Consider the following 56179-nt stretch of genomic DNA (forward strand, 5'->3'; position numbering starts at 1 on the left):
ATTTATGACGCGTTCATGCAGCGTCTCGTCGAAGGCGCGCGTCGCTTGCGTGTCGGCGATCCGTCGCGCGCCGACACGCAGATGGGTCCGCTCATCACGCAGGCGCATCGCGAAACCGTCGAACGTTATGTGGCGCTCGGTCTTGAAGAAGGCGGACGGCTGCTGTGCGGCGGCGAGCGCCCCGTCGGCGACGGCCGCGAGGAAGGCACCTATTTTCAGCCGACGATTCTCGACGGCCTCACGAACGACGCACGCATCTGCCAGGAAGAAATCTTCGGGCCGGTGCTGGTGGCCATGCCCTTCGACGACGAAGCCTCGCTGCTGCAACAGGCGAACAACAGTGTGTTCGGCCTCGCCGCCGGCATCTGGACGCGCGACTACAAGCGCGCTTATCGGACTGCCCGCGCGCTCGAAGCCGGCACCATCTGGATCAACACCTACAAGCTCTTTTCGATTTCGACGCCGTTCAGCGGCTGGAAGGAAAGCGGCATGGGACGCGAGAAGGGCCGCCTCGGCATCCGCGAATACATGCAGCAAAAGAGTCTGTACTGGGGCTTGAACGAGGCGCCGCTCGCATGGGCTAGTGCGCCTCGAACGAACTGATACGCAAGAGGCACGTTATGACGATTCTCGGCATTGAACAGATTATCTACGGCGTGACGGATCTCGCCGCCTGCCGCCGCTTTTTCGCGGACTGGGGCCTGAAAGAGACCGCGCACGACGAGACGCACGCGCGCTTCGAAACGCTGAACGGCTGCACGATTCTCGCCGTCGATGCAAACGACCCGTCGTTGCCGCCCGCGTTCGAAGAAGGCCCGACGCTGCGCGAAGTGACCTGGGGCGTGGCGACGAAGGCCGAGCTGGACGAACTGCGCGGCCGCTTCGCCGGTCAGCCGGGTCATTTCGAAACCGCCGACGCAGTGGGCTGCATCGACCCGAACGGCATGGCGATTCGCGTGGAAGTGACGCGCAAGCGTGCGCTCGACATTCACGGTTCGCCGTCGAACGTGTGGGGCCAGACGCTGCGCGTGGATCAGCCGTCGCCGATCTATGAACGCGCCGAGCCGGTTGAAGTGGGCCACGTCGTGTTCTTCACGAACCAGCTCGCCGAGCAGGAAAAGTTCTACCAGGAACTGCTCGGCTTCGAAATGTCGGACCGCTATCCGGGCCGCGGCGCTTTCATGCGTTGCGCGCCGCACGGCGGCCATCACGACATTTTTCTGCTCGCGCTGCCCAACGGCAAGCGCGGTTTGAATCACGTCGCGTTCACCGTGCGCGACATCCACGAAGTGTTCGGCGGCGGCATGCATATCAGCCGCTGTGGTTGGGATACGCAGCTTGGGCCGGGACGCCATCCGGTGTCGTCGGCGTACTTCTGGTACTTCCAGAATCCGGCGGGCGGCCTGATCGAGTACTACGCCGACGAAGACCAACTCACGCCCGACTGGCAACCGCGCGATTTCGAACCCGGCCCGACCGTGTTCGCCGAATGGGCGATCGACGGCGGCATCGACGGCAACACCCGTCGCCAGAAAAACGCGAAGGCGCCCGAAGGCAAGTTCATGACGGAGCGTAAAAATGACTGACGCTGCTACTGCAAAGGCGCAAGCCGCGCATGCCCAACTCGAAGCGCCGCGCACCATCGTCGTGATCGGCGGCGGTCAGGCGGCGGGCTGGGTCGTGAAGACGCTGCGCAAGGAAGGCTTCGACGGCCGCCTCGTGATGATCGCCGACGAAGTGCATCTGCCCTACGAGCGGCCGCCGCTCTCGAAGGCGGTGCTGTCCGGCGAAGCGGACATCGACACCGTGCGTCTCGTGACGCCGGACGATTTCGACGCGCTGAACATCGAAGCGTGGCAGCCGGATCGCGCGACGTCGATCGATCGCGAAGCGCGCGTCGTGCGCACGCAAGCGGGCCGCGAAGTGCAATACGACCGGCTCGTGATCGCGACCGGCGGCGCGGCGCGACGCTTGCCCGACGCGCTTGTGAAGACCTCGAACATAGCGTATCTGCGCACGCTCGACGAAGCCGTCGCGCTCGGCGAACGGCTGCGCGCGAGCAAGCGCGTGCTGGTGGTGGGCGGCGGATGGATCGGTCTCGAAGTCGCGGCGACGGCGCGCAAGATCGGCGTGAATGCCACCGTGGTGGAAGGCGCGCCGCGGCTGTGCGCGCGCTCGTTGCCGCCGCTGGTGTCGAACTTCCTGCTGGAGTTGCATCGCGCGAATGGGGTGGATGTGCGTCTTCGCGCGTCGCTCACGAAGCTCGAAGATCATCCGAACGATGCGAACCGTATTCGCGCGACATTCGCGGACGGCTCGACGCTCGACGCCGATTTCGCCGTGGCCGGCATCGGTCTCGCGCCGCACACGGCGTTGGCCGAAGCGGCGGGCGTGAAGGTGGAAGACGGCATCGTGGTCGATCATTTCGGCGCGACCGACGATCCGCGCATTTTCGCGTGCGGCGACGTGGCGAATCATCCGAGTGCGTGGCTCAAGCGTCGCGTGCGCCTCGAATCGTGGGCCAACGCGCAGAACCAGGCCATTGGCGCCGCGAAGGCGCTGCTCGGCAACTTCGAGCCGTACGCGGACATTCCGTGGTTCTGGTCCGATCAGTACGACGTCAATCTGCAGATTCTCGGCGACATTCCCGCCGATGCACAGCTTGCGGTGCGCGGCAATCTGGCGGCCAGGCGCGCGACGCTTTTCCATCTGGAAGACGGCGCGATTCGCGGCGTGATCGCCATCAACACTCCGCGCGAACTGAAGCTCTCGCGAAAGTGGATGAATCAAGGCCGGATTATCGACCTTGCCACACTGACCGACGCCTCGACGGCGCTTGCCTAACCACATATACGGACGGCACCACGGCATGAGAACCATCGACACTACAATTGGAGACCGCAGCGGCGCCGGTGTTTCGGGCCCTGTGACACGAGGCTCGATCATCGCGCGACTCGAACGGCTGCCGAAGAACGCGATGCAGGTGCGCGCGCGCATTCTGATCGGCCTCGCCACTTTCTTCGACGGCTTCGACGTGATCGCGATCGCGGCCACGTTGCCTGTTCTGATCGCGAAGTGGCATTTGACGCCATGGGAGATCGGCTTTCTGATCGGCTCGGGGTCGGTCGGGCAACTGATCGGCGCGTTCGTGTTTCCGTGGTACGCCGAGCGCCAGGGACGCGTGCGCGCGATTGCGTTGAGTTCGGGCATCATCGGCATTACGAGTATTGCGTGCGGATTTGCGCCGACGTTCACGGCGTTCGTGGTGTTGCGCGTGATTCAGGGGCTCGGGCTCGGCGGCGAATTGCCGGTTGCGGCGACGTACATCAACGAGATTAGCCGTGCGCATGGACGCGGCCGTTTCGTGCTGCTGTATGAAATCGTTTTTCCGGTTGGATTGCTTGCGTCGAATGCGTTGGGAGCCTGGATCGTGCCGCGTTTTGGCTGGCAGACGATGTATTTCATCGGCGGCATGCCGTTGATTCTGTTTTTCGTGTTGCGCAAGCTCGTGCCGGAGTCGCCGCGCTGGCTCGCCGAGCGCGAACGCATGGCCGACGCCGATGCCGCGGTGCATGTGTTCGAGCGCGCCGCGAAGGGTCCGCTGCCGCCGGTCACGCAGTCGGCGGAATTCGAAGCGATGGCGAATCGCCACCCGAAGCGCCGCATGAGCGATCTGTTCGGTGCGGCTTATCTGAAGCGCACGCTGGCCGTCGCGATGTTGTGGATTACGTGCGGGTTCATTCAATACGGTCTCTCGACATGGCTGCCGACGATCTACCGCACGATCTATCATGCGCCGCTGCAACTCGCGCTGAATCTGGCGGTGGCTGCCTCGGTGCTGGGCGTGGTGGGCTCGCTGACGTGCGCGTTGCTCGTGGACAAGGTGGGACGCAAGCCGATCATCAATCTGTCGTTCGTGGCGTGCGCGCTGTCGCTGCTGCTGGCAGGCGTGTTCCATGACTCGTCGGTGTATGTCGTGGCGACGTGCTGCGCGTTTTCGTTGGGTTTCCTCGCTTGCGGCTTCATTACCGCTTATGTGTACACGCCGGAGCTGTACCCGACCAGCATCCGCGCGATGGGCTGCGGCGTCGGCGGCGCGTGGCTCAAGGTCGCGGCGATTTTCGCGCCCGCCATCGTCTCGAAGACGATGATCGGCGGCAACTTGCAGTATGCGTTCTATATTCTCGCGGCCGTGCCGTTTCTCGCGGCGGTGGCGGTGCACTTCCTCGGCATCGAGACCAAGGGCAAGGTGCTGGAGCAACTGGAGGCGTGAAAGCGAGTTTCGGTGGGCGGTGATGGCATGCCGCGATGGCAGGGGACAAAGGGCGCACTGGGTGGTGCGCTTTTTGTTTTTTGGAGTTCTGGGCGAGGAATTCGGAGTTTGAGCATTCTTGAGGTTGGAACTACGCGGTGTAGCAAATGCCTGTGTAAAACAAAGATCGGTCTGATAGAAACGCGCGCCGTGGATCGGTATCGTATAAGCCGCTAATAAGGCTATATATTCAAATAAAAACGATACCAATGATTGATCTATTTGACCGCTGGCGTGTTCGTTACGGATCGCCGCGCGGGCGGGACAGGGGATGGGTGGGACACGCTATTTGCGCGGGTATCGCGGCCTGCGTTTCGATATTAGCGACACCGGCCCACGCTGACGACATTACGTATGGCTATGACGCATTGGGCCGGCTCACGTCAGTCTCTGTTGGCGGATCCGCCGCGTATTACGACTACGACCCGGCGGGTAATATCACGGCGATTCGCAGGCAGGTGTCGGTGTCTTCCGCGTCTTCCATAGGTCAGACTGCACTTACATCATCGCCTCGGGGCGAGGTGTCTGCTGCGTCCATTGCATCAACACTAGTCTCGCGCTAGTCGAGCGCCTTCTTTGAGAAATCCATGCAAGTCATTGATGCCTTTGCAAGGCGTCGGGCGCTGTTGCGCCCGTTCGTCCTGTCTTTCCTGGTGTTGCTCTCGTGGTTGATTTCGCCGCATGCGCAGGCGGCTGTCGATTGCGAGACGAAGTATATGAATGTCGGTGCTTTTCCCGGCGATCCGAAATGCGCTATCAACGCGCAGTCTGCCGATTATGGTCTGGGGTACTTCGTGTGCGGTGAACCGATTGTATGGACGGCCTACTGCAACGGACCTACCACCGGCACGACGTCAGAGCCGTCTTCGCCTGATGAAGCCTTTACCGCCGACGGCGACGGCACCGACGATGCCGACGATCAATCGGGCGGTGCAGACGGCGCCGGTAACTCGGACGGCGCCGGCAATCCGGGCGATCGTGGCGGCTGCGGCGACGGAGGCGCAACAGCCGGCTGCGGCAGCAGCACGTCAGGCGCGGATCCGATCAAGCTAAACACAGGTCAGTTCCATCTGGTCGCTCACGATCTGCGCTTCGCGGACACGATCGCGCTGGATCTTGCCCGCGTCTACCGCAGCAGTGCGTACGACACGTCAGGCAGGCCGATATCGGGCGCGTTTGGAATCGGGGCGACGTTCAACTACGACACTTACTTAACGGTGAGCGCGGCAGACAGCAACAATCTGCGGCAACTGGTTCAGCTTTATCTGCCAAGTGGAATCCGCGTTTCGTTCGCGCTTCGTGCCGGCAGCACCGCGACTTGGGATGACCTGACGAGTCCCGGCAAGTACTTCCGCGCGACCATCACCGGCAGCGGTACGAAACTGCTTACGCTGCGCGACGGCCGCACCATGCAGTTCACGATGATCGGCGGGCTCTACCGGCTGACGCGGCTTCAAGACCGTAATGGCAATACGGTGACGATCACCCGCGACAGCAAAACGGGCGTTCTGACCACGTTGACGAGCCCCAACGGCCGCGCGCTGACGTTCAGTTCGATAATGGGCACACGCGGTACGCCTCTCATTTCTCGCGTGACGGACGCGCTGAACCGCCAGGTGAGCTACCAGTACGACAACCAGGACCGCTTGAGTCAAGTGACAGATGCAGCAGGTGGTGTCTGGCAATACGGCTGGGACGACAAGAGTCGTCTCGTGAGCGTGATCGATCCGGAGGGCAACCAGCAGGTCAAAAACACATACGACGACAGCGACCGGGTCGTGAGTCAGAACCTCGCGGACGGCAGCGCGTTTGCCCTCGCGTATACCGTTAGCGGCGACAAGATCTCGCAGACCGAAGTGACGGACCGGCGCGGCAGCATTCGCCGTCTCGAGTTTGATGCTAATGGGCGAGTGGCGCGTAACACCTATCCTGCGGGACAAGACATCGCGCAGGTACAGACCTACGCGTATGACACTACGGGACGAGTGACGAATGCCACTGTTGGCGACCGTCAGTACGCGTTCGCCTACGATGCGAACGGCAACCGCATCAGCGATGCGGATCAGTACGGCACGCTGGCGACACGCAGCTTCGACGGCTACAGCCGGTTACTCACCGATGCGCGGGCCGGCGATCCGCAGCGCGGCGTGAGCACTGCCTATACGTATGACGCCAACGGTAATCTGCTGACGGCAACCGATCGAGTGGGCAATCGCACGACATTCGCGAACGACAGCCAGGGGCGTCGCCTGACGGTGACCGATGCTCTGAAGGGCGTGACGAAGTATGTGTGGACGGGCGGCGACCTGGCCAGTGTCACAGATCCATTGAGTCGGACGACCCAATACACAACGGATGCCGCGGGTCGGGTGACGGCTGTGCAGGACCCGATGGGGAATAAGACCCAACGCACACTCGATGCACTGGATCGCACTGTCGAGATCACGGACGCGCTCAATGGCGTTACCCGCTTCACATGGGACCGAATGGCCACCTGCTTAGCCAGGCCGATCCTAAGGGCGTGACAACGCGCTACACCTATAACGCGATTGGTCGTCCGCAGACCAGGACCGATCCTCTGGGTAATGTCGAGAGCTATACGTGGAACAGCGCCGGTCAGGTTGCGACGGTGACCGACCGCAAAGGCCAGGTGACGACGTACCTCTACGATGCAGCGGGGCGTCCAGTTCGGACCGATTTCCGACGATCGGCCGGCGCGCAGCCGGTTCGAAGCTGGGTGTACAGCTGGAACAATGCGCTCGGAAAGTTGATCGCTACCCAAGACTATGTTCCCACTGTAGATGGCCGCAACCAGCAGGAAGTCGATACGACTTTCTACTACGACAGTCTTACCGGCAAGCTAATCCGCACTTTCGATTTTCCGACGATCCAGGGCCTGTGGACCTACCGCTATGCGCCTGATACGCGTGACATCGCCGGAATCGATATGGACCGCGCAACGGTGAACTACAGCCGCGATGCCGAGCATCGGGTGACGCAGATCGCCTACCAGGTGAATGACGAAGACCCACGTTCATTTGGCTACTCCTACGACGCGCTGGGTCGACGCAGTCAGGCGACTTTCGCCAACGGCGTCACCGCGGCTTATGTATGGGATGCCGCGAGCCAACTGACGGGCATCACTTACAAGCGGGCCGACGGCAGCGTTCTTGGCGATCTGACGTATGGCTACGACCTCGCGGGGCGGCGTACCAAAGCGGGCGGCAGCCTTGCGAAAGTTAATTTGCCGCAGGCCGTGAACGACGCGCAGTACAACGTCGCGAACCAGTTGATCCGCTGGGCGGGCAAGACTCTGTCATACGACCTGAACGGCAATCTCGCTAGCGACGGCGTGAATCAGTACAGCTGGAATGAACAGGGCCTGCTGAGTCAAATTAGCGGTGGCGCGACGGCGACGTTTATCTATGACATGTTCGGACGCCGCAAGGACCGCACGGTCAACAGTCACCGGATGCAGACGACCTGGATCGGCGACGAAATGAACTTCATGGTGCCGGACGGCGATTGGTCGCAGCGCATCCGTGTATTCTCGCCGTACCCGACAAGTAACGTGGACGAACTGACGTTCCGGCGCATTGGAGATGATGCAAGCCGGGACGGGTATGTGTTGCGCGATGCGAATAACAATGTGATCGCGCTGACGGATGCGAATCAGCAGAGCCAGACGCAGTACAGCTATGAGCCGTACGGCGCGACGACGCAGACGGGTGTGGCTGATCCGAACACCCAGCAATACACCGGGCGCGAGAATGATGGGACGGGGTTGTACTACTATCGGAACCGGTATTACAGTCCGGCGACCGGGAGGTTCATCAGTGAGGACCCGATTGGCTGGGCGAGTGGGCAGACGAATGCGTATGCTTATGTGGGTGGAAGTCCAGTGCAGTTCAACGATTCGCGCGGCACGCAACGAGGGCGACCAAAGTATGGAGATCCGGGTACTCGGTATGTACATCCTATAACGGAGGATATGAGAGTTTATGGCCCAGATGGGAAGCCAAGTCTAGATATCGACGTGAGTCATTCTCATAGTGAGATGTGCCCGCATATCCACGTTTGGCGAGACGGAGTGCGAGGCAGTGGTGAGGCGCCCTTCTGACGCAGGATGTCTGATCACCATGCCGAAGGCAATGTAAGTTCAATGCGGGCGCGAATTGTTACCGAGGAAGCCATGGACATTTTTTTTGCACGGACCAGGGGTGGAGTGGAGAGATTCCTTGAGATCAAATCTAAAATCTTCGACGCAGAGCTATGGGTGAACGGAGGGGTGGATTTGGAAGGTATCGATACACATCAATATGCGATTACGAAATTCAACACCAGTTTCGATATGTCCAAGGATAGCGATCGTGATGCAGCTCTTGGGACGATAGAAGATCATTACGGGGACTGCAGAATCTGGATTGAAGGCAACTGATGTGTTGAGTGTCTAACCATCAGTCCGCACGTTGGGAATGCAGAGGGGCGGCGTTCGCGGCCCTTCTGTATTTAAAGCGGCGTAATGATAAGCCGCTGGTACGACGCAGACGGGTGTGGCTGATCCGAACACCCAGCAATACACCGGGCGCGAGAATGATGGGACGGGGTTGTACTACTATCGGAACCGGTATTACAGTCCGAGCACAGCAAGATTCATTAGCGAAGACCTCCTGGGCTACGCGAGTGGACAGACGAACGCGTATGCTTACGTCAACGGCAATCCTGTTCAGTTCACGGATCCGTCCGGGTTGCAGATGGCGTTCCCCATTCCAGTGGGTCCGATGCCAGGTGGACGGGCTGGGCAGTCAGGTGGTGTTCCCCCGTGGTTTACCGATTGGGTGAACTCGATATCTGGTCCGCTTTCCAACAGGGAGAAGGACGTACCGAATAAGGGACCAGCAAATGAGTGGATCGATGGCGAAAACCGCTCTCGAAAATATGGTCCCGATGGACAGCCTGTCCTCGACATTGATAAACCGCATCAAGGTTATCCGAGGCCGCATGTTCACGAGTGGCCGAACGGGAAGCGCGAGCACCCGGGGCGCGATATTTGTCCGTTACCGAACGGTTGATTTGCGGAGTGGAAAGTTTTTTGCTTGGGGGTCAGACATGAAATGGGACGAATTCATGGAGTGCGAGTTTTATTCTGTTTCGGTGGAACCTGTTGCAGGCGAACAGAACGTCTTAATAAGAATTCTGGATCATGAGAAGACGCGATGGCTGCTGACGGCATCCGGTGTGAAATATTTTTCGCTGGATGAAATGATGTTGCAGAACGTAATCGAGAGTATTCGTGTGTACGATTCGTCTGCTGCAGGCACGCAAGGTGTAGAGATCAAGGAGAAAATACTCTCCTTGCTCCAGGGCCGATCGCCGCGAGCAGGAGATAATGCATCGTTGTGTGAGGTAGTAGAAAGGCTAGTCGGTGAAATACAGGATTCGCTACGCGTGTTACTGGAAATTCGGCCAATTTACGGAGGAAGTGTGCTTTTGATTGCGAAAAACGTCGATTTGCGATGTGAATCTGCATAGCGTTGGCTCGCACATACAAGGCACAACTTGAACACGTAAAAGACTACTGGCGCGACCACTTTGCTGGTGTGCCGAACAAGTAGGTCGAATCCTTGAAATTGCCGATGCATGACAGAAGGGCCGCGCGAGCGGCCCTTCTGTATTTAAAGCGGTGTAGTGATGAGTTTCTGGTGCTCGACGGTGATACGTACACGGGATCCGGGCTCGAAACCGGCGGTCTCGATCCACCGTCCGGAGAGCTTCATCCACGGAAAGGTGGGCGGCGTCTTGCGCATATGGAAGGGCAGGCGTGCCGGTTTCTGATAGCGCCGGGATTTCTGGATGGTGAAGACCGTTCGGTGACGGGTGGACGTGCTTTATGATTGGCATCAGCCATGATCAACTCCTGGTGTGAGTTAGTGGTGGTCAGCGGGCGGTGCCCTTCGGCGCGCGTTGCGCGACCTTGACGGGGTTGGCGTCAGGGTGGTTCGCGAAGGTCGGCGCGGTTCTGGAACAGTGGGATACGACGGCCCTGTTCCGCCGGGTTCGCCGTCGCGCTGCGCGCGCCATCAAACCCGGCGGGCCGAATGTGAAAGAGTGTGATCGTGCTGATCGCAGTTGTTTCGAAATGCGAATCAATCGAGAATCGCGTCTGGAAAAAATTCTCTGAACGGCGAAGTCGACATGCTGGAAAGCCTTTCCTGATAAGGAAAAGCGGCCGGTATAAGGACGGATTCGTGTCGGCGCGTTTGTTTACTATCGGAACCGGTATTACAGTCCGCAAACCGGCAGGTTCATCAGTGAGGATCCGATTGGCTGGGCGAGTGGGCAGACGAATGCGTATGCTTATGTGGGTGGGAATCCGGTGTCAAAGACTGATCCGTTTGGGCTTGGACCATGGGATAACCTGTACGGGCTTCCTCGGGACTTTTGGCGCGGGTATCACGCCAGCGGCAATATGACAGGCGAAAAAGGGGCCAACGGACAGGTGCCCAAAGATGAGGCGCTAGGCGCATATGGAGAATGGAAGCGTCTAGGTCAGCCGGGCCCTGGGTGCAATTAATGCGATGCTGCCTCGCGGACCACCTTCAGGATGGAATTATGAAACTCACCATTTGGGTTGATGCTCAATTTTATAAGTTGAAAGACTCGACGATTGACAACATGAAAAAAACGTTTGTCGTTCAGCAACGGGAGAATCCAGATGGGCAACGGAAGATTCATGTCTGGCTTTCTTCTAGTGAGAAGACCGTTGATGATGTGGATTTGGAGATTCAGGATTTCTTAAGAAGTATTCAGACGTGTGGGTTTGATGAGACGGCGGAAAGCGTTTTGCGCGTTGCCATATTCTATAAATTGAGTGAAACGATTATATTTCCGTTTTCTATCTCATCGTCAACCATAAGGTTGTTGGCAGACTGCGGCATGTCATTGGAAACCGTCGGATATCCCTGTTCCGACGACAGGCCCCCGTCAAGCGACGTTTTATAGTACGCGAGGGACCACGGGTCAGGAATGAACTAGTAGCGTTAGCGTTTTCCTTGCGTGTGCGTCTGCCGGGATTACTCGAAAAGAGCCTTATTGAGCGTCAATTTCTTCGACTACGACTTGACCTTCAAGATGTAATCTGAATGGTGGTGCCACGGTACCGTTTGGTTTGTTTACTATCGGAACCGGTATTACAGTCCGGCGACCGGCAGGTTCATCAGTGAGGATCCGGTTGGTTGGGCGAGTGGGCAGACGAATGTGTATGCTTACGTGGGCGGGAATCCGGTTCAGTTCAGCGATCCGCTTGGTGAGGCAGGGATAATCACGGGATTTACGCGACATGGCTTGAATCAGGCTATTAACCGAGGTGTTTCACCGGGCGCTATGTGCGACGCGGTGAACAATCCGATCAGCGTTACCGAGCGATCGAATGGGACTACCAGGTACACAGGGGCCGGTGCCGTTGTAGTGCTGAACCCAGCAGGTCGGGTTGTAACAGTTTGGGGCCAATAAAGGGGCAATCCAATGAGCGGAAAACAGCGGCATAGCCAAGCCTTGCAGGATGCAGTCAAAGAGGTTCTGCTTCGTGAGTGGGATCCAATAGGTATCGGAGCGGAAGATGCCGCGAAGGATGAATACGACGCCTATGTCACCAAGGTTTGCGCACTCATTGCGCAAAGGCAGTCGGTTGAGGACGTGACCAAATATCTGTTATGGGCAGAGACAGAACAGATGGGATTGCAGGCAGATGTTGAGCGAGCGCGAAGAGTGGCCGGAAGGCTGGTTCAACTCGTTTAATTGCCGCGCTCCGATGATCTGACGTCGTTACGTGAATGAAGGGCCGCGCGAGCGGCCTTTCTGTATTTAAAGCGGTGTAGTGATGAGTTTCTGGTGCTCGACGGTGATACGTACACGGGATCCGGGCTCGAAACCGGCGGTCTCGATCCACCGTCCGGAGAGCTTCATCCACGGGAAGGTGGGCGGCGTCTTGCGCATATGGAAGGGCAGGCGTGCCGGTTTCTGATAGCGCCAGGATTTCTGAATGGTGAAGACCGTTCGGTGACGGGTGGACGTGCTTTATGATTGGCATCAGCCATGATCAACTCCTGGTGTGAGTTAGTGGTGGTCAGCGGGCGGTGCCCTTCGGCGCGCGTTGCGCGACCTTGACGGGGTTGGCGTCAGGGTGGTTCGCGAAGGTCGGCGCGGTTCTGGAACAGTGGGATATGACGGCCCTGTTCCGCCGAATTCACCGTCGCGCTGCGCGCCGTCAAACCGGGCGGGCCGAATGTGAAAGAGTGTGATCGTGCTGATCGCAGTTGTTTCGAGATGCGAATCAATCGAAAATCGCGTCTGGAAAAAATTCTCTGAACGGCGAAGTCGACATGCTGGAAAGCCTTTCCTGATAAGGAAAAGCGGCCGGTATAAGGACGGATTCGTGTCGGGGCGTTTGTTTACTATCGGAACCGGTACTACAGTCCGGCGACCGGCAGGTTCATCACTGAGGACCCGATTGGCTGGGCGAGTGGGCAGACGAATGCATATGCTTATGTGAGCGGGAATCCGGTTTAGTTCTACGATCCGCTTGGTCTACATAAGCGCGACCAATGGTACGGCTACAACGATAAGAATTTCCGCGATTGGGTGCATGACATAAAGCAGGGCGAAGGTATCCCGGGTCCAGTTAATTTCACTAAGCCCATGCTTGACGACTTCTGGAACCAGTGGAATGGCGAAGGTCCGGTGGGGAAGGGGGGCAAGAGCGGGAGGAGCGGTCAGTCGCGGTATTAACTTATTGGATGAAACATGTCAGCTTGTGCGCGGACCTACGTAACGCTTTGTATTTATGGATCTGATGCCGATGCGATGAATCGCATGGCGGACGAGATAAGAATTTCCCCGACCAGAATCAGCAATAAGAACGGCCTTCTTGGCTGGTTCTTCGACACCAAGGAACTCGACTCCGTCGACGTCGCGGATCATTTGGATCTTTTACTGCGAGAGTTGGACGCGTATAGCGTTGACATGAAAAGGATTAAGGAGATGGGCTGCTGGTACCGAACTTACTGCTTCTGGTCTTCCGTTTCGGGAAATGGTGGCCCTGCGCTTGGGCCGAGGCAGATGGCGGCGCTGGCATCGTTGGATATGGAATTGCACTTTGATTTGTGGTTTGACCCGCCGGAAGAAGAGTAGCTGTGGCGGGATGTGAATTGCAGAAGGGCCGCGCGAGCGGCCCTTCCGCTTTTCAAGCAGCGCACGCGCCAGGCGACGGCGCAGAGAATCGTGTCTGCATCGCCCTTTCCATCACCCCCCGCCCCTCACACCTGCTTCCGATAAACCACAAACCCCGACTTATCCGCCACCGAGTCATACAGCTTCATCGCGGTGTGATTCGTTTCATGCGTCTGCCAGTAAACACGCTGCGAGCCATCCGCTTTCGCGCGCGCATACACCGCTTCGATTAACGCGCGGCCCACGCCTTTGCCGCGCTCCGTTTCCAGTGTGTAGAGGTCTTGCAGATAACAGATCGGTCCCGCGAGCGTCGTGTGCCGGTGATACAGAAAGTGCACGATGCCGACCAGTTGACCGTCGCGCTCGGCGACCATCGCGTGCATCGGCTCGTAGGCGTCAAAAAAGCGGCCCCATGTGAGATGCGTGATTTCACGCGGCAACGCGGTCTCTCCCGAGCGGCCATAGAACGCGTTATATCCGTCCCATAGCGGCAACCATGCGTCGAAATCTTCTTGTTTGACAGCGCGTATTTGAATCGTGTCGGACACGTGCGGCTCCTTTTTCTCGTTGGGCAAGCACGTCGCAAGAGGCGCGTGCTCGCAAACCGTCAGCATAAGAAAATCAGGCCGCGATTGTTAGCTCCACCGCGTGACCCGAATCTGGAACCACGCACCCGCACCGCGCGCATCACCCGACGCTAATACGAGCGTTGCTTGATGCCCCAGCGCTCGTCCTGCCAGGTCACGACCCACAGGTTGCGATGCTGCGTGATGATCGATCCGTCCGCGCGATTGCGCGAATACACCACACGCAGATGCACTTTGCGCGGGCTCACCAGCACGACCTGCTTCTCCTGGTACGCCGTGTGATGCCAACCCGTGTCGCACGAAAGATCGTCGAAGAATTGCGCGGGTAATTGGGCCGGCCGCTCCCAGATCACCAGTTGCTCGCCCGACAGAATCACGTGCGGAAAGTGCAAATGCGCGTCCATGCCATCCAGATCGCGTGCATTGAAACAGGCCGTAAAGCCGTCGATGCAGGCGAGCGCGGCGCGCGTCATCGCCGGTTCGTCGAGGTGGTCGATGTCGTCGTGCTGCGGAATGAACAGCGCATTGGCGTCGGACATGATGCTCTTCACACCGTCTCGGCGCGGAGCCACTGCGTGAGCGCGGCGTCGTCGTCCGACTCCAGCGTATGCGCAACTCGCCGTCCCACGGCCGCGCCGAATTTGTAGCCGTGCCCCGAGCACGCGGACACCACCAGCGTCTTGCCGATGCGCTTCGCAAAGAAGCGCTGATCCGCCGTGAACGTGTACGCACAGGTTTTGACATCAGTCAGTTCGTATTCGTCGATGCGGCTAAACGGCGGCGCAAAGAGCCGCCGCAATCGGTCGCCTTCGCCGGGTGCCGCGACGCGGTCCGATTCGGCATCCGGCACGCGCTTTTTCAGCGCGCCGGCGCCGAACTTCAGACCGACGCCGTCGATGGGCGGCAACACGTAGCCTTCGCTCGATCCGCCGATGTGGACGATTGCCGGCGCATTCGACCACGCGCTTTCCAGATCCGCAGGCGGCGTCAGATAAGCCACGACATTGCGATAGATCTCGAGATTGCCGGCGAGCGCCGGAAAGAGCGGAAGTGTCCAGGCGCCGGCTGTCACCACGAGCTGGTCGGCGTGGACGATGGCGCCGTCGGCGATATGCACGCTCGCCGCGTGCGGGTCGATCGCGACGGCCTTCGCGTGCATGCGGAGATCGACGCCGCGCATTCGTAGCCACGTTTTCAGATCGTGCGCGATGCGCTCGCTGAAAAGCGCGCCTCCGTCATGATCGAGGTAGGCGTAGCGAAACGTGGTGGCGTCGAGAAACGGATAGCGCGCGACGGCGTCTTGAGGGTTCAGCCGTTCATAGTCGAAGCCCATACGATCGAGGCCGATACGAAACCGCTCGGCCCCGTCGCCCGCTAATTGGGAAATGCCGAGCACGCCGCAATTCGCGTAGTGCGACACGCCGAGATCGTCCCACAGCATGTCCCAACTATCGAACGCTTCGGGGATGGTTTGCGCATAGCCGTCGGCGTCGCCATAAGCGCGGCGGATCATGCGATGCCCGTCGCTCGACGCGGCAAGCGAATTGGGGATCGAGCCTTGCTCGATCAGCGTGACCTCGTGCCCCATCTTGGTAAGGGACCACGCCGTACTCAAGCCGGCGATGCCCGCGCCTACGATTGCCACCCGCATACCCATGCCCCCGGTCGGTTGAACGGGGTCAATACTAGCAGCGTGATTCACAATTGGCGCGTTCAGTGTCGCTGTCGGCACTCAATGGGCATGCACAGCTCATCAATGAGCGGCGGCCTTTCAGTGTTTGTGTTGCGAGCCGCCGCGAAGCTGGTTGCGCACCTTCTTGGCCGCGAAGAGCGGCACATAGTCGAACACCCGCGCTTCGCTGCGATAGTCGGCGAGCGTGGCCGCATACATCCTGGATACGGTTTCCTCTGGCGTATCGGTTTCCTCCGCGATGCTTCTGACCACTTCGTCGATATTGGGCTCGGGTTGCGACATGGATTTCTCCAGTTAAGCAGTGTTAAACGGGGCGGATGCAGCCAGAGACAGGAGTTTCATTACAGGATGCGATGCCCGTCGATGCCAATTGAATCGGTCTATCGCACGTTGTGTGCCACAAGCTATTTTTTTCTTGCGATGCGAATTTCGCCGGCTTAGCGCGGCCGTGTCCGGCATGCCGTTGAAATAAAATGAAACACATGCTTAAGCGCGCCGTGGAATAAATCGGCACACTTGGGGGTTTCTCCTTGCAACGACTTCACGCGGACCGCACGCCTCATGAACACGCACGCCGACTCCATCATTAACAAGCGTTCCGCCGCGGCGCCGTCGCGCTACACGCGCACCGCGATCCTGCTGCACTGGCTGATCGCGCTCCTGATGATCGGCAACGTGGTGCTCGGTCTCAGCGCGGATTCGTTACCCGACGACTGGGTGCGTCCTGTCATCGACACACATAAATCGATCGGCATCACGGTGCTCGGCCTCGCGCTCATGCGCATCTTGTGGCGCGTGTCGCACAAGCCGCCGCCGTTGCCGCACGAGTTTCCGGCGTGGGAGAAAATCGGGGCGCACGTCGCGCACTTCCTGCTGTATCTGCTGATGATCGCGCTGCCGCTGTCCGGCTGGCTGCACGACTCCGCATGGAAAGACGCGGTCACGCATCCCATGCATCTGTTCGGTCTGTTTCAATGGCCGCGCATCGGTTTCGTCATGAATCTCGACCCCGCGCTCAAGGAGACGCTGCACGGCCGCTTCGGCGCGTTGCACACGTGGCTCGGTTACGCGTTGTACGCGCTGCTCGCCCTGCATATCGGCGGCGCGCTGAAGCATCAGTGGACCGATCGCAAGTCGGTTCTGAAGCGCATGGTGCCCTGAGCGCCGCTTCGCGCATTCATTGAAATCGTCGTAACGAAATACCTGCGAGTGATGTTGAAAAAGAACCTGGAACAGGCGTTCGCGCTTGCATCGCCGCGCGTTTTGCCGCGCGGCGCGACATGGTCGAGCACGCTGATTCATGCAAGTGTGATCGCCGTGTGGCTGCTGCTGTTCGCGCGCGCATTTTTTCTGCAAGGTGTGGTTGCGTGGTCAACGGGCATCGCCTACGTGATCTACGACACGTTGCTGCTCGTGTTCGTCACCTGGAAAAGCTTGCCGTTGATGCGGCGTGCGCCGCCGCTCGAACCCGACTACGACCCGCGCATCTTGCCTAGCCTGGGCGTGATCGTCGCGTCGCATAACGAGGCGGCGGTGCTGCCCGCCACGATGGCCGCGCTGCTGCGGCAGGTGCGCGGCCCGGCGCAGATCGTCATTGCCGACGACGGCTCCACCGACTCGACCCATGTATTGCTCACCGAACGCTTCGGCCTCGTCGCGCCGGCCGAGGGCACGCTGAGCAAGCCGAGTTCGCTTTACCCGAATCTGTTCTGGCTGCGACTGACGCACGGCGGCAAGGCGCGCGCGTTGAACGCCGCGATTACCGTGATGAACACCGACACGGTCATGACCGTCGACGCCGACACGCTGCTCGACGACGACGCCACCTACGCCATGTGCGCCGCGTTCGCGAGCGAGCCGAAGCTCGTGGCCGCAGCCGGCATTCTGGTGCCCGTGTGCGGCAAATCGGCGTCGGGCCGCGTGCTGCAATGGTTCCAGACCTACGAATACATGCGCAATTTCATCGCGCGCTTTGCGTGGATGCGCGCGGAGAGTTTGCTGCTGGTGTCGGGCGCATTCGCGTCGTTCAGGCGCGACGCGCTGGTGGATGTCGGCGGCTTCGATCCTCAGTGTCTCGTCGAAGACTACGAGCTGATTCACCGGCTGCGCCGCTATTCCGTCGATCACGGCCTCGGCTGGGACGTGCGCGTGGTCGGCGACGCGCACGCGCACACCGACGCGCCCGACACGCTCGCCAGTTTCCTGCGCCAACGCCGCCGCTGGTTCGCGGGCTTTCTGCAAACGCAGTACTGGAATCGCGACATGACCGGCAACCGTCATTACGGAAAGCTTGGCATGATGATGCTGCCCGTCAAGGCGCTCGACACCATGCAGCCCATTTATGGCCTGACGGCCTTTGGGCTGCTGCTCGCCTTCCTGTTCGGCGGACACGGCGCGATTGTGCTGTCGATCTTCAGCGTGATCGGCCTGAAAACTGCGATCGATCTCGCGTTCTACCTCTGGAGTATCTATCTCTATCGACGCTGGACCGGCGAGCGCAGCGGCTCCAGCATGCCCATGGCGATGCTGGCCGCCGTCGCCGAGCCGTTCACGTTTCAGCTTTTGCGGCACACGGGCGCGGCGCTCGGCTGGCTGCACTTCCTGCGCGGCGGGCGCGCGTGGGGCGTGCAACGCCGCACGGGCCTCGTATCACACGACGAGGCCTGACGGCAAGGCTCCGTCACAGCTCGGCGGCGGCTGTGCCGAACCCATGCCTTGCCTGCTTCGAGTAGACTGACGGCGATGCTGGCCGTGTGTCATGCGGTCGCCGACTCTATTCGCACGCGCACGGAGGCTCGACACTATGCATGCTGTTCCCCCGCTCGAACAAAGCACCGTCGACGCGTCGCCAACGCATGCGGCATCGCCGAAAGCCGGACCCACGCCGGGCCATGGCGCCCACGACGCGCCGGTGCGCGACCTGCGCCGCGTCGGCATTCATCCCGACTACTGGTATCCGCTCGCGTGGTCGCATGAAGTGAAACGCGGCAAGACGCATGGCGTGACATTCGCGGGCGATCCGATCGTGCTCGCGCGCACCGCGTCCGGCAACGTGTTCGCGCTCGAAGATCGTTGCGCGCATCGGCAGGTGCCGTTGCATCAGGGCGTGGTGGACGGCGAGTCGATCCGTTGCGGCTACCACGGCTGGACCTACGATTGCTCGGGCAAATGCATCGACGTGCCGTATCTCGGCCGCGAGCGCTTGCCGAACGGCGTGCGCTCGTATCCGTGCCGCGAAGTGGAGGGTCTGATCTTCGTGTTTCCCGGCGATCCGGCCATGGCCGAAGTTCGTCCAGTGCCCGAACTCGGCTCCGTGTCGGACAAGAAGTACAAGACGCGGCGCTTCGGCCGTCCGGTGAATTGTCACTACTCGTTCATGCACGAAAATCTGATGGACATGAACCATCAGTTCCTGCACCGCAAGCAAATGGGGCAGATGCGCGCGCGTTCGCTCGGGCGGCGGCACGGCGAAGGCTGGGTCGAAGTGGACTACACGTTCGCACGCATGGCGGGACAGCAGCCGATCGGCGAAGCCATCGTGTTCGGGCAGAGCCGCAAGACGGGCGGCGACAACGACAAGGACGTGATGACGATCCGCACCGAATATCCGTATCAGACGCTGCAGATTCGCACGTCCGAACAGACGCTCGTGATGGATTTGTGGATCGTTTATGTGCCGCTCGATCGCGAGCAGCGCATCAACCGCACTTTCGGCCTGCTGTCGATTCGCAAGCCGGGCATTCCCGGCGCGCTCAATCTCGCGTGGCCGCTGCTGGTGTGGTTCACCGAGCGCATCTTCAAGGAAGACCGGGAGATCGTCGAGGCCGAGCAGCGCGCGCACGATTCACAAGGCGCGGACTGGAACCATGAAGTATTCCCGGTCATCAACGAGTTGCGCGCGCTGCTGCGCGAACGCGGCGCACCGGATCAGGTGGTCGGCGCGGGCACCGCCAACACCGACGTGATCCGCTTCTGGGATTCGCGCCACGGCAGCCCGTTGGCGAAAACCTGAGCACGGCGCGCGGGCGCTTTTCCGGCCAATCGGGAATGAATTCATCTCTTGTGCGTAGCGAATCGGGCGCGGTCGAACAGCGATAATGGGCAGCCGGTTTGCCCGCTTGTTTCGCCACCGAGGCACGCGGGTTTGCGCAAATCGGCATAGGCCGCACGGCGACCCGTGTACCATTTCGCTTTTTCCGATTTCGAAGACTGCTCCGTGACCACGCAACAACTCCCCACCTCATCGCGCAAATCCCTCACTCTGCTTCAATTTCTCGGCCTGATCGGCGGCGCCGGCCTGGTGGCCGCCATCGTCCTGAATATGCTGGTGTAACGCGCCCATGTACAAGAAGGGCGTGGCGGTAGAACTCCAGTTTTCGCCGGAGCGGCTCAACGACGGCGCCGGCGATCCCTACTGGATCGACCTGACCCGCGACGAAGCTCAGCGCCTGCTCGACAGCCTGCAGGCGCGGCTTGCCGCGAATGGCGCGGGCACCGACGCGCCGCTCGTCGTGAGCCTGGACGAGACGCCGGCTGCGCACGAGGCGCGCGCGCAAGGTTCGTCCGCTGAAAATACCGTTTCAGCGGACGACCTCAAGCAATGGGTCTGCGTGATCTGCGGCTGGATTTACGACGAAACCGCCGGTTTGCCCGAAGAAGGCATCGCGGCGGGCACGCGCTGGGCGGACATTCCCGCCGGCTGGCGCTGCCCGCTCTGCGACGTGGGCAAGGAGGACTTCGCGCTGGTGGAGTTCTAGCCTGCCGGATAGTCCGCGCCGACGGTGGTGGCTTCCCATGCATCGAAGTCGCCGCGCATGAAGTCCAGCTTCTTGCGCGCCAGTTCGAGCGCGGTCTGGCCGAGCAGCAAACGCAGCGGCGGCTGGTCGGCTAGCGCGGCGTCGATAATCGCCTGCGCCGCGCGCACCGGATCGCCCGCCTGCTTGCCGCTGCGCGCTTCCGTCTGCTTGCGGCGCTCGCCGGCCGTGGCCGCGTAGTCGTCGATCACGGTGGCGGATTGCTTGATCGACGGCCCGGCCCAGTTGGTGCGGAACGGACCGGGCTCCACGATCAGCACGTTGATGCCGAGCGGCTTCACTTCGATCGCGAGCGATTCGGAGAGCCCTTCCACCGCGTACTTGGTGGCATGGTAGTAGCCGGTCGCCGCGAAACTCGTGATTCCGCCAATCGACGAGACATTCACGATCAGACCGCCGCGTTGTTCGCGCATGACCGGCAGCACCGCTTTCGTGATATCGACGAGACCGAACACGTTGGTCTCGAACATGGATCGCACTTCGTGATCTTCGCCTTCTTCGATCGCCGCGAGATAGCCGTAACCCGCGTTGTTGACGAGCGCGTCGATGCGCCCGAAATGTTGCGTGGCTTTCGCGACCACGTCTTCGATTTGCGCGAGGTTCGTGACGTCGAGCGGCAGCGCGAGCGCGCGCTCGCCGTGCGGTTCGGCGATGTCTTTCACCTTGGACGCGTCGCGCGCCGTCACCACGGCGCGCCAGCCGCGCGCGAGCACGAGTTTGGCGAGTTCGCGACCAAAGCCAGTGGAACAGCCGGTGATCAGCCAGACGGGATTGTCTCGATTCATCATGTGGGAAAAACTCCTGTTGATGTTCTACGACATGGCCGCGCGCCTTTCTTTTGAGTAACGCTTTGACTGTTGTTTGCGCCGGGCAGGAGGCTTCAATTGTAGTCGCAGCGCGGCGGGTCCGCTGTGCGCCTCGGCGTCGAGCCGAACTCATTCTCCGTCAAAAATTCCGACCGCTGCGCTGAGAATATGCCAATGCGTATTCAGTCTTGAAATTTGGATATGCATTGTACGAATCTATTTAATCGCTTTTTCAAATCTTTACGTTGATCCTATTTGCATCAGTGGGAATTTCTCGAATAATTGGGCGCTACAGGTTAGAGCAACTAAATATCGCCAGTGTTCGCTTTAGGCTATCTGCGATGCCCTAGTCCACGTAACCCGATTGCATGAACAATTCGAAGGCAGCTTTACGCGCGCGGCGCAACCTTAAATCCCAGTCGAGGCAGGCGATAACATCAAGAGAGCAGCTAGAAGACTCTCAGTCTATTCGTGAGTCTTACAAGCGACTTCCGTTTCAAGGCTTCTGGACATGGCTGACCGGCAAGGAACTTCCAGACAGGAAGGTTGCGAGAATGGTCAGCCCGGTTGAATGCACTGCTTGAGCTGTCACCCAGCTCGTGGGTGGGGTCGTTGCATCTATCGCCATCATGACGGGGCATGTGAATCTCTTCTGGCTCTTACTATCAGTGACGCTAACAGTGTCGGGCGCACGTTACATCGTCGCGACGATTATCCACCATGGCGTGCATAACGCCGTGTTTCGATCGGAGCTGGCGAATCGCATACTGTGCGAGATTTTGTCCACAGTCACGATCGTGCAGCCGTTCGATTCATATCGCCGTTTCCATGTCTACGAACACCACGGACGCGAGTTTTCAACCATGGAAGACCAGGACCTGGCGGCCATCTATACATTGGGATTAAGGCCGGGCGTCTCTGTCGAACGGATGAAATGGCTTCTTTTATGGCAATGCGTGAACCCTCTATTCCACCTGCGATATTTCTATGGACGACTGAAAAGCAACTTCTACCGCGTTCCCTTCTATCGTCTGGCGATGAGTTCGGCGTGGCTTCTTTCACTCATCGCAATGGCTTGTGCATTGCCCCTCTCCGCGTTTCTGATCTCGATTGTCATTCCACTGGTCGTGAGCTACCAAATATGTTCGCTGCTGCATTTGGTCACCGAGCACGCCTGGATACTGAGAACGGACTTCCAGAGTGTTCGCGATTCGCATCTAAAGAACAGCCATGGCCGATTTTGCGCTCGAAATCTCCCAGCGACCGGGCTCTCTGGTGTGGCATGGCTCCGTGCATGGGTGGGCTGGTGGTTTGAGCATGCACTGATACATCTCCCCACACGACTGTTGATCGTACAGGGCTCGCTTATTGTTCACGACTGGCATCACAGAACGGGTGCAGACCGCAATTGGCCCAACGCGATACAGCGAAGAGAGATCGATGTACAAAAGGGGCCTTGTTTCTGCACATCTTCCAGTGCGATACCAAATACATCAACGAATACTGCGATCTGGTCGGGAAGAGTAGTGCAAATATTAGTGTTCATTTCATTCGTTACAGGGCGGATCAAGGGGGAGCTACCTTCAGTTCGCCTGTATGGCTTCATCTCGACGACGAGCCGCTCGTGCTTATTCACCTGGTTCAGCTTACCGGCAATGCAATCGGGGCAGACAGCGTGATATCCGAAATGGATAGCAAGCCGACCCACGTTCTTAGGTTGACCCGTTTGTTCGACACGCTCATCGTTGATCGCACCAAAAAACACGCCGTGACGCCGTTGGGATCGATTGATGGCAGGGCATATAGAGATGTCATGCTTGTGAACCTCGAGGCCGAGGTACAGCAGAAATGAACTCCGAGTTAAGCGGGTGCCAGCAACAGAGGCCGGTTTCTGATGGCCGCATTGGGCAACTGTGCATGCTTCTGGCGATGTCAATATCAGGAACGATAGGGTACTTTGTTATCTTGTCCGGACAGCGACCATTCAATGTCGTGTTCTTCCGATGCGCGATCGGGTCTGTCGGACTATCCGCGTATTGTTACTTTCGCGGATACCTCAGATCGTTCCGGTTGAGCCGGAAAGGTTTGGCCATCCTGGTCCTCGGCGCCTTAGCCTTGATGGCGAACTGGTGTTTCCTCTTCACTGCGTACCGGCTAACCTCCGTCGGCATTACTACCGTCGTCTATAGCGTTCAGCCGTTCTTGTTGCTGATCGCAGAGTTTTTCATTCTTCGAAAGCGTGCATCAGGTTCAGCATTAACCTGGTTAGTCCTGGCATTCGTTGGACTTATCGTTCTGGCGCAGCCCGGTGCGTTAAACAAGGCCCCTTCATATCTGACCGGTATTTCATGTGCCTTGATGGCTGCAATGCCTTATGCGACCACGACGCTTCTTACTTCGATTTTGCGACTGACACCGCTGAATGACGCGGCCCAGACGACCACTGTGGCCACCGGGGCTTCGCCCAGACGCACCCCAACCGCACGTGCCCGGTCGAAGCCTCCATGCAATCCGCGAATTAATCCGCCACCGCCACCGGCACCGGCACCGGCGCCACCGCGGCCGGATCGCTGATACTCGGCCGCCCATTCTCCACGTGACCCGCAACACGGCGCGAGAGGCTGTCGAAAGGATTCGAAATGCAATAAGTAGGACAATGGTCACGTCAGCACCATCTGCTGGCAGCTCAAACAAGCCAGGTTCAAGCGCATCGAAACATCATCGCGGCCTCGCCATGTTGCTCACGCCATGACACGCATAGAACGACCTTTCGACATCACGCGTTTCGAAGACGAATGGCTGGAAGCGGACGGCTTCGGCGGCTTTGCATCGGGAACCGTGGGCACGCTGCGCACGCGCCGCTATCACGCGTTATTGTTGACGGCCACGCATGCGCCGGGCGGCCGCGTGGTGCTCGTGAACGGTGTCGAAGCATGGCTCGAAGCCGACGGCGCGCGTTATGCGTTGACCATGCAGCGCTACGTGCCGGATGTGCTGTATCCCGACCTCACGGCGAACATGCTCGCATTCGACACGCAACCGTGGCCCACGTGGCGCTTGCAGTTCGATTCGCAAACGCTGATCACGGCGGAAGTGTTCGTCAGCAAGGCGACGCGCGAAACTGTTTTGCGCTGGCGGTGCAAATGCACGTCAGCCGCTTCGCCGACACGCGCGCTCACACTGAAGGTGCGGCCTTTGCTGTCGGGTCGCGACTATCACGCGTTGCATCATGAGAACGCTGCGTTCAACTTCAGCGCGCAAACGAGCGACGACGCGAGCCGCACGAGCTGGCAACCGTATGGCGACCTGCCGCGCATTCACGTCGCGACGAACGGCGTCTACACGCACGCGCCGGACTGGTATCGCAACTTCTGCTACGTTCGGGAACGCGAACGCGGGCTCGACTTCAGCGAAGAGCTCGCGACGCCCGGCGTCTTCAGCTTCAATCTCGCCGAAGGTGAAGCCGTAATGATTCTGAGCGCGTCGGACGCAATTGGCGCGAAAGCCTCGGCAACGCGTCACGCGGCGGAACTTGCCGATATCGAGCGCCAACGCCGCAGCGCTTTGGGCACGCGCCTGCAACGTTCGGCCGATGCCTACGTCGTCGCGCGCAACGAAGGCCGCACGATACTCGCGGGCTTTCCGTGGTTCACCGACTGGGGCCGCGATACGTTCATCGCGATGCGCGGTTTGCTCATCGCGTCCGGCCGTCTCGACGAGGCCGAGGCGATCCTGCTCGAATGGTCCGGCACCTTGTCCGAAGGCATGTTGCCGAATCGCTTTCCCGATTCCGGCGACACGCCCGAATACAACGCCGTCGATGCATCGCTGTGGTTCATCGTCGCGGTGCACGACTATCTGGCGACGCAGCACGCGAGCGCGGAAACGCGCGCGCATCTCCAGCAGGCCGCCGAGGCGATTCTCGCGGGCTACACGCGAGGCACGCGCTTTAACATCAAGGCATCTTCGGATGACGATTTGTTGAGCGCGGGCGTTCCCGGCATGCAACTCACGTGGATGGACGCGAAGGTCGGCGATCGGGTCGTCACGCCGCGCATCGGCAAGCCGGTCGAAGTGCAGGCGCTCTGGATCAACGCATTGCGCATTGCAGCAAGGTGGAATCCGCAATGGCAACCCGCGGCCGGGCGCGCGTTGCAGGCCTTTCATGAACGCTTTGTCGAGCCTTCCACGCAAACGCTTTTCGACAACATCGACGTCGATCACGTGAAAGGCGCGATGGACCGCTCCATTCGTCCGAATCAGATTTTCGCGGTGGGCGGCTTGCCGTTTCCCTTGCTCGAAGGCGCGGCGGCGCGCGCGGTCGTCGATCGGGTCGAAGCGCAACTGCTCACGCCGCTCGGCTTGCGCACGCTCGCGCCGTCGGACCCCGCTTATCGCGGGCGCTACGGCGGCGCGCCGTCCGAACGCGATGGCGCCTATCATCAAGGCACCGTGTGGCCGTGGCTGCTCGGCCCGTTTGTCGAGGCGTGGTTGCGCGTTCACGGCGACACGGCGGATGCGCGGCAACAAGCCAGAACGCGCTTTCTCGATCCGCTGTACGCGCATCTCGATTGCGCCGGGCTCGATCACATGTCCGAACTCGCCGACGGCGACGCGCCGCACGCGCCCGCCGGCACGCCGTTTCAGGCGTGGTCGCTCGGCGAGCTGCTGCGCATCGAAACGCTGCTTGCCGGTTTGAATCGCACCGTGGCGTAAACCGCGCTACGATGTGTGTCCCATCGCCAAGCCCGACGCAAGGACGCTGTCATGCCACCGCTGCGCGCTGCCAACCTGTTCGCCACCCTTGAAGGCTCACGTCTGCACTCGGCGGATTGCGCCCAATGGCAGCGCTGGGGACCATATCTGAGCGAGCGTCAATGGGGCACCGTGCGCGAGGATTACAGCGCGAACGGCACCGCGTGGGACTCCTTTCCGCACGACCATGCGCGCAGCCGCGCGTATCGCTGGGGCGAGGACGGCATTGCCGGTTTCGGCGACGACACACTCAGCTGGTGCGTGTCGCTCGCGCTGTGGAATCGCAAGGATGCGATCCTGAAGGAGCGCCTGTTCGGCCTCACGAACGCGCAGGGCAATCATGGCGAGGACGTGAAGGAGCTGTACTTCTATCTCGACGGCACGCCCACGCATTCGTACATGCGGATGCTCTACAAGTATCCGCACGCGGCCTATCCGTATCAGGATCTGATCGACGAAAACGCTCGGCGTGGCGGTGAGATGCCGGAGTACGAGATTCTCGATACCGGTGTGTTCGACGATTCGTGCTACTTCGACGTGCAGGTGGAATACGCGAAGCACGCGCCCGACGACATCGTAATGCGCGTGACAATCGAGAACCGCGCGGACGAAGCCGCTTCGCTCGACGTGCTTCCGCAAATCTGGGCGCGCAATTCGTGGTCGTGGAAAGGGAATCCGGACAAGCCCTCGCTTCTGGCTGGCGCCGATCACAACGGCCACGCGCAGTTGATCGGGCATCAGCAAGGACATGAGCCGATTGTCGTCACGGCGTGGTCGAACGACGCGCCGCAGATCACATGGCTCCTGTGCGAAAACGACACCAATGTGAAGCGCCTGTACGGCATGCAAGCCGAAGGTCCGTTCAAGGACGGCTTTAACGATTATCTCGTGCACGGCGATCAGCAAGCGGTGCGTCGCGACCGCGGCACCAAGGCGGGCGCGCATGCGCCGATCGAACTCGGTCCGCATGGGCGCGCGGTGGTGTACATGCGCTGGCGCCCGGAAGCGCGGCCTGACGAAGTGCCGTTCGATGCGGACGCGTTGTTTGCCAGGCGGATCGCCGAGGCCGACGAATTCTACGGCGCATTGCAACACGAAATGAATGATCCCGACGCGCGCCTCGTGCAGCGCCAGGCGCTCGCGGGCATGCTGTGGTCCAAGCAGTATTACCGGTACGATGTGCATCGCTGGCTCGAAGGCGATCCATTGCAACCGAAGCCCGCGGACGCGCGCAAACATGGCCGCAACGCAGACTGGATGCATCTGTGCAATGCGGACATCGTGTCGATGCCGGACAAATGGGAATATCCGTGGTACGCGTCATGGGATCTCGCGTTTCATGCCGCGGCGTTCGCGCTGATCGATCCCGCGTTTGCCAAGCGTCAATTGCTGCTGCTCGTGAAAGACCGCTATCAGCATCCGAATGGACAACTGCCCGCGTACGAGTGGGCGCTGAGCGATGCGAATCCGCCGGTGCATGCGTGGGCCGCGTGGCGCGTCTACGAAATCGATCGCGCGCTCACGGGCAAGGCGGACCGCGATTTCCTCGAACTCGTTTTCCATAAGCTGCTGCTGAATTTTTCGTGGTGGGTGAACCGCAAGGACGCCGACGGCCGCAATATTTTTCAGGGCGGTTTTCTCGGGCTCGACAACGTCGGCATTTTCGACCGCTCGTCGCCGCTGCCGACCGGCGGCCACATCGATCAGGCCGACGGCACCGCGTGGATGGCCGCCTACGCGCTCGACCTCATGCGCATCGCGCTCGAACTGGCGTATGCGAACCATGTGTTCGTCGACATCGGCGTGAAGTTTTTCGAACACTTTCTGTATATCGCGCAAGCCGTGAGTTGCGACGACGGCTGCGATACCGGACTGTGGGACAGCGAAGACGAATTCTTCTACGACAAGCTGCGCCTGCCTGACGGCAGCAGCCGTCCGATGCGGGTGCGCTCGGTTGTCGGGCTCATTCCGCTGTTCGCCGTGCACGTGCTCGAAGAGCGTTTGCACGGCGAATTGCCGGGATTGCGCGACCGGCTCGTCTGGTTTCTCAAGCATCGGCCTGATCTCGCGAAGCTCGTGTCGCGCTGGAACGAGCCGGGCAAAGGCAACGCGCTGTTGCTCTCGGTGTTGCGCGGGCATCGCATGAAGGCGCTGTTGCGGCGCGCGCTCGACGAAAGCGAGTTTCTCTCCGATCACGGCGTGCGGGCGCTGTCGCGGTATCACCGCGATCATCCGTTCGTGTTCGATTACAACGGCGCCAGCTTCGCGGTCAAATATTTGCCGGCCGAATCGGACACGCGCGTATTCGGCGGCAATTCGAACTGGCGCGGCCCGGTGTGGATGCCGGTGAACTATCTGCTGATCGAATCGCTCTACGAATTTCACCGCTATTACGGCGACGAATTCCGCGTCGAATATCCGACCGGCTCGGGCCAGAAGTTCTCGCTGTGCGAAATCGCCGACGAACTCGCGCGGCGCGCAACGACGCTGTTTCTGAAGAACAGGAATGGCGAGCGTCCGGTAATGGGCGCTTATCCTCTGTTGCAGGCCGACCCGCGTTCCGCCGATCTGATTCTGTTCCACGAGTATTTTCACGGCGACAACGGGCGCGGCGTGGGCGCATCGCATCAAACGGGCTGGACGGGGCTCGTGGCGCTGCTGCTGCAACCGCGCGTGATGGCGGCTTCGGGCAATGTGCCGCTGGCGGGCGAGCCGGGGCGCGCGCCTGTACCCACGGCGCCGAATACGCCGCCCGCGCCCGCGCGGCCCGCGGCGCCGCAGGCCGCACCGCCTGAAGCCGCACCTGAAGCCGCACCTGAAACCACCTCCGCGCTCGCGAGCACGTCGGTCAAATAGCGCGGCATCGTTTTTGAACTGTGTGGGTGCGGGCGTGGTCTTTCCAGTATCGCCACGTCCGTTTCATTGGCTTCCTCAAGTGAATCCCATGTCGACTACACCGAATCCTCAAGCTGCCGATCCACCGAACGCCAACCCCAACGCCGAGCGCAGCTGCAAAGTCAGCGCGACGCCGCACGGCGCGCCGCCGTCGCCCGCAGGCAAGCATCCTGCGCCGCCTTGCACGCTCGTGATCTTCGGCGCGGGCGGCGACCTCACCAGGCGTCTTTTGATGCCCGCGCTCTACAACCTCGCGGTGGACGGCTTGCTCGACGGCGGCATGCAGATTGTCGGCGTCAATCATGGCGAGCGCGAGACGAGCGAGTGGACCGAAGACCTGCACCAGTCGCTGCAAAAATTCGCCGCCGACAAAGCCAGCACCTTTCACGCGGGCAAACTCGACGACACAGCGTGGGATTGGGTCGCGCAGCGCCTCGAATACATGGCGGGCGAGTTCGAAACGCCCGACACCTTCACGAAGCTCAAGCAGAAGCTCGCGCAGACGCCGGGCGGCAATGTGATTTTCTATCTGGCAGTCGGCTCGCGCTTTTTCAAACCCATCGTCGAACATCTGGGCGACGCGGGTTTGCTCAAGGAAGACGGCGGCTTTCGCCGCATTGTGATTGAGAAGCCGTTCGGCACCGATCTCGCCTCGGCGCGCGATCTGAATGCCCACATTCTGTCGTATGCGAAGGAATCGCAGATCTATCGCATCGATCATTTTCTCGGCAAGGACACGGTGCAAAGCATTCTCGCCGTGCGCTTCGCGAATGCGCTCTTCGAGCCGGTGTGGCGGCGCGAATACATCGACAGTGTGCAGATCACGGCGGCTGAAACGATCGGCGTGGAAGGACGCGGCAAGTTTTACGAGCAGACCGGCGCGTTTCGCGACATGGTGCCGAACCATCTGTTCCAGTTGCTCGGCATGGTCGCGATGGAGCCGCCCAATTCATTCGATGCCGAAGCCGTGCGCGATAAAAAGGCCGACATCTTCGATGCGATCGTGCCGCTGTCGCCGGACGACGTCGTGTTTGGACAATACGAAAAGGGACCGGCGGGCGTGGGCTATCGCGAGGAACCGGATGTCGCGCCGGACAGCGCGACGGAAACCTATGCCGCCGCGCGCGTGTTCATCGAAAACTGGCGTTGGGCGGGCGTGCCTTTCTATTTGCGCACGGGCAAGCGGCTTGCCGCGCGCCGCACTGAGATTTCCGTGCAACTGAAGCCGGTGCCGTTCCGTTTGTTTCGCGACACGCCGGTCGACGCGCTCACGCCGAACGTGCTGACCTTGCGCATCGATCCCGCGCACGGCACGAGCTTCGACTTCAATGTGAAAACGCCGGGCCCAGTCATGCAGATCGGCCCGGTGCAGTCTTCGTTCGACTACGGCGATTTCTTCGCGGAACGCGCGAACGTCGGCTATGAAACGCTGCTCTACGACTGCATGCTGGGCGATGAGACATTGTTCCAGCGCGCCGACAGCATCGAAACGAGCTGGTGCGCGGTGGACGACGTGCTGCATCCCAAAACAGGCGGCGCGATTGCACTGCGCGGCTATGCGGCCGGCAGCGAAGGGCCCGCGGAAGCAGACGCGCTCCTGGCGCGCGACGGCCGCGCATGGCGTCCGTTGAAACCGGACGCGGTCGAGAAGAAGTAATACCGTGAAGCGACACAACACAAACCGGGGGTCAATCTTGGCGACATCGAAAGCAAAAGCAGCGACAGGCAGCGAGCGGATTCTCGCAATCGACGTGGGCGGCACCGGCCTGAAAGCGGCGATCATCGACGCGGACGGTCAGATGCAAACCGAGCGCGTGCGCGTGGCGACGCCGCATCCGTGCACGCCGGATCAACTCGTCGATGCATTGGCGAAACTGGTCCAGCCGTTGATCGAAAAAGCACCGCCCGCGTTGATGTCCATCGGCTTTCCGGGCGTGGTGCGCAACAACCGCATTCTGACCGCGCCGCATTTCGGCGTGGAAGGCTGGCACGACATTCCGCTTGCCGATTCGCTCGCGCAGAAGCTGGGCGGCCTGCCGGTGCGCATGATCAACGACGCCGAAATGCAGGGCTTCGCCGCCATTGAAGGCAAAGGTCTCGAATTCGTTCTGACGCTCGGCACCGGCGCGGGCACCGCGCTCTTTCGCGACGGCGAGCTGATGCCGCATCTGGAGCTTGCGCATCATCCCGTCAGCAAGAAAGGCGTGGCCTACGACGAATACATCGGCGAGGCGGCGCGCGAAAAAGCCGGGAATAAACGCTGGAACCGGCGCGTTCATAAGGTGATCGGAATTCTCGAAGCGCTCGTGAATTACGACAAGTTGTGGATTGGCGGCGGCAACGCGGCACGCCTGAATTTCGATTTGCCGGCCAACGTGGCGACCGTTTCGAACGACGCGGGCATTGAAGGCGGCGCGCGGCTATGGCATCCGCGCTCGGTGCGTGAGACGCGGCAGCTTCCTGAGGCGAACGCGCGCACGGGCAAGTTCAAATAGGATTCGGCTGACGCACACGCCACTAGCCGGGAGCAAAACGGGAGCAAAATCAGCCATGATTCGACGCGCTAACTTTGGCGCTTTACGGCGCCTGATCTCCATCGGCGTGGGTGTGATGCTCGCTGCCGCCGCGCCGCATGCCTTTGCAGCCGACGCGTTTGCACTGACATCGCCGGGCACCGCCGACGGCGGCACACTCGATTCGAGCCATGCGGCAAGCGCCAACCATTGCGGCGGCGGCAACGTGTCGCCCGCGCTGCAATGGCGCAATGCGCCTGCGGGCACGAAGAGCTACGCCGTGACTCTCTTCGATGCCGACGGCGCCAAGGGCTTGGGCATCGTGCATTGGGTGTTGTATGGCATTGCGCCCTCCGTCACCTCGATGGGCGCGGGCGCCGCGCCGTCGGGAAGCGTCGGCGGAACGAATCGCTTCGGCGATCCCGGCTATTTCGGGCCGTGTCCGACGGTCGGCGACGTTCCGCACCACTATCTCGTGCAGATCTATGCGCTCGATCTTCTGCCGGACGCCTTGCCCGCCGGATTGTCGAGAGACGCGTTGCTCGACGCGATCAAAGATCACGTCGTGGGCGCAACCAGCACGGTGCTTCGCTACGGCCGGTAATCGCCGCGCTGGCCGCCGCTGAAGCTCGGCGCAGGTTCAGCGAGCGGCGTCGCCCCAACGGTATTCGACGCTGGCTTCTTCGAGTTGCTTCTTGATGTCGGCGTCCAGCACGAGGTCGGAAACCGTCAGCGTATCGGCCAGTTGCTCGGCGCGGCTCGCACCGATAATCGCCGACGTCACATGCGGACTGGCCAGAACCCACGCGAGCGATGCGCGCGTCAGCGACTCGCCGGTCGGCTCGACAATCTTTTTGAGCCGCTCGATGGTGCTGAACTCGCGTTCATGCCAGTAGCGCTGCGAGTACATTGCGCCCGCCGTGCCGACACTTTCCGTGAAGCGCCCGCTAGTGGGCGTGGCGTCGAGCTTGTGCTTGCCCGTCAGCAAGCCGCCGGCGAGCGGGTTATACGGCATCACGGCGAGTTGCTCTTCGTCGGCGAGAGGCAGCAGTTCGCGTTCGATCTGGCGGAACAGCAGGTTGTAGCGCGGCTGCACCGAGACGAAACGCGCCACCCGCAGGACATCCGCGCGACCGAGCGCGCGCGCGAGCCGGTACGCAAGAAAGTTCGACACGCCGATGTAGCGCGCTTTGCCCGAGCGAACGATTGTGTCGAGCGCTTCGAGTGTTTCGTCGAGCGGCGTGTTCGCGTCGTCGGAATGGAGTTGATAGAGGTCCACGTAATCGGTGCCGAGGCGCTGTAGCGAGGCGTCGATTGCATCGAGCAGATGCTTGCGCGACGCGCCTTGATCCCACGCCGAAGGGCCCATTTTGCCAACCGCCTTCGTGGCCAGAATGAAGCGATCGCGTTTGCCTTTCAGCCAGCGTCCGACGATTTCCTCCGTGCGTCCGGCATTTGTCTCGCCGCCGCCGAGCGGATAGACGTTGGCCGTATCGATGAAATTCACGCCCGCGTCCGCCGCGGTGTCGAGAATGCGGCGCGACGCGTCTTCTTCGGTTTGCAGGCCGAAGGTCATGGTGCCAAGACACAAGCGGGAAACAGTCAGGCCAGTGCGGCCGAATTTGCGATATTGCATGCTCAACTCCGGGAATGGGATTCAAGGGTTGCAAAACGAGACTGCAAAAATAGATCCAACGAGGATAAACGCAAATCGAGACTCGCGTTTGGAAGCGGGCTTATTCGGGTTGATTCGGGATTATCCATCGCGCCGCAGTGGGCGCCCGAGCCGCTCGCGCTAGAATCGTTGCAGCCCATTCGCTTGCAGCTTCAGCCGGAATTCCGCCGATGACACGCCCCGCTAACGAAACCACCACCCAAGCCGCAAAGCAAACCACGAGGCAAGTGGACGCCGCGCTCATGACGCGCCGCTCGGTCCGCGCGTTTCTCGCAACGCCCGTGCCGCGCGCCGACGTCGAGGCGATTCTCGAAGTGGCGAGCCGCGCGCCTTCCGGCACCAACATTCAGCCATGGAAAGTGTATGTGGTCACGGGCGAATCGCTCGCGCGTCTTTCGCGCGCCTTGCTTGCGGCTTACGATCATCCGCAGCGCGATGCGCTTTATCGCGAAGAATATCCGTACTATCCGCGCGAATGGGTGTCGCCTTATATCGACCGCCGCCGCAAGATCGGCTGGGATCTATATGGTCTGCTCGGCATTGAAAAGGGCGACAAGGCGCGCATGCATGAACAGCATGCGCAGAACTATCGCTTCTTCGGCGCGCCGGTCGGCTTGTTCTTCACGATCGACCGCGTGCTGGAGCGCGGCAGTTGGCTTGACTACGGCATGTTCCTGCAAGCGATCATGACGGCGGCGCGCGGGCGAGGACTTGACACCTGTCCGCAGGCTGCGTTCACGCAGTTTCATCAGTTGATCGCGGCGCAACTCGACTTGCCGCCAGGCGAACAACTGGTGTGCGGCATGTCGCTCGGATTCGCGGACGAAAGCGCGCCGGTCAACGCGCTGCGAACTGAACGCGAACCGGTCGAACGATTCGCGCGCTTCCTCGATTGAGCTGTTACGTTGCGCACACCGCGCTTGCGTGTCGGGCGCGCCTACTTCCATCCCATCACAAGAGCGAAACATGACAACATCGCGCCGCCATTTCCTGTTGTTGAGCGTGAGCGCGGGCTCATCGCTCGTGCTTGCGCGCGTGGCCTTCGCCGACAGCGGCGCGAAACTCAGCGAGGGCGATCCGCAGGCGCTGGCGCTCGGCTATAAAGAGGACGCGTCGAAAGTCGACACAGCGAAGTTTTCGCAATACGCGGCGGGACAAACTTGCGGCACGTGTTCGCTGTTTCAGGGCAAAGCCACCGACGCTTATGGCGGCTGCACCTTGTTCGGCGACAAACAGGTCGCCACGCGCGGCTGGTGCAGTTCGTACACGAACATGTGAGCCGCGATGTGAGTCGTGATGTGAGCCGCGCGGCGTTTCGTCAGATCAGCGCATCGAGCACGAGAGTATGCGAGCGGCCGATCCACACGGCGGCGTCGCGGTGATCGCGCAGTGCGTCGCCGGTATTCGGATGCACGAAGATGTCGAGCGCGCCGTGATTGAGCGTGAGCCAGCCGACGATCTCGCCGAACTGCTCGTGAGCGAACGCCATTTGATACGACCACATCGGATGCGGCCCGACCGGTCGTTCGTGAAAGCGGCCCATTTGCAGCTTGCCGTTCCAGTGCGCTTCGATCTGTTCACGAAAGGCTGACGCGGCCTCGCGCGTCGCGGAATCGAAATAGACGTGCGCGTGCCAGCTTCGAATGGCGGAGGTGTCGCGAAGAGTCATGATCGGTCCGTTGTCTGTCAGTCGTTATCCGCCAATTATTCTGCTTGAGTTTCCGCCGATGCGCCGGGCGCTCGCCGCGTGTGAAACTCTCGTTCAAAGCGATGCAGCAAACGCGCCCGATGCTGGGCATCGTCGGCGAGCGCGGGGCGCAACGTGATGGCAGGTTCGCGGTCGGGCATATCGAGGCGTGGTCGCTACGTAAGAATGGGCGCGAATTGTCACGCTGCCTGCGCTTTTTTACCATGCGAGCCGTTTCGAATGCGCGCGTGGCGGCGCTCGCGCGGCCGTCCGCCACGGCCCGCCTCGCAGCGACTTTAACCGCCACGCATCAAGCGCCGCCGATGTTTTGCCGCGAAAACGCTTCGCCGGTTTTCGCTGTGCGGCACCGGAGTGACGGCGCGCGCGATACGTTTCAAACTTGCTGGCATGTGCTTTGCTTTTGGCTTATCCGCACATTTATCCGCACATTTTCCACGCGCGCGGGCGCGAGACCTTGCGCGCGAGACGCCGATTCCTCGCGAGAACGGCGCCACCTTGCATACACGAACAATGCTGAACACGAGACCACACATTCTGACGCGCGCCCTGGACGGCGATGTGATGACGCTCGTCTTCTATCCCGACACGGGCTGCCTGCGTTTCGCCGATTCGAGCGGCGTGGTGCGCCATGAACTGCGGCCGCCGCATTCCTGGCTGGCGCTGGTGTCCGCGTCGCGCGGAGTGCGCGGCGGCACACACGCAATGTCCGAAGGCTTGAGTACGCTATTGCATGACTTCTGCGTGAAACGCTGGCGATGGCCCAGCGCTTCCGCGCGCATGTTGGCGCCCACGCACACGCGTGCCATTTCGCTGCCGTTTGCGCCCGCGTTGGCGCACGAACACGCGGAGATGCACGCGTCCTCACGTTCGCTTACGATGGATGTGATGGCGGCGCGGTAGCGGATTCATCAGCCGAAAGACCGCTTGCGGCTTGCGTGTCTGTTCAGTTTCGTTCGATGTCGTTCGTTCAACACCGCGAACGGCATAACCAACTTTGCGAGGTGGGCTATGGAGATGATCGAGCTTGAACCAAGCGTCTCGGCAGACGGACGCGCGGTGATTTTCCAGCTCTCGGCGCGAGGGCGGGACCTCGAATGCGCCGTCACGCGTGAAGCGCTCGAGCAATATTTCTGGCTGCAGCGCGGCGCGGCCGAAGACCGCATGCTGAAAACTTTCGCCGATGGCCGCAAGCGCATCACGGCGGTCGCGGAAAGAAAAATGCTGGCGCGTCCAGGCGAAAAAGTCCTCCTGACTATCAGCGATTTTGCCGCGCGTGGTTGATATCCGTCGACGGGTGCACGCGGTTCGTCCGCGTGACATTGCGCGTGCTTTTTTCGCGCGGACATTCGCGCGGGCGACGCGCGAGTGCGCCGCTGCTCGTCGCGCGCTTCTTCTCTTGCTTCGTCTCGTGCTTCCTACTTGTGTTGTCGCCTTCTCGATCTAGTCGCGCCTTCATTTGCCCCCGATTGTTACGCCGATTCGCCAAACTAACGCGGCAATGCCCTTCCTTTTGCCCAATTGCCTGAGCGTGCGCTCGCCTACACTGTTTTCCATGGAGCGACAAATCACCGAGCCCATCGACGCGGTCTTCCCCCGCGTTGTTTTGAACCGTACCGTTGATGGCAGTGTGCCGCGGTGGTCCACGTGGCAGCGCAGTAAAGCAGTAGGTAGTAGAAGCAATGCAAATGGCGCAGTAGACGATGACGCAGTAGAGGGCGAAGTAGCAACAACCGTTTTCGCAGCAGCAACAACTAGCAACAGCTTGTCAGTTTCGATGGTCACAGGTCGGCGAGCATCCACGCGCGCGCACGACTCTTCCATCCTGTCCGGCCCTGTTCTCTCGCGAGAACAGGGCTTTTTTTTCGTGGATGCGACGAACGGGCAAGACGTTTGCTCTTTAAGTCCATCTTAATATTTGCTTGCCATCATGCTTTCACAGACTCACGTTAGAGCCTGTCGAGCCGCCGGCGCATCGGCGGCGTTCGTGGCCGGCCATCCAATTGATCCGGTGACGAAGCCGAGAGTTAGCGAAGGAGGTTGAATCTATGTCCCGTAAATCGCGAGTCCGCAAGCACAATCCGGCGGCCATGTCGCCGCTGTTGCGTGCGCTGGCCTATAGCCGCACCGCTCACGAACCGGTCACTGCCGCGATGCTGCTGCAATGCTATGCCGCACTCGACGCGTTCCAGCGCGGCCACGGCTCGCGCGATCTGCACTTGACGTTGAGCCGGCACTTGCTGGCGTCGCAGGAATTGGCACGCCTCGGTGTTGGCGAAAACGTTCTCGCCGACATTCAAAGCGGGCATGCGGCGATGGTCGAACTGGACGTCCGCGAGCAGCGGACCGGCGCATGGACGCTGAACGGCCACGAATACGCGCGCCTTTGCACGGCGCTTGCGATTCTCGACGGGCAACTATCGGCGGCATCGTTGAGCGACATTGCGAGCGCGGAGGCGCGCATGATCGAAGGCCTGATGCGCTCGGCGCAGAGGAAGGCGATCGCCGAAGCGGTGCTGTGAACCGCATAGCCGCCGACGAGAAAAACGCCCCACGCGGGGCGTTTTTTATTTGGGCGACCAATTAATCGCCGCACCGCGTCCACCCTCTACGAGTCTCCGTAAAACCGCCCGTCTGGCCACGGTTTGACCGCCGGAACAGGTTTACCGCAACGATCCGCGCTTGCTAGACTGGTTTTCTACTCGCTCGCCGAGAGCGCGATGGTTGCCGTCGTACGACTGCCGGGCGCCGGTCCGCAGCGTCATTCATTGGAGACGCCATGCCTTATATGCTGCTTATCGTCGAGCCGCCGGAACAACGCGTGGAACGCGACGAAGCTCAGGGCCGTGAAGTCTACGACCAGATGGTGCGGTTCGCGGCAGACCTCAAGGCGCGCGGCAAACTGCGCGCGGTCGAGTCGCTCACATCGTCTCACGACGCCGTGCGCGTTCAGGTGCGCGACGGTCAGCCGAAATTGCTCGACGGCCCGTTTGCCGAAGCGAAAGAAATGATCGGCGGCTTCTTCCTGCTCAATTGCGACTCGCGCGAGGAAGCCGTGGCGATCGCGCAGTCCTGTCCGGCGGCGGCGTGGTGCACGGTGGAAGTACGCAAGCTTGGTCCGTGCTTCGCATAAGCGCTTATTGCCTGGGATTTTCCCCAGGCAATAAGCAGAAGTGTCGAGCGGCTCGCGCGTGACTCGTCGTGTGAATAAGAGCCTGCAATACGCTAGCCTCTCAACCCACAATTTAACGACGAAAGGAGTAATGGCCATGCGATTCATGATTCTGGTGAAGGCGACTGCCGCAAGCGAAGCGGGCGAAATGCCCGAAGCATCCCTGATGGCCGCCATGGGCGCGTACCACGAAGAACTCGCCAAAGCCGGCGTGCTGCTCGACGCCACCGGCCTTCAGCCCAGTTCGAAAGGCTGGCGGGTTCGCTATAGCCGTGGCGAGCGCTCGGTGATCGACGGTCCGTTTGCGGAGACCAAGGAATTGATCGCCGGCTATACGCTGATCCAGGTCCGCTCGCGCGAAGAAGCCATGGAATGGGCGCGCCGCTTTCCCGCGCCGTTCGGCGAACAGGCCGATGGTGAAATCGAAGTGCGGCAACTCTACGAACTCGACGATTTCGAGCCGAGCCCGGAACTCGAACGCTTCCGTGAACTGGACGCGGGCCGCAACTGACTTCACGCCAACCGTACATGGGATTCAATCATGCATAAGCAGATTTTCGTCAATCTCGCCGTCGATAATCTCGAACGGTCGAAGGCATTTTTTAGCGCGCTCGGTCTCAGCTTCGACCCGCGATTCACCAACGAGCAGGCGGCGAGTTTGATCCTCGGTGACAATATTTACGCGATGCTGCTGGTCAAGGACTTTTTCAAGTCGTTCACGCATAAGTCGCTGTGTGATCCGAAGGAAAGCACCGAAGTGCTCGTGTGTCTGTCGTGCGAAAGCCGCGCCGAGGTCGACGCGCTGGTCGCGAAGGCGCTCGCCGCGGGCGGCACCGCGCCGCGCGCGCCGCAAGACCACGGCTTCATGTATGGCCACGGTTTCGAAGACATCGACGGACATATCTGGGAGCTGGTCTACATGGACCCGAACGCGAAGGCGGCGGGCTAAGCCTGTGACGAAGCCGGCCGCCCATCGTGCCATCGAGGCAGTCTGGCGGATCGAATCTGCCAAGGTCATTGCACACGTCGCGCGGATCGTGCGCGACGTGGGTCTCGCCGAAGAACTGGCGCAAGACGCACTGGTGGCCGCGCTCGAACATTGGCCCGACGCGGGCGTGCCCGACAACCCCGGAGCGTGGCTGATGGCGGCTGCCAAGAATCGCGCTCTCGACCGCCTGCGGCAGGAAGCGCTGCACGCTCGCAAACGCGAAGAACTGGGCCACGATCTCGACGCGCTGGAGGCGCATCTCGTACCGGATTTCGTCGATGCGCTCGACGCCGCGCGTGCCGACGATATCGGCGACGATCTGCTGCGGCTCGTATTCACCGCGTGTCATCCAGTGTTGTCCACCGACGCGCGCGTCGCGCTCACGCTGCGGCTGCTCGGCGGCTTGACCACGGACGAAATCGCGCGCGCCTTTCTCGTGCCCGAGCCGACCGTCGCGCAACGCATCGTCCGCGCGAAGCGCACGCTCTCGGCGGCAAAAGTGCCGTTCGAAGTGCCGCAAGCCGACGCGCGCGCGCCGCGACTGGCATCGGTGCTGCAAGTGATTTATCTGATTTTCAACGAAGGCTATTCCGCGACCGCCGGCGACGACTGGATGCGCCCGGCGCTTTGCGAAGAAGCGCTGCGGCTTGGGCGCGTAATCAGCGGTCTCGTGCCGGGCGAAAGCGAGGTGCACGGCCTCGTCGCGTTGATGGAGATTCAGGCGTCGCGCACGCATGCGCGGACGGACGCGCGCGGCCGTCCGGTTCTGTTGCTCGATCAGGACCGTAGCCGCTGGGACCCGCTGCTGATCCGTCGCGGGCTGGCCGCGCTCGACACCGCGCACGCACTCGGCGGCGCGAGCGGGCCGTATGCGTTGCAGGCGGCGCTGGCGGCTTGCCACGCGCGCGCGCGTCGCGCAGAGGAAACGGACTGGGCGCAGATCGTCGCGCTATACGACGCGCTGGCGCAGGTGGCGCCGTCGCCGGTCGTCGAATTGAATCGTGCGGTGGCGGTGGGCATGGCGTTCGGGCCAGCGGCGGGACTTGAAATCGCCGACGCGCTCGTCGCCGATGCAGCGCTCGCGAATTATCACTGGTTGCCGAGCGTGCGCGGCGATCTGCTCGCGAAACTTGGCCGCATGGACGAGGCGCGCGCGGAATTCGAGCGCGCTGCCGGAATGACGCGCAATGCGCGCGAGCGCGAATTGATGCTTGAGCGAGCGCGCTCGGCGATGCAGTAGCGCGCCCGAGTTTGTGCGCATAAACCGGGCGCGCGGAAGGGGCGTGCAGGCCGCGTTATCGGATCAGCTCACGGGCAGAACCATCGACCACGCGAAGCTCCGGTCAAGCCGAGAAAAAGGCCATTGCGCCCGTCGCGACGCCCGCCGCCGCAACCACAAACGACAGATTGCGCAGCCACTTCTTGCGCGTCAGCAGTGTGATCGCGCACAGCGCGATGGCGACCTGGATCAGCGTGGTCGCCTGTGCCCAGCGATGATGGCCATGCAGCAGCACTTCGCTCTTCGCGTCGTTGTCGAGCACTTCTTTTTCGATGGCTTCGGCTTTCACGCGAATCGGTTCTTTCTGCTGCTTGTATTTGTCGACGTCGGCGAGGAATTTCGTTTGCGCGTCGGTATTGGCGGCCGCCAGCGCCGCGCCGAGTTCCGCGAGGTTCTGCTTTTCGCCCTTGGCCTGGTAGTAAGCCCACTGGTTCGACGCCTCGGTCTTTTTGATCGCGGCTTCGTTCTTGTAGTAGAGCGCGAGGTTCTCGCTATTGCCGCTCTGATAGGCGCACAGGGCGCCGATGGTCGCGAGGATCGCCGTTACCACGGCCATGCGGCTGCCGAACGAGTCCGCTTCGTGGTGACCGGCGTGCTCGACGGCGTGGTCATGCGGACCGTGAACTTCATACTCTTCAGACATCGCATTCTCCGAGTCGAACTTTTTTGTCGTGTCCGGGCGGCGTGGCCCGAAGAACTCAATCTTAGCCTGTGATGTCGCGATCCGGAAAAAGCCGGCGCCCGGTGCTTGCCAGGCATTCCGCTTCAGGTGCGATGCCCCATCCAAAGCAGCAGTAACGACAGCGTCGCGATGGAGCCGACCGTCGACAGCAAAATGGTGCGCGACGTGATGTCTGCTTCACGTTCATAGAATTCGGCGAGCATGAAGGGGCCGGTGCCGGTGGGCAGCGCGGCGAGCACGACGGCCATTTCGACCAGTTCGGGCGAGAGCCCGAACACGCGCGCCGCGAGCCACCAGGTGAGCGCGGGTTGCACCATCAGCTTGACGAGCGTGAGCAGCAACGGAATGCCGCGCGTGCCCGACCCGGATGGACGCTTTTCGGCGAGAAACAAGCCGAGGCTGACGAGCGCGCACGGACTGGCCGCGCCGCTCAGCAGCTTCAGGAACGTCTCCACGCTGGGCGGCAGCGCGACGTGCAGACTGGCATACAGCGCGCCCGCAATGGGCGACACGATCAGCGGATTGCGCGCCAACGAGCGCAGCACTTTCAGTCCGAGCTTGTGCGGCGTGCGTTCCGTCTGCAAACCGATTTCGATCAGCACGATGGCGCCCGCGAACAGCACGCACGCGACCAGAATCGTCGCGATGGTGGTCGGCGTCAGGCTGGCCTGGCCGAACGCGATCATCCCGAGTGGAAAGCCGATATAGCCTGTGTTGGGGTACGACGCGGCGATCGCGTCGACACTGGCGTCGGCGAGATGGCGGCCGCTCAGCAAACGCATCGCGAGAATCAGCACGAAGATGGCGGCGCATGCAATCGAAAACGTGATGACGAACGCCGGTTGATACAACTGCGCCCACGTCGCGCGCGCCATGGTGTCGAACAGCAGCGCGGGCAGCGCGAGCCAGACCACAAAACGATTCAGTTCCGATGCCGAGTTCGGCCCGAGCACGCCGCGCCGGCGGCACGCAAAGCCCGCGAAGATCAGGCCGAAGACAGGAAGCAGAATCTCAAGAGTGGCTAACATCGGACCGGAATGGGCGCAGAGCGCGCGAGGGAAAAGAACGACCCGTCAGCGTAGTGATTTGCGTTGATACAATCAAATACTGTTTTTTGTCTCCGACGATACCTTTTATGCATCGTCGAAAAAGGTGGATGCAAAGTGATCGACATCAAGCCGCTGCGCTACTTCGTTACGCTTGCCGAGACGCGCCATTTCGGGCGAGCGGCGGCGCGCCTGAATCTGTCGCAACCGCCGTTGAGCCGTCAACTCGCGGCGCTCGAGGCGAGTCTCGGCGTGACGCTGATTGAACGCAGCCCGCGCAACGTCACGCTGACCGCTGCGGGCGAGCGCTTTTATGCGGATGCCAAAGCAATCCTCGCTTCCGTCGAGCAGGCGGTGAGCAACGCGCAGGCGGCGGCGTCCGGCGAAGCAGGCAAGCTCGCGATCGGCTTCACGATGTGCGCCGCGTATAACGTCGTGCCGGGCTACGCGCGGGCGTTCGGCGCGGCGTATCCCGAGGTGGCGCTGAATCTGCGCGAAGTGGTATCGAACGATCTGGCCGCGCAGGTGGTGGCGGGGCACATCGACGCGGCCATCATGTTTCCGCATGCGCCCGACAAGGGGCTCGCCACGCGCACGATACTGCGCGAGCCGTTGTGCGTCGCGCTGTCGCGCAGCCATCCGCGACTCCGCGCGCGGCGGCTCAAGATCGCGCAACTGGCCGGCGAGCCGTTCGTGCTCGCCTCCGAGGAAGTCGCGCCGACCTTGCGCGCGACCATCCTCGAACATTGCCGCTCGGGCGGCTTCGAACCCGACATTCGCTTCGAAGTGCAATTGCAGCAAACGGTGTTGAGTCTCGTCGACGAAGGTGTCGGTGTGGCGCTGGTTCCCGCCTCCATGCGCAAGGTGCAGCTCGCCGGCGTGGTGTTCAAACCGCTGGTGGACGCGCCATTGATTGAGCAGGCGCTGGCGTGGTCGCCGGCGAACCGGAACCCTTGTCTGGCGCGGTTTCTGGAGTTGACGTGAGGCACGGCGATTTGATGCGGCAACATTTCCGCGAGGAATCTGCGATCATCGAATGAATTCGCCATTCCATTGTTTAGTCGATTCCGCCACTCTGTTTCCATGCCCGCGCACCCGCCCATCCTCACCACCCACCGCCTCACCCTCAGCCCGCACACGCGCGACGACTTCCTCGACAGCTACGCGATGTGGTCCGATCCCGACGTGATCCGCTACATCGGCGGCAAGCCTTTTACGCGTGAAGAAGTGTGGGCGCGTCTGCTGCGCTACGCCGGTCATTGGGCGATGCTCGGCTACGGCTATTGGGTGATCCGCGAGAGGGAAAGCGGGCGCTTCGTCGGCGAAGTCGGCCTGGCCGATTATCACCGCGAGATCGAGCCTTCATTGATGAGCACGCCGGAAATCGGCTGGGCTCTGAACCCGGCGATGCATGGCCGCGGCTACGCGACCGAAGCCGTGCGCGCCGTGTTGGGCTGGGCGGACGAGCAATGGCCGGGCGCCGAAACGGCTTGTATCATCGCGCCGGAGAATGAGCCGTCGCTGCGCGTCGCGCGAAAGGTCGGCTATCGCGAACAGCTTCGCACTACGTACAAAGGTCTGCCGACCATCGTGCTGCGCCGCATGGCCGGCACAGAGACGTGAGCCAGACGTGAGCCGGCGCGCGGCCGGCCCGGACTGCTTTGATGCGTTGCTTCGTGCGCGGCCTATTGCGCGTCGTGAGCCGCCGTCTTTTCCCGCGCGACCAGATCCGCCAGCCGCTCGACCTGCTGCCCTTGTGCATCGAAGTTGGCGTCGTCGAGCCAGCGCGTGAAGCTTGAGCGCAGCGCCGGCCATTCGCTGTCGATGATCGAAAACCACGCAGTATCGCGATTGCGCTGACGATACACAATCGCCTGACGGAAAATGCCCTCGAACGTGAAGCCGTAGCGCAATGCGGCCGCGCGCGAAGGCTCGTTCAGCGAGTCGCATTTCCATTCGAAGCGCCGGTAGCCGAGTTCGTCGAACACGTATTTCATCAGCAGGAACAGGGCTTCCGTTGCCACGCGCGTGCGCTTCAGGCGCGGCGAAAACGTGACGTGCCCGACTTCGATCACGCCATTGGCGGCGTCGATGCGCATCAGCGACAGCGTGCCGACCGCTCTGCCGCTCGCGAGGTCGATCACCGTGTAATGCAGCGGATCGGCCGACGCGGCCATGCGCGCCAGATGCTCGCGATACGCCTCGACGGTCTCGAACGGGCCGACTGCCAGATAGGTCCAGTCGCGCGCATCCGCGGCCAAGTGGTAGGCGTCGAAAAGATCGGCTGCGTGGGTTTCGACGCTCGCCGGTTCGAGCCGGCAATAGCGGCCTGCAAGCTGCACGCGCGCGGGCGGCTGCGCGCCGCGCCAGCCGGAGAGCGGCGCGCCGATCGGCTGGTCGAACGCGTTACGTCGGGGTTCCATGTCTGCACTCCTCGTGTCGTGGGAATCGTTTGTCATAGAGGACATGACGAACAATACGGCAATCGTGGTATGTTAAAAAGATCCAGGACAACCGCATTCGATAGATCCAGCCGTCATGATCGAGATCATTGGCCCCCTTGCCCAGACGGCCGCCCACTGTCGCGCCGACGGCGCGCTAAAGCCCGCGCCGCTGCAAAAGCAGTTGATCGAGCGCCTGCAGCAGGCCATTCTCGGCGGCCGCTTGCCGGCGGGGTCGCTGCTGCCGTCGTCGCGTCTGCTCGCGGCCGAGATGGGCGTGTCGCGCAATACCGTGGTCATCGCGTATGAGCATCTGGCGGCGGTCGGTTACGTGGTGGCCGACAAGAAAGGCACGCGTGTGAGTCCGCTGTCGAGCCGCGCCGCGCGCGGCGAGCCGCCAGTACAGGCCGCCGCGCCGGAAGTGGCCTATGCGACGCGCGTCGGCCAGTTCACGGCGACGCGCACGCATGTCGATGCCACTTTGCCGCTGACGCCCGGCACGCCGGCGCTGGACCGCTTTCCGCTGGCCGCCTGGCGGCGCGCGCTCGAACGTTCGATGGAACGCGCGTTGCCGCTCGCGCTCGGCTACGGCACGCCGGCGGGCGAACCGGCGTTGCGCGATGCCATCGCCGCGCATTTGCGCATGGCGCGCGGCGTGCGCTGCGAGGGCGCGCAGGTGGTGATCACCGAGGGCGCGCAGGAGGCGCTGAACCTCTGCGTGCGGCTTTTCACCAATCCCGGCGACGTCGCGTGGATCGAGGACCCTGGTTATCGCGGCGCGAAGGCGGCCTTCAATCAGGGCGACCTGAAAACCGTGCCCATGCCTGTCGATGCCGAAGGCATCTGCGTGCCGCCCGGCGCGTGGGCCGCGCATCCGCCGAAGCTGATCTACACGTCGCCCGCGCACCAGTATCCGACGGGCGCGGTGTTGTCGGTGGCGCGGCGTCTGGAGTTGATCGCCGAGGCGCGCCGGCGCGGCGCATGGCTGATCGAGGACGACTACGACGGCGAATTCCGCTACGCCGGCGAGCCGATCGCGAGCATGCAAGGGCTCGTGGACGACGCGCCGGTTCTATACGTCGGCTCGTTCAGCAAGACCATGTTTCCGGCGCTGCGCATCGGCTTTGTTGTGCTGCCGCACGCGATCGCCGCGCGCGCTGGCGTGGCGCTGGCCGAAATGCTGCGCGGCGGACATCGACTGGAGCAACTGGCGCTCGCGCATTTCATGGAAAGCGGCGAGTTCGGCCGACACCTCGGGCGCATGCGGCGGCTGTATCGCGAGCGGCAGCAGGCGCTGCGCGAAGCGCTGACCGGGCATTTCGCTTCGTCCGTGATTCTGGGCGGCGACTGCGGCATGCATCTGACGTTGCGTTTGCCGCCGGGCATCGACGACAGGACGCTCACCGAGCGCGCGTTCGCCGCGGGCCTCAGTCCGCGCGCGCTGTCCAGCTTCGCGATGGAGCCGCACGCCGGGACGAATGGGCTGGTGATCGGCTATGGCAACACCGCCGCCGAGGCGCTCCCGCCCGCTGTCCGCGTGCTGGCCGAACTGGCCGCGGGGATGGAAAAGCCGCGTCGGCGACGCGCGTAAGTTTTTGAGTTTGTCCGCGCGGCCCATGTCGCGCTATCGTGTCGTTTATGCGCGGCGATCCTGGGTGTACCGAACACGCCTGGCGACGGATGGCCGCGCAGTCCGGGCATGAAGCATCCCTTTGATGTAATTATCTGTGACGATTTATCCGAATGGAGATGACATGAAGGAAATCGAACCGACTCCGTGGTTTGAACTGGCCGCCTACTCGCCCGCGCGCGACGGCTGGTACGAGGTGCAACTGGCAAGCGGGGACACGGCATTTGCGAAATTCGGCGAGGGCGAATGGACCGAGAAGCCGGTGCTCGCGTTCACTCATTGGCGCGGGCTGTCCGCCGATCCATCGAAGGCGGCGGATGGCGAGGTCGAATCGGCCGCTGCCGAGGCGACCGCCGCGCAAGGCGTGCGAGCCGCATGGAACGCGTTTTTCCCGGGAGTCGGCGAGGAGGCGCATAAGCCGGTGGACGCGGCGCCCAACGGAAAAGCGCCGCATTGACGCGTGAAAGGGCGGCGGCTCGCGGGTTTGCCGCCCTGACCAGACGCACCCCGATCAGACCTTCCTGCACGATTCCAGCAAAAGCACAGTATGACAATCACGCGAGAACCCGTGGCCTTGCCGCGCGCCACGCAGTTACTTAATCATGGACCGGTCACGATCATTACGAGCGCGCACGACGGCCGCTCGAACGTGATGGCGGCTTCGTGGGCCATGCCGCTCGACTTCGATCCGCCGAAGGTGGTGGTCGTGGTGGACAGCCGCACGCTGACGCGGCAATTGATCGAAGCGAGCGGCGTGTTCGGACTGCAATTGCCGAGCCGCCAATTCGCCGCACAGACCTTGGCCGTGGGCACCCACGCGGGCCTTGAACTCGACAAGTTCGCAGCGTTTGAACTCGACACCTTCACCGGCGAAAAGATCGACGTGCCGATGCTGGCCGGCTGCATCACGTGGATGGAATGCAAGGTGATTCCTGACGACAGCCAGCGGCACGATCTGATTATTGGCGAGGTGGTCGCCGCGTATGCGGACAGCCGCGTGTATTCGAATAACCGCTGGCATTTCGGCGACGACCCCGATCTTCGCACCTGCCATTACGTTGCGGGCGGGACGTTTTTTGCCACGGGCGAAGCGTTCGACGTGTCGCCGGCGGCGAATGCCTTGAGCGCGTCGCCCGCGAGCCGGTAGCGAACCCATTCGCTTTGCGCGCTCGCGCCGATCGATTCATAGAAACCGATGGCCGGCGTATTCCAGTCGAGCACGCTCCACTCGAAACGGCCGCAACCCGTCTCGCACGCGATGGTCGCGAGGTGGCGCAGCATCTGTTTGCCCGCGCCGCTGCCCCGCGATTTCGGGGAGACGTACAGGTCTTCCAGATACAGTCCTTTCCTGCCGAGCCACGTGGAGTAAGAAAAGAAGTAGACGCAAAAACCGATGGGCGCACCGTCCATTTCGCAGATCAGCGCCTTCGCCGTGGATGCCGCGGAAAAGAGGCTCGCTTCAATGTCTTTGACGGTCGCGACGACTTCATGCTCGGCCTTTTCGTACACCGCGAGTTCGGTGATGAAGCGAAGGATGAGCGGGGCGTCGGAGGTGATGGCGGGGCGGATGTGGATGGTCAAGATGTGGCTCGGCGGGGCTGTGAGTCAAGGGGTGAAGTGTAGCGGATGCGCGGACCTCGGCGCGGATGGATTTCGGCGAGGAAAAGCTCAAGCAACGGCGTCATGGTCCGTAGTCGACGCCCGCCGGGAGAAAGGCACGCGCGTTCTCGATATGTAGGAATCCTGCTATCAATCGAGACGAAGGACGGCGGCACAACCCACCACCGCGCACACTGAGCAACCAGGGCAAGAAGCGACACGCGCACAGCGATCAGACGTTTTCCGTCGCGGCTGCGTTGCCAGTGGGACGAGGACGCTCGGCGGACGTGTCGGCGGATACGCCGTGTTCATCGCCGGCATGCGCGGCGGCACCGGCACCGCCGGGCCGTCCCGCGCGCAACAGCATTCCGCCGATCAAACCCGCCGCTGCCGCGAACACCGCGCCGAACGCAAACGCCACGTGATAGCCGCTGTTGAGCGCGGCCAGCGCGCTTTGCGTGGCCAGCATCGCGCCGCTGCGCGCGGCGGCGAGACTCGCGAGCACCGCGAGGCCGAGTGCGCCGCCCATCATGAACGCGGTATTCACGATGCCCGACGCGAGCCCCGAATCGGCGGGATCGACGTCGCTCATCGCGGCAAGCAGCACCGGATTGAACGCAATGCCCGCGCCAAAGCCGAGCAGCATCATGCCGGGCAGCACATCGAGCACGAAGCTTCCATCGACGGGCGCGCGCGCGAACAGCGCAAGACCGCCGGCGGCGACGAGCAGACCCACGGCGAGCGGAATACGCAGACCAAAGCGCATCACGACGCGCGCCGACAAGCCCAGCGAAAAGAAGCCCATGATCAGATTCGCCGGCAAAAACGCGAGCCCGACTTGCAAGGGCCGATACCCGAGCACGCGCTGCAAATACAGCGCGGAAATGAAGAACCACGCGAACATCGCGGCGGCCCACAACACGCCGACGACATTCGCCGTCGCGACATTACGCAGGCGGAACAGGCCGAGCGGCATCAACGGATGCTGCACGCGCGATTCGATGATCAGAAACGCGGCGAGCAGCGCGAGCGCGACGAGCAGCAGGCCGAGCGTTTGCGCGGACGTCCAGCCGGCTTCGTTGCCGTTGACGACGGCATACACGGCGAGCATCAGCGAAACGGTGACAAAGACGGCGCCGGCCACGTCGAGACGCTCGCCGTGCGCGTGGCCGCGCGCGGACGGCAGCAGCGCGACGCATAGCGCGTACACCGCAATGCCGATCGGTAAGTTGACGAGAAAGATCCAATGCCAGCTCAGCAGATTGGTCAGCAGGCCGCCGAGCAATACGCCAATGCTGCCGCCGCCCGCGCACACGAAGCCGTACACGCCCATCGCTTTCGCGCGTTCGCCGGGTGCGGTGAACAGATTCATGATGAGCGACAGCGACACGGCAGACACGATAGCGCCGCCGAGGCCCTGCACGGCGCGCGCGCAGACGAGCAGCATCTGCGAGTTCGCGAGGCCGCACGCGAGCGACGCCAGCGTGAAGAGTGTGATGCCGCCGAGAAACAAGCGACGATGACCGTACAGATCGCCGAGACGTCCGCCGAGCAGCAGACAGCCGCCGAACGTCAGCATGTACGCGTTCACGACCCACACGAGCGATGTCTCCGTGAAGCCGAGATCCGCCGCGATAGACGGCAAGGCGACGTTCACGATGGTGGTGTCGAGCACGATCATGAGCACGCCGAGGCACAGCACCATGAGCGCGAGCCAGCGCTTCTCGCCGTGGATGGAATGGGTCATGCGAAGCTCCTTGGCCACGGTTTCAGAGTAACCGGCGGCTTCGAGCTTGATGGCCGTTTCAACGCGATGCCGGACGGACCCGCCGCCCGCCGCGATGCTGGATGCTGACAACGCTGTCGCTCCGGCATCGAGGGGGAGGGGTTTTTCAGTCTAGCACTCGCCGGATTTGCGTCACAACTACGAGTTTTTGGGCGATGCGGGGCGCGCATTGCAACGTGGACCTAGGATGACAGCGGACGCGCGATCTCAGTCACCCATCCCGATACAAAGCGCAATACGGCGTTGAGCTACGGTCGCGGCAGCACGACGCTCACTGACATGTCCGGCGCTAGCACCTACACGTTCGATGTCCTGGACACATTGCGTCCTCGATCGATTGCTACGCCAGGCGGCACGATAACGCGCGCCTGGGACGCGGCGGGTAATCTAAAACAGAGACAGACGCCCGACGGCGATGTCCAGTACATGTGGGATAGTGCCAACCGACCAACGAAGGCTGCTGCGACAGTCGGCGGGAAAAATCAGTCACGACCATTGAGTACAACGATGAAACCTCATTGCGTCCGCATCTCGTGGCCACGCCTGGAAAAGTTAGGGCTTTTGTCTACGATGCGAGCGGCAACGTCACCGGTTACGCCGAAAGGCAAACAACTGATCTCACGGGCGAGCAAGGAACGCAGGCCGTTGGGACAGGCAGCCAGCTCACGGTCGGTGCACGCTACGATGAAGCAGGGCGACTTCTGTCGGCCACGGTCGCCGAGGATGGCAAAACGCTTGAAGATTGGAGTTACACGTACGACATAAGAGGCAACATCGCAACGACGCGCGACGCCGTGTCGGGCTGGGAAATGCGAACACTGGGTCGTGACGCCTCGAATCGCGCAACGCGGATGACGGGCAACAGTGGCCAGGCAGACATCGGCTACGACGTACGCGGGCGCGTATCTTCCTTCGAGTACAACGAAAAAGCCAGCACTGCGAATGGCGGACTGAAGCGCTACCTGGCAGTCCAATACGCTTACGCTGCGGATGGCAGCGTATCGAAACGCACGGCGATAGTGTCGACGAACGGTGGCTTCCCGCAGCCCGTTAGTGACGCCGAACTCGATGTCTGGCTCACCAATTGGGAACTGGGTAATGATCCGATTGCGCCGCCGGCAAATCTCACCGGACTCCAGTCTGACGCCAACGCGTTCATTCCACCGCTTTGCGTTGAATGCTATATGACGTGGAACGCCAAGCTCACCGGCAAGCTTTTTGGCGATGAATTGAGTGAGACGCTTCCGCAGTGGGGAGAAACGACCGAGGTGATGTTGAGCGATCAGTCGCAGGTTCCGTATCCGATCCTTGTGCCGGACCTGTCGGATTCAGCGAAGAGGTTGGTGTTGTATGGCGCTCTGTTCGCGACGCAGGGTGATGGTGGCGGAATGGTTAAATGCAGTGGCAGAGAAGCTCATGAAAACGAGTGCTTCGCGCAGTATGATGCTCAGATATCCATGTGCAATGCTGTGGCACCGCACATGGGCGGAGCGCGAGCCGTCGCGCTGTGCAAGCAAAGGGCATTTCAGATCTACCAAGAATGCAAAGGGTATTAATGGCTAATCATCCGCCGTATTCCGTGGTTTTAACTTACATCGAAGAACGCCAGGAGTTTGCCTTACAAGCCGTTGATCGAGCCAGATTGGCCCCGGTCGTGGCCGGCACGCTGGAGATTCCTGTCCTGCTGGACGAGCACGATTTCAAGCTTGACGATGCGTTCGTGCGACGGCTCGGAGCGGCAATGCTCTCTCTCATTGCCTTGGGTCAACCAGACATCAAACAACACATGTCTGTTACGCAAGATCCAATTGACAGATCATCGGAGCAATGAGGCGGCCAGCTACAGAATAAGTGACCTAAATTCGTAAGGAAAAGGGGCTGGCAACGAGCCTTTTCCGCACTGTCATCGATTGATGAATCCCCTGATCTTTCAACAACAAAAGGCCTCCAGATGACTGACCATCCGCCGGATTCCTTCGTTCTGACCTACACCGAAAATCCTCAGCAGTTGGTCATGCAAGCGGTAGTTTCAGCGAAACTGGCTCCGCACCTGGACGGGATCATGGAAGTGCCTTTTTTCCTGAACGGTGACGAGTTCAACTTTGATGACGAGTTGGCACGACAGTTGGGCGTCGCAATGCTCAACGTGATTGCGGCAGGCCGCCCTGATGTCAAGCAATGCTTGGCCGTGACCCAGCACCCTATAGAAAGTCCGTCAGGACAATGATGCGACGCGTCACGGGAAGGGACTTGCCCTTTCCCGAATTGTCAGCCTTGGGCAGCATGCAAATCACTTCCCCCCACAATCCCATACTCCCCGCCACGCTCCAACGCCCGCTTATAAGCAGGCCGCGCATGAATCCGCTGTAAAAACGCCGTCACCGCGGGCAATTGCCCATCCATTCCGCCGCGCGCAGTCGCCGCCTCAAGCGGAAAACTCATCTGCACATCGGCCGCAGTGAATTCGTCGCCGGCAAACCAGGCGCTTTTACTCAACTCGCTTTCGATATACCCAAGATGCAGCTTCAACTGCGGATCGATAAAGCTACGATTGCAACGTAGCCGCGATCTTGCGCGCAATCGGTTTCGCAAAGAACGGCATGGGCGCACTCGCGATGCGTAACGCCACCAGCTTGAGCAGCAACGGCGGCATGGCCGACCCTTCCGCGTAATGCAGCCAGTACGTGTAACGCAAACGCTCGGGCGTGCCCTTACGGCACGCCCAGTTCTTCGAGCAGCCACAACACGCGTTGCGAGCGTGAGGCGATTGTGCAGAGGCGGGCACTCTCGTTGCACCGCAACCTCAACCCTCATCGCTCACACCCGCGACCTACTTCCCATCAGCGCGTTCGAAGGCAACGTCTCATCCAGCAACTTGCGCGCGCTTTCAATGCCCGCCACCGGCAATCCCTCGGGATTCAACAAGCCGACCTGCACCAGCACGCTCGCCTGATCCCAGTAGATGTGCTCGTTATAAAGCTTGTCGCCGCGAAAACACACCACAGCCAGCATCGGCACTTCGAAATGCTTGCCCGTCGGCGCGACGCCCGGCAGCATCCAGTCGATTGCGCAGCTGTGCGTGCAGCTAAAAATAAATTCATCGACGATGCGATCGGAACCAATGGTCCGCGAAATCGGAATCAGCTTCGTGTCGGGCGGATTCGAGTTGACGAAATGATGCGTGTAAAAACGCTTGAGATTGTCGTGACCGACGCCGCCCGTCATCGTGGGAACGTGATTGACGTAGGGCTCGGCGACCATGGTCGGCATGACAGCCTCCACGTCGCGCGTGGCGAACTCGTGATAGCAATGCGCTTCCCACAGCGCGTTCAGATCGTAGACCGGGCCGAGTACTTTGCGCAGCAGCGCCAGCGTGCGCGAATACGCCATCATCGCGGCAGGTTTGTTGTACTGCGCGCGCTCGGGCGCCGCGAACGCGTGATCGCAATCGGGGTACACGTACTGCTCGATGTGCGCACGCGTGCGCAACGCGGCGCTGATCCGCTCGCGCGTGTCGGGTGGACAATGCGCGTCGTTTTCGGGGAAGTGAAACACCATCGGGCAGCGAACGGCCGGCACCTCATCCAGATACGCGTCGAGGCCCACGCCGTAGTAGCTGACTGCGCAATCCACATCGGTCCGCGCGGCGCTCAGAAACGCGAGCTTGCCGCCGAGGCAGTAGCCGACCGCGCCGACCTTGCCGACCTGTTCGGGCATCGCGCGCAAGGCCGCGATAGTGGCCGCGATGTCGTCGAGCGCGAGATCGGTGTCGAACTGCCCGAGATAGCCGAGCGCCTGTTGCATGTCGGCTTCGCCATAGCCCAGCTCGATGCCCGGTTTGATCCGCCAGAACAGATCGGGCACCAGCACCACGTAGCCTTCTTCCGCGAAGCGGTCGGCCGTTGCCTGCATCGTGCTGTTGACGCCGAAAATCTCTTGCAGCAGAACGAGGCCGGGGCCCGAGCCTTGCGCCGGACGCGCCACGTAAGCATTGAAACGGCCGCCATCCCGGGCGACGACTTCCATGAAAGAGCCAGCCATGCGTGTGTCTCCTGAGAGTGTGCGAGGAAGCGCGCTACGCCATCGTCCGCAATTCAAAGCGTTTGAGCTTGCCGGTTTCGGTGCGCGGCAATGAATCGACGAATACGACGACGCGCGGATATTTATAAGGCGCCACCGTATTCTTCACGAAATCCTGTAGCTGCGCGACGAGTTTGTCGTCGCGCGTATAGCCGGGGTTGAGCACCACGAACGCCTTCACGATCTGTCCGCGCGTTGCATCCGGCACGCCGATCACGCCGCATTCCGACACCGCTTCATGTTGCAGCAGCACGCTTTCCACTTCCGGGCCCGAGATGTTGTAGCCCGCGGAGACGATCATGTCGTCGGCGCGCGCCTGATAGAACACGTAGCCGTCTTTGTCGAGATACACCGAATCGCCCGGCAGGTTCCAGCCGTCGCGCACGAACCTGGTTTGCCGTTCATCGGCGAGATAGCGGCAGCCCGTCGGCCCGCGCACCGCGAGCTTGCCGATGGTGCCGGGCGCAACGGGTTGCATCGCCTCGTCCACGGCTTGCACGACATAGCCCGGCACCGCGCGGCCAATGGCCTGCGGACGGATCTCGCTGCCTTGCGACGAAATGAAAATGTGGATCAACTCCGTGCCGCCAATACCGTCGATCATGTCGATGCCGGTCGCGTCGTGCCATAAACGCCGCGTCGAATCGGGCAACGCCTCGCCGGCCGACACGGTCTTCTGCAAGCTGGACACATCGTGATGCGCGACGAGCGGCGCCATCTGCCGATAGAAAGTCGGCGCGGTGAACATGATGGTCGCGTGAAAACGCTCGACCGTCTCGAGCAAAGTCTCGGGCGTGAGCTTCTCGATCAATACCGTCGACGCTCCGACTCGCAGCGGAAAACACAACAGCCCGCCCAGTCCGAACGTGAACGCGAGCGGCGGCGTGCCGCAGAAAACATCGTCGGACGAGGGCTTCAAAACATGACGCGGAAAGAGATCGCACATCGCCAGCACGTCGCGATGAAAGTGCATGCAGCCCTTCGGCATGCCGGTCGTGCCGCTCGTGAAGGCGATCAGGCAGACGTCGTCGGCGGCGGTATCGCACGCGCTGAAATCGGCGGGCTTGTTGATGGCGAGCGTGTCGAGCGACCCGGCGTCGTCGTCGTGAAAGAGCAATGTTTGCCGCAACTCGGCGCAGTAGAACTCGTCTTGCGGATCAGTGCAGCGCACGAGTTCCCCGGTCAGACGCGCATCGCACAGCGCGGCGCTCACGCGCGCCTTCACGACGATCTGCTTCAACTCCTTCGCGCGCAGGAGCGGCATGGTCGGCACGACCACGAGGCCGACCTTGAGCGCTGCAAGTGTCGCGACCGCCATTTGCAGCGTGTTCGGCCCGCGCAACAGAACACGATTGCCCGGCAGCAAACCCATTTCATCGACGAGCACATGCGCGCTGCGGTTCACCAGCGCAAGCAACGCGTTATAAGTCGTGGCGCGCGGCTCGCCGTCCACCAGCGACCACACAGCCGGACGCTCGCCGTGACCCGCTTCGATGGTTCTATCGAGCAGTTCGGTCGCGCAATTGAAACGCGCCGGGTAGGCGACATCGGGATTGTCCAGCAGAAAAACAGGCCATTGATCTTGTGGCGGAAGATTGTCGCGCGCGAAAGTATCGACGTGTGCTGACGGTTCCATCGTGGTCTCCCCGGTGTTGAGCCGGCTGTATGCGCTTCGGTTGACGAGGGATTGCGTGTCCTTACTGCGGAATAACGGCGGTTGCTTCGATCTCGACCTTGGCTTCGTCTTCGATCAACGCGACGACTTGCACCGCGCTCATCGCGATGTCGTAGTCGCCGATCAGCTCGCGAAACGCGCGGCCAATGTCCTTCAGCGAAGCGAGGTATTCGCGTTTGTCTGTGACGTACCACGTCATTCGCACGAGATGCTCCGGCTTGCCGCCCGCTTCGTTCAATACGGCGAGCACGTTTCTGAGCGCCTGAATCGCCTGGCCGGCGAAGTCGGCGGTTTGAAAGCGCGCCTGTTCGTCCCAGCCGATCTGGCCGGCGATGAAGACTTGCGTGCCGCTCGCCGCGACGCCGTTTGCATAACCGCGCGGCTTGATCCAGCCGGCCGGAAGAAGAGCTTTTTTCATGTGCGGTGCGCCTCGCTGGAGTCGGGCTGTGGAGCGAACATGGCGAGCGCGCTTGCCATGTCGGAGGGAATGTCGATCGAGCCGCCGCTTTCCAGCGACGTCGTCACGAGAACCTGTCTGGCGCAAAACCGCGCTTCGCCATTGCAATGACCGAGGATGTCGATGCTGATCGAGCGTCGCCCGATGGCCGCCACCTTCAGCGTCAACATGATCGTTTCGCCCATCTGGCTCGGCCGCGAAAACTCGCAGTCGAGTTTGACGATCGGCAGGCCGATGCGGCGTTGCCCGATCATCTGCGCGTAGTCGATGCGCAGGCCCTCGTTGAACCAGTCTTCGACGAGAGCGTTCGTCATCACGAGATATTGCGGATAGAACACGATGCCCGCCGGATCGCAGTGCG

59 protein-coding genes and 4 pseudogenes (2 of these 63 running past the window's edge) are annotated in these 56179 nt (G+C 61.5%); 44 read left to right on the top strand and 19 right to left on the bottom strand.

Going from position 1 to position 56179, the window contains the following annotated elements; translation table 11 throughout:
* The 9 genes and pseudogenes from VOM14_RS00530 to VOM14_RS00575 all read left to right on the top strand — a co-directional run.
* Nucleotides 1–603, top strand: the 3' end of a protein-coding gene (locus VOM14_RS00530) for an aldehyde dehydrogenase (RefSeq protein ID WP_327627381.1). Its footprint begins 903 nt before the window's first position; only the last 603 of its 1506 coding nucleotides appear in the window; its start codon lies beyond the left edge, outside the window; it ends in the stop codon at nt 601–603.
* Nucleotides 604–620: 17 nt separating this feature from the next.
* Nucleotides 621–1586 (top strand): VOC family protein, encoded by a 966-nt coding sequence (locus VOM14_RS00535; RefSeq protein WP_327626713.1) that lies wholly within the window; start codon nt 621–623, stop codon nt 1584–1586.
* Entirely contained in the window at nt 1579–2844 is a 1266-nt protein-coding gene (locus VOM14_RS00540; RefSeq protein WP_327626714.1) for an NAD(P)/FAD-dependent oxidoreductase, read from the top strand. The genes VOM14_RS00535 and VOM14_RS00540 overlap by 8 nt, the downstream gene beginning before the upstream one ends.
* Nucleotides 2845–2869: 25 nt before the next feature.
* Nucleotides 2870–4273, top strand: a complete 1404-nt coding sequence (locus VOM14_RS00545) for an MFS transporter (protein ID WP_327626715.1) — start codon at nt 2870–2872, stop codon at nt 4271–4273.
* A gap of 626 nt (nt 4274–4899) precedes the next feature.
* The gene (locus tag VOM14_RS00555; protein ID WP_327626717.1) at nt 4900–6837 is read left to right on the top strand and encodes a DUF6531 domain-containing protein; all 1938 of its coding nucleotides are present in this window, start codon (nt 4900–4902) and stop codon (nt 6835–6837) included.
* Nucleotides 6834–8432, top strand: coding sequence for an RHS repeat-associated core domain-containing protein (locus tag VOM14_RS00560; RefSeq protein ID WP_327626718.1), 1599 nt, complete (start codon nt 6834–6836; stop codon nt 8430–8432). Before VOM14_RS00555 ends, VOM14_RS00560 begins: the two co-directional genes overlap by 4 nt.
* Before the next feature lie 6 nt (nt 8433–8438).
* Nucleotides 8439–8750 (top strand): hypothetical protein, encoded by a 312-nt coding sequence (locus VOM14_RS00565; RefSeq protein ID WP_327626719.1) that lies wholly within the window; start codon nt 8439–8441, stop codon nt 8748–8750.
* A 115-nt stretch (nt 8751–8865) separates the two neighbouring features.
* Nucleotides 8866–9051: pseudogene (locus VOM14_RS00570) on the top strand (RHS repeat-associated core domain-containing protein); the annotation flags it as partial.
* Nucleotides 9052–9226: 175 nt separating this feature from the next.
* Entirely contained in the window at nt 9227–9844 is a 618-nt protein-coding gene (locus VOM14_RS00575) for a hypothetical protein (RefSeq protein WP_327627449.1), read from the top strand.
* A 143-nt stretch (nt 9845–9987) separates the two neighbouring features.
* Here VOM14_RS00575 and VOM14_RS00580 read toward each other — a convergent pair whose 3' ends face one another.
* On the bottom strand, nt 9988–10119 hold the full coding sequence (locus VOM14_RS00580; RefSeq protein WP_327626720.1) for a SymE family type I addiction module toxin: 132 nt from the start codon (nt 10117–10119) through the stop codon (nt 9988–9990).
* Between the two features lie 437 nt (nt 10120–10556).
* On the opposite strand from VOM14_RS00580, the gene VOM14_RS00585 reads away from it, so the two are divergent.
* From VOM14_RS00585 to VOM14_RS00595, 4 genes and pseudogenes are all read left to right on the top strand, one after another.
* The gene (locus VOM14_RS00585) at nt 10557–10886 is read left to right on the top strand and encodes an RHS repeat-associated core domain-containing protein (protein ID WP_327627383.1); all 330 of its coding nucleotides are present in this window, start codon (nt 10557–10559) and stop codon (nt 10884–10886) included.
* Nucleotides 10887–10924: 38 nt separating this feature from the next.
* Nucleotides 10925–11314, top strand: a complete 390-nt coding sequence (locus VOM14_RS00590; RefSeq protein WP_327626721.1) for a hypothetical protein — start codon at nt 10925–10927, stop codon at nt 11312–11314.
* 177 nt (nt 11315–11491) lie between these two features.
* A pseudogene (locus tag VOM14_RS31370) lies at nt 11492–11824 on the top strand (RHS repeat-associated core domain-containing protein); the annotation flags it as partial.
* 12 nt (nt 11825–11836) lie between these two features.
* The gene (locus tag VOM14_RS00595) at nt 11837–12109 is read left to right on the top strand and encodes a hypothetical protein (protein WP_327626722.1); all 273 of its coding nucleotides are present in this window, start codon (nt 11837–11839) and stop codon (nt 12107–12109) included.
* A 66-nt stretch (nt 12110–12175) separates the two neighbouring features.
* On the opposite strand, the gene VOM14_RS31375 is transcribed toward VOM14_RS00595, so the two are convergent.
* Nucleotides 12176–12307: a SymE family type I addiction module toxin gene (locus VOM14_RS31375; protein WP_327626720.1), complete on the bottom strand. Its 132-nt coding sequence runs from the start codon at nt 12305–12307 to the stop codon at nt 12176–12178.
* A gap of 435 nt (nt 12308–12742) precedes the next feature.
* Between VOM14_RS31375 and VOM14_RS31380 the strand changes: the two genes are divergently transcribed.
* Together VOM14_RS31380 and VOM14_RS00600 are read left to right on the top strand one after the other, a co-directional pair.
* Nucleotides 12743–12880: an RHS repeat-associated core domain-containing protein gene (locus tag VOM14_RS31380; protein ID WP_442955511.1), complete on the top strand. Its 138-nt coding sequence runs from the start codon at nt 12743–12745 to the stop codon at nt 12878–12880.
* A 234-nt stretch (nt 12881–13114) separates the two neighbouring features.
* Entirely contained in the window at nt 13115–13501 is a 387-nt protein-coding gene (locus VOM14_RS00600) for a DUF4279 domain-containing protein (RefSeq protein ID WP_327626723.1), read from the top strand.
* Between the two features lie 125 nt (nt 13502–13626).
* On the opposite strand, the gene VOM14_RS00605 is transcribed toward VOM14_RS00600, so the two are convergent.
* The 4 genes from VOM14_RS00605 to VOM14_RS00620 form a co-directional block, all read right to left on the bottom strand.
* Nucleotides 13627–14088: a GNAT family N-acetyltransferase gene (locus tag VOM14_RS00605; protein ID WP_327626724.1), complete on the bottom strand. Its 462-nt coding sequence runs from the start codon at nt 14086–14088 to the stop codon at nt 13627–13629.
* A gap of 149 nt (nt 14089–14237) precedes the next feature.
* Nucleotides 14238–14666 carry a hypothetical protein gene (locus VOM14_RS00610; protein ID WP_327626725.1) on the bottom strand — a complete coding sequence of 143 codons (429 nt, stop codon included), beginning with the start codon at nt 14664–14666 and terminating at the stop codon, nt 14238–14240.
* Between the two features lie 8 nt (nt 14667–14674).
* A complete protein-coding gene (locus tag VOM14_RS00615; protein ID WP_327627385.1) occupies nt 14675–15778 on the bottom strand; it encodes an NAD(P)/FAD-dependent oxidoreductase in 1104 nt (367 codons plus the stop codon).
* A gap of 120 nt (nt 15779–15898) precedes the next feature.
* Nucleotides 15899–16102 (bottom strand): DUF3562 domain-containing protein, encoded by a 204-nt coding sequence (locus VOM14_RS00620; RefSeq protein WP_327626726.1) that lies wholly within the window; start codon nt 16100–16102, stop codon nt 15899–15901.
* A gap of 279 nt (nt 16103–16381) precedes the next feature.
* On the opposite strand from VOM14_RS00620, the gene VOM14_RS00625 reads away from it, so the two are divergent.
* From VOM14_RS00625 to VOM14_RS00640, 4 genes are all read left to right on the top strand, one after another.
* The gene (locus tag VOM14_RS00625; protein ID WP_327626727.1) at nt 16382–16981 is read left to right on the top strand and encodes a cytochrome b; all 600 of its coding nucleotides are present in this window, start codon (nt 16382–16384) and stop codon (nt 16979–16981) included.
* Nucleotides 16982–17035: 54 nt separating this feature from the next.
* Nucleotides 17036–18487 carry a glycosyltransferase family 2 protein gene (locus tag VOM14_RS00630; protein ID WP_327627387.1) on the top strand — a complete coding sequence of 484 codons (1452 nt, stop codon included), beginning with the start codon at nt 17036–17038 and terminating at the stop codon, nt 18485–18487.
* A gap of 136 nt (nt 18488–18623) precedes the next feature.
* Nucleotides 18624–19832: an aromatic ring-hydroxylating dioxygenase subunit alpha gene (locus tag VOM14_RS00635; protein WP_327626728.1), complete on the top strand. Its 1209-nt coding sequence runs from the start codon at nt 18624–18626 to the stop codon at nt 19830–19832.
* Between the two features lie 328 nt (nt 19833–20160).
* On the top strand, nt 20161–20577 hold the full coding sequence (locus tag VOM14_RS00640; RefSeq protein WP_327626729.1) for a rubredoxin: 417 nt from the start codon (nt 20161–20163) through the stop codon (nt 20575–20577).
* Here VOM14_RS00640 and VOM14_RS00645 read toward each other — a convergent pair.
* Nucleotides 20574–21422, bottom strand: coding sequence for an oxidoreductase (locus tag VOM14_RS00645; RefSeq protein WP_327626730.1), 849 nt, complete (start codon nt 21420–21422; stop codon nt 20574–20576). The two genes, VOM14_RS00640 and VOM14_RS00645, sit on opposite strands and share 4 nt — an antisense overlap.
* A gap of 647 nt (nt 21423–22069) precedes the next feature.
* Between VOM14_RS00645 and VOM14_RS31385 the strand changes: the two are divergent.
* The 8 genes and pseudogenes from VOM14_RS31385 to VOM14_RS00675 all read left to right on the top strand — a co-directional run.
* Nucleotides 22070–22627 (top strand): annotated as a pseudogene (locus VOM14_RS31385) (fatty acid desaturase); the annotation flags it as partial.
* 269 nt (nt 22628–22896) lie between these two features.
* Entirely contained in the window at nt 22897–23292 is a 396-nt protein-coding gene (locus VOM14_RS00650; protein WP_327626731.1) for a 2OG-Fe dioxygenase family protein, read from the top strand.
* On the top strand, nt 23289–24014 hold the full coding sequence (locus VOM14_RS31390) for a DMT family transporter (RefSeq protein WP_442955497.1): 726 nt from the start codon (nt 23289–23291) through the stop codon (nt 24012–24014). Before VOM14_RS00650 ends, VOM14_RS31390 begins: the two co-directional genes overlap by 4 nt.
* Nucleotides 24015–24188: 174 nt before the next feature.
* Nucleotides 24189–26156, top strand: a complete 1968-nt coding sequence (locus VOM14_RS00655) for an amylo-alpha-1,6-glucosidase (protein ID WP_327626732.1) — start codon at nt 24189–24191, stop codon at nt 26154–26156.
* Nucleotides 26157–26207: 51 nt separating this feature from the next.
* Nucleotides 26208–29051, top strand: a complete 2844-nt coding sequence (locus VOM14_RS00660) for an MGH1-like glycoside hydrolase domain-containing protein (protein ID WP_327626733.1) — start codon at nt 26208–26210, stop codon at nt 29049–29051.
* Nucleotides 29052–29139: 88 nt separating this feature from the next.
* Entirely contained in the window at nt 29140–30747 is a 1608-nt protein-coding gene (gene zwf / locus VOM14_RS00665) for a glucose-6-phosphate dehydrogenase (RefSeq protein ID WP_327626734.1), read from the top strand.
* Between the two features lie 37 nt (nt 30748–30784).
* Entirely contained in the window at nt 30785–31585 is an 801-nt protein-coding gene (locus tag VOM14_RS00670) for an ROK family protein (protein WP_327626735.1), read from the top strand.
* Between the two features lie 55 nt (nt 31586–31640).
* Nucleotides 31641–32207, top strand: coding sequence for a YbhB/YbcL family Raf kinase inhibitor-like protein (locus VOM14_RS00675; protein ID WP_327626736.1), 567 nt, complete (start codon nt 31641–31643; stop codon nt 32205–32207).
* A gap of 36 nt (nt 32208–32243) precedes the next feature.
* Here VOM14_RS00675 and VOM14_RS00680 read toward each other — a convergent pair whose 3' ends face one another.
* Complete coding sequence (locus VOM14_RS00680; RefSeq protein WP_327626737.1) at nt 32244–33239, bottom strand: aldo/keto reductase; 996 nt, start codon at nt 33237–33239, stop codon at nt 32244–32246.
* A 209-nt stretch (nt 33240–33448) separates the two neighbouring features.
* On the opposite strand from VOM14_RS00680, the gene VOM14_RS00685 reads away from it, so the two are divergent.
* Nucleotides 33449–34174 carry a nitroreductase gene (locus tag VOM14_RS00685; RefSeq protein ID WP_327626738.1) on the top strand — a complete coding sequence of 242 codons (726 nt, stop codon included), beginning with the start codon at nt 33449–33451 and terminating at the stop codon, nt 34172–34174.
* Nucleotides 34175–34244: 70 nt separating this feature from the next.
* Nucleotides 34245–34556: a high-potential iron-sulfur protein gene (locus VOM14_RS00690; protein WP_327626739.1), complete on the top strand. Its 312-nt coding sequence runs from the start codon at nt 34245–34247 to the stop codon at nt 34554–34556.
* Between the two features lie 40 nt (nt 34557–34596).
* Here the strand turns inward: VOM14_RS00690 and VOM14_RS00695 are convergent, their stop codons facing one another.
* Complete coding sequence (locus VOM14_RS00695) at nt 34597–34947, bottom strand: DOPA 4,5-dioxygenase family protein (protein ID WP_327626740.1); 351 nt, start codon at nt 34945–34947, stop codon at nt 34597–34599.
* A gap of 534 nt (nt 34948–35481) precedes the next feature.
* Here VOM14_RS00695 and VOM14_RS00700 point away from each other — a divergent pair.
* The 7 genes from VOM14_RS00700 (at nt 35482) to VOM14_RS00730 (ending at nt 40383) form a co-directional block, all read left to right on the top strand.
* Nucleotides 35482–35886: a hypothetical protein gene (locus VOM14_RS00700; protein WP_327626741.1), complete on the top strand. Its 405-nt coding sequence runs from the start codon at nt 35482–35484 to the stop codon at nt 35884–35886.
* 108 nt (nt 35887–35994) lie between these two features.
* Complete coding sequence (locus VOM14_RS00705; protein WP_327626742.1) at nt 35995–36267, top strand: DUF1488 domain-containing protein; 273 nt, start codon at nt 35995–35997, stop codon at nt 36265–36267.
* Nucleotides 36268–37031: 764 nt separating this feature from the next.
* Entirely contained in the window at nt 37032–37505 is a 474-nt protein-coding gene (locus tag VOM14_RS00710) for a hypothetical protein (protein WP_327626743.1), read from the top strand.
* A gap of 257 nt (nt 37506–37762) precedes the next feature.
* Entirely contained in the window at nt 37763–38116 is a 354-nt protein-coding gene (locus tag VOM14_RS00715) for a YciI family protein (RefSeq protein WP_327626744.1), read from the top strand.
* Nucleotides 38117–38252: 136 nt separating this feature from the next.
* Nucleotides 38253–38666 carry a YciI family protein gene (locus tag VOM14_RS00720; RefSeq protein WP_327626745.1) on the top strand — a complete coding sequence of 138 codons (414 nt, stop codon included), beginning with the start codon at nt 38253–38255 and terminating at the stop codon, nt 38664–38666.
* A gap of 30 nt (nt 38667–38696) precedes the next feature.
* Nucleotides 38697–39104, top strand: a complete 408-nt coding sequence (locus VOM14_RS00725; protein ID WP_327626746.1) for a VOC family protein — start codon at nt 38697–38699, stop codon at nt 39102–39104.
* A 4-nt stretch (nt 39105–39108) separates the two neighbouring features.
* Nucleotides 39109–40383 (top strand): RNA polymerase sigma factor, encoded by a 1275-nt coding sequence (locus tag VOM14_RS00730; RefSeq protein WP_327626747.1) that lies wholly within the window; start codon nt 39109–39111, stop codon nt 40381–40383.
* Between the two features lie 103 nt (nt 40384–40486).
* Here VOM14_RS00730 and VOM14_RS00735 read toward each other — a convergent pair whose 3' ends face one another.
* The gene (locus VOM14_RS00735) at nt 40487–41065 is read right to left on the bottom strand and encodes a DUF4337 domain-containing protein (protein ID WP_327626748.1); all 579 of its coding nucleotides are present in this window, start codon (nt 41063–41065) and stop codon (nt 40487–40489) included.
* A gap of 122 nt (nt 41066–41187) precedes the next feature.
* A complete protein-coding gene (locus VOM14_RS00740; RefSeq protein ID WP_327626749.1) occupies nt 41188–42132 on the bottom strand; it encodes an AEC family transporter in 945 nt (314 codons plus the stop codon).
* Between the two features lie 135 nt (nt 42133–42267).
* Here VOM14_RS00740 and VOM14_RS00745 point away from each other — a divergent pair, with 135 nt between their 5' ends.
* Nucleotides 42268–43134 carry a LysR family transcriptional regulator gene (locus VOM14_RS00745; protein ID WP_327626750.1) on the top strand — a complete coding sequence of 289 codons (867 nt, stop codon included), beginning with the start codon at nt 42268–42270 and terminating at the stop codon, nt 43132–43134.
* Nucleotides 43135–43233: 99 nt separating this feature from the next.
* On the top strand, nt 43234–43773 hold the full coding sequence (locus VOM14_RS00750) for a GNAT family N-acetyltransferase (RefSeq protein WP_327626751.1): 540 nt from the start codon (nt 43234–43236) through the stop codon (nt 43771–43773).
* A gap of 62 nt (nt 43774–43835) precedes the next feature.
* Here VOM14_RS00750 and VOM14_RS00755 read toward each other — a convergent pair whose 3' ends face one another.
* A complete protein-coding gene (locus VOM14_RS00755; protein ID WP_327626752.1) occupies nt 43836–44573 on the bottom strand; it encodes a GNAT family N-acetyltransferase in 738 nt (245 codons plus the stop codon).
* Nucleotides 44574–44688: 115 nt separating this feature from the next.
* On the opposite strand from VOM14_RS00755, the gene pdxR reads away from it, so the two are divergent.
* The 3 genes from pdxR (at nt 44689) to VOM14_RS00770 (ending at nt 47368) form a co-directional block, all read left to right on the top strand.
* The gene (gene pdxR, locus VOM14_RS00760; RefSeq protein WP_327626753.1) at nt 44689–46182 is read left to right on the top strand and encodes a MocR-like pyridoxine biosynthesis transcription factor PdxR; all 1494 of its coding nucleotides are present in this window, start codon (nt 44689–44691) and stop codon (nt 46180–46182) included.
* A 163-nt stretch (nt 46183–46345) separates the two neighbouring features.
* Nucleotides 46346–46678 (top strand): hypothetical protein, encoded by a 333-nt coding sequence (locus VOM14_RS00765; RefSeq protein WP_327626754.1) that lies wholly within the window; start codon nt 46346–46348, stop codon nt 46676–46678.
* A 90-nt stretch (nt 46679–46768) separates the two neighbouring features.
* A complete protein-coding gene (locus VOM14_RS00770) occupies nt 46769–47368 on the top strand; it encodes a flavin reductase family protein (RefSeq protein ID WP_327626755.1) in 600 nt (199 codons plus the stop codon).
* Here VOM14_RS00770 and VOM14_RS00775 read toward each other — a convergent pair.
* Nucleotides 47275–47802 carry a GNAT family N-acetyltransferase gene (locus VOM14_RS00775; RefSeq protein WP_327626756.1) on the bottom strand — a complete coding sequence of 176 codons (528 nt, stop codon included), beginning with the start codon at nt 47800–47802 and terminating at the stop codon, nt 47275–47277. The genes VOM14_RS00770 and VOM14_RS00775 overlap by 94 nt on opposite strands.
* 250 nt (nt 47803–48052) lie before the next feature.
* Nucleotides 48053–49567, bottom strand: a complete 1515-nt coding sequence (locus VOM14_RS00780) for a DHA2 family efflux MFS transporter permease subunit (protein WP_327626757.1) — start codon at nt 49565–49567, stop codon at nt 48053–48055.
* Between the two features lie 557 nt (nt 49568–50124).
* Here VOM14_RS00780 and VOM14_RS00785 point away from each other — a divergent pair.
* The 3 genes from VOM14_RS00785 to VOM14_RS00795 all read left to right on the top strand — a co-directional run bounded on the left by VOM14_RS00785 (nt 50125) and on the right by VOM14_RS00795 (nt 51833).
* Nucleotides 50125–51162, top strand: coding sequence for a hypothetical protein (locus tag VOM14_RS00785; RefSeq protein WP_327626758.1), 1038 nt, complete (start codon nt 50125–50127; stop codon nt 51160–51162).
* On the top strand, nt 51162–51437 hold the full coding sequence (locus tag VOM14_RS00790) for a hypothetical protein (protein WP_327626759.1): 276 nt from the start codon (nt 51162–51164) through the stop codon (nt 51435–51437). The genes VOM14_RS00785 and VOM14_RS00790 overlap by 1 nt, the downstream gene beginning before the upstream one ends.
* Before the next feature lie 120 nt (nt 51438–51557).
* Entirely contained in the window at nt 51558–51833 is a 276-nt protein-coding gene (locus tag VOM14_RS00795) for a hypothetical protein (protein WP_327626760.1), read from the top strand.
* A 41-nt stretch (nt 51834–51874) separates the two neighbouring features.
* Here VOM14_RS00795 and VOM14_RS00800 read toward each other — a convergent pair.
* The 5 genes and pseudogenes from VOM14_RS00800 to VOM14_RS00820 all read right to left on the bottom strand — a co-directional run.
* Nucleotides 51875–52316, bottom strand: a pseudogene (locus VOM14_RS00800) (glutathione binding-like protein); the annotation flags it as partial.
* A gap of 107 nt (nt 52317–52423) precedes the next feature.
* Nucleotides 52424–53647, bottom strand: coding sequence for a dienelactone hydrolase family protein (locus tag VOM14_RS00805; RefSeq protein ID WP_327626761.1), 1224 nt, complete (start codon nt 53645–53647; stop codon nt 52424–52426).
* Nucleotides 53648–53681: 34 nt separating this feature from the next.
* Nucleotides 53682–55322 (bottom strand): AMP-binding protein, encoded by a 1641-nt coding sequence (locus VOM14_RS00810; RefSeq protein ID WP_327626762.1) that lies wholly within the window; start codon nt 55320–55322, stop codon nt 53682–53684.
* Nucleotides 55323–55383: 61 nt separating this feature from the next.
* The gene (locus tag VOM14_RS00815; protein ID WP_327626763.1) at nt 55384–55779 is read right to left on the bottom strand and encodes a RidA family protein; all 396 of its coding nucleotides are present in this window, start codon (nt 55777–55779) and stop codon (nt 55384–55386) included.
* On the bottom strand, nt 55776–56179 hold the 3' portion of the coding sequence (locus tag VOM14_RS00820) for an acyl-CoA thioesterase (protein WP_327626764.1). The gene runs 40 nt beyond the window's last position; only the last 404 of its 444 coding nucleotides appear in the window; its start codon lies beyond the right edge, outside the window — the gene reads right to left on this strand; its stop codon occupies nt 55776–55778. The genes VOM14_RS00815 and VOM14_RS00820 overlap by 4 nt, the downstream gene beginning before the upstream one ends.

Source organism: Paraburkholderia sp. MPAMCS5, from assembly GCF_036016995.1.
Classification (GTDB): Bacteria; Pseudomonadota; Gammaproteobacteria; order Burkholderiales; family Burkholderiaceae; genus Paraburkholderia.

Coding starts and splice junctions, on each gene's coding strand:
- VOM14_RS00580 (WP_327626720.1), bottom strand. CDS start 10,119: ATGCGCAAGACGCCGCCCACCTTTCCGTGGATGAAGCTCTCCGGACGG.
- VOM14_RS00710 (WP_327626743.1), top strand. CDS start 37,032: ATGTCCCGTAAATCGCGAGTCCGCAAGCACAATCCGGCGGCCATGTCG.
- VOM14_RS00780 (WP_327626757.1), bottom strand. CDS start 49,567: ATGACCCATTCCATCCACGGCGAGAAGCGCTGGCTCGCGCTCATGGTG.
- VOM14_RS00655 (WP_327626732.1), top strand. CDS start 24,189: ATGACACGCATAGAACGACCTTTCGACATCACGCGTTTCGAAGACGAA.
- VOM14_RS00555 (WP_327626717.1), top strand. CDS start 4,900: ATGCAAGTCATTGATGCCTTTGCAAGGCGTCGGGCGCTGTTGCGCCCG.
- VOM14_RS00765 (WP_327626754.1), top strand. CDS start 46,346: ATGAAGGAAATCGAACCGACTCCGTGGTTTGAACTGGCCGCCTACTCG.
- VOM14_RS00660 (WP_327626733.1), top strand. CDS start 26,208: ATGCCACCGCTGCGCGCTGCCAACCTGTTCGCCACCCTTGAAGGCTCA.
- VOM14_RS00815 (WP_327626763.1), bottom strand. CDS start 55,779: ATGAAAAAAGCTCTTCTTCCGGCCGGCTGGATCAAGCCGCGCGGTTAT.
- VOM14_RS00685 (WP_327626738.1), top strand. CDS start 33,449: ATGACACGCCCCGCTAACGAAACCACCACCCAAGCCGCAAAGCAAACC.
- VOM14_RS00695 (WP_327626740.1), bottom strand. CDS start 34,947: ATGACTCTTCGCGACACCTCCGCCATTCGAAGCTGGCACGCGCACGTC.
- VOM14_RS00565 (WP_327626719.1), top strand. CDS start 8,439: ATGTCTGATCACCATGCCGAAGGCAATGTAAGTTCAATGCGGGCGCGA.
- VOM14_RS00625 (WP_327626727.1), top strand. CDS start 16,382: ATGAACACGCACGCCGACTCCATCATTAACAAGCGTTCCGCCGCGGCG.
- pdxR (WP_327626753.1), top strand. CDS start 44,689: ATGATCGAGATCATTGGCCCCCTTGCCCAGACGGCCGCCCACTGTCGC.
- VOM14_RS00720 (WP_327626745.1), top strand. CDS start 38,253: ATGCGATTCATGATTCTGGTGAAGGCGACTGCCGCAAGCGAAGCGGGC.
- VOM14_RS00805 (WP_327626761.1), bottom strand. CDS start 53,647: ATGGCTGGCTCTTTCATGGAAGTCGTCGCCCGGGATGGCGGCCGTTTC.
- VOM14_RS00810 (WP_327626762.1), bottom strand. CDS start 55,322: ATGGAACCGTCAGCACACGTCGATACTTTCGCGCGCGACAATCTTCCG.
- VOM14_RS00755 (WP_327626752.1), bottom strand. CDS start 44,573: ATGGAACCCCGACGTAACGCGTTCGACCAGCCGATCGGCGCGCCGCTC.
- VOM14_RS00640 (WP_327626729.1), top strand. CDS start 20,161: ATGTACAAGAAGGGCGTGGCGGTAGAACTCCAGTTTTCGCCGGAGCGG.
- VOM14_RS00595 (WP_327626722.1), top strand. CDS start 11,837: ATGAGCGGAAAACAGCGGCATAGCCAAGCCTTGCAGGATGCAGTCAAA.
- VOM14_RS00610 (WP_327626725.1), bottom strand. CDS start 14,666: ATGTCCGACGCCAATGCGCTGTTCATTCCGCAGCACGACGACATCGAC.
- VOM14_RS00705 (WP_327626742.1), top strand. CDS start 35,995: ATGGAGATGATCGAGCTTGAACCAAGCGTCTCGGCAGACGGACGCGCG.
- VOM14_RS00740 (WP_327626749.1), bottom strand. CDS start 42,132: ATGTTAGCCACTCTTGAGATTCTGCTTCCTGTCTTCGGCCTGATCTTC.
- VOM14_RS00735 (WP_327626748.1), bottom strand. CDS start 41,065: ATGTCTGAAGAGTATGAAGTTCACGGTCCGCATGACCACGCCGTCGAG.
- VOM14_RS00690 (WP_327626739.1), top strand. CDS start 34,245: ATGACAACATCGCGCCGCCATTTCCTGTTGTTGAGCGTGAGCGCGGGC.
- VOM14_RS00635 (WP_327626728.1), top strand. CDS start 18,624: ATGCATGCTGTTCCCCCGCTCGAACAAAGCACCGTCGACGCGTCGCCA.
- VOM14_RS00725 (WP_327626746.1), top strand. CDS start 38,697: ATGCATAAGCAGATTTTCGTCAATCTCGCCGTCGATAATCTCGAACGG.
- VOM14_RS00600 (WP_327626723.1), top strand. CDS start 13,115: ATGTCAGCTTGTGCGCGGACCTACGTAACGCTTTGTATTTATGGATCT.
- VOM14_RS00620 (WP_327626726.1), bottom strand. CDS start 16,102: ATGTCGCAACCCGAGCCCAATATCGACGAAGTGGTCAGAAGCATCGCG.
- VOM14_RS00750 (WP_327626751.1), top strand. CDS start 43,234: ATGCCCGCGCACCCGCCCATCCTCACCACCCACCGCCTCACCCTCAGC.
- VOM14_RS31375 (WP_327626720.1), bottom strand. CDS start 12,307: ATGCGCAAGACGCCGCCCACCTTCCCGTGGATGAAGCTCTCCGGACGG.
- VOM14_RS00575 (WP_327627449.1), top strand. CDS start 9,227: ATGGCGAAAACCGCTCTCGAAAATATGGTCCCGATGGACAGCCTGTCC.
- VOM14_RS00540 (WP_327626714.1), top strand. CDS start 1,579: ATGACTGACGCTGCTACTGCAAAGGCGCAAGCCGCGCATGCCCAACTC.
- VOM14_RS00790 (WP_327626759.1), top strand. CDS start 51,162: ATGGCTAATCATCCGCCGTATTCCGTGGTTTTAACTTACATCGAAGAA.
- VOM14_RS00675 (WP_327626736.1), top strand. CDS start 31,641: ATGATTCGACGCGCTAACTTTGGCGCTTTACGGCGCCTGATCTCCATC.
- VOM14_RS00770 (WP_327626755.1), top strand. CDS start 46,769: ATGACAATCACGCGAGAACCCGTGGCCTTGCCGCGCGCCACGCAGTTA.
- VOM14_RS00545 (WP_327626715.1), top strand. CDS start 2,870: ATGAGAACCATCGACACTACAATTGGAGACCGCAGCGGCGCCGGTGTT.
- VOM14_RS00795 (WP_327626760.1), top strand. CDS start 51,558: ATGACTGACCATCCGCCGGATTCCTTCGTTCTGACCTACACCGAAAAT.
- VOM14_RS00615 (WP_327627385.1), bottom strand. CDS start 15,778: ATGCGGGTGGCAATCGTAGGCGCGGGCATCGCCGGCTTGAGTACGGCG.
- zwf (WP_327626734.1), top strand. CDS start 29,140: ATGTCGACTACACCGAATCCTCAAGCTGCCGATCCACCGAACGCCAAC.
- VOM14_RS00590 (WP_327626721.1), top strand. CDS start 10,925: ATGAAACTCACCATTTGGGTTGATGCTCAATTTTATAAGTTGAAAGAC.
- VOM14_RS00645 (WP_327626730.1), bottom strand. CDS start 21,422: ATGATGAATCGAGACAATCCCGTCTGGCTGATCACCGGCTGTTCCACT.
- VOM14_RS00715 (WP_327626744.1), top strand. CDS start 37,763: ATGCCTTATATGCTGCTTATCGTCGAGCCGCCGGAACAACGCGTGGAA.
- VOM14_RS00535 (WP_327626713.1), top strand. CDS start 621: ATGACGATTCTCGGCATTGAACAGATTATCTACGGCGTGACGGATCTC.
- VOM14_RS00680 (WP_327626737.1), bottom strand. CDS start 33,239: ATGCAATATCGCAAATTCGGCCGCACTGGCCTGACTGTTTCCCGCTTG.
- VOM14_RS31390 (WP_442955497.1), top strand. CDS start 23,289: ATGAACTCCGAGTTAAGCGGGTGCCAGCAACAGAGGCCGGTTTCTGAT.